Genomic DNA, 50253 nt, shown 5'->3' with positions numbered 1-50253 from the left:
TGGCGCGGGCGCGCCGACCATGCCTACGTACTGCCGGGACCGACTGATGTATCCGTAAGCTTCAAGGATCTCAGCGGTTACGCCGTCAATCTCGGGCTGCGGCGGCACTGGCGACACACCTTTTAGGCGGTCTCGCTTCCAGCGAGCCTTTTCGTTCGCCTCGCCGGCCCAGTCTCTACCCCACAGGTATGCCGCAACTACTTTTCAGCGGTGGCTTGGGCATTCGCTTCAACGCGGCGCGCGATATCTGTCGCAGTGCGAAGCGCCAGGAAGTAAACGCTGTTCATCTGCTTGATGAGCTGGATGCACAGCTCTGGCGTGTAGGCGGCCGGCTCACCCGGTTTCTCTTCAACGTCTACGCCTTTCCAGTCCTTGATCAGGTGCTTGGCGGCTCGATGAACAGGTCGTCATCGGTTTCCAGCTCGACGTCAGGGATGGCGCCCAGGCTGAATTCGGCAGTGCCCACGCCTGCCTGCTGGTTGATCAGCGCCAGGTGGCGGTTGATAAGCGCCTGATGGGATTTGTAGAGCGGACTTGCGATGGAGCCGACCAGAATCTCGGCGCCCGGGGCGAACTCGACCCAGCGCTGACCGTTGACGTCCAGTTCTGGCTTCTTTGCGATGGTGAAGGCCATGGTATTCCTCTTCGGTAAAAGGCCCGACGCACACCGCAGGGCGCGCCGGGCAAAGGGTTAAGCGGTGACGGTGACTGCGCAGGTGTCGGTCTTGGTGCCGTCTGCTGCGCTGGTCGCAGTGATGTTGGCGGTGCCGACGGCCAAGCCGGTTACCAGGCCGGTCGCGCTAACGCTGACGATGGCAGGGGCCGAAGAGGTCCAGGTGACCAGTTGACTCGCACCTACCGGCGTTACCGCTGCCTCGAGGTCGGCAGTCTCGTCGACTTCCAAGCTGAGGGTGTCAGGGGTGACGGCAACGGCGGTGATAGCCACGGGGCCTGGAATGCGGGTGATGGTCGGTGGGATGCGCCGGCCGGTGTAGCTCAGTTCAACCTGGATGATGTCCGTGGCCCCACCGTCCGGCCAGTCGCCGCTAACTTCCATCTCAGGCAGGAAGAAGGTGTACCCGCCATCGGCGTTGTTCAGGGTGAACTCGAAGCTCAGGGCATCGCCGGTCTGCTGCGCCTTCCAGTACTCGTAGGCAGTCTTGGACCAGCTCATGGTGATAGAGCCGGACGGGGTGAAGGTGGTCGGGATGATGTTGCCCGGGAACGGATTGCCGTTGCCGATGCAGCGCTGGGTCTGGACGGCGTTGTCGAACTGCAGGTTGAAGCTGTCGACGCAGGCGTTATCTTCGCCCAGCTGCACACCGTTGATCTTCAGGCCGGTGACGTCCTTGAACCCGTAGCGGCGCTGGTGCGCCTCGGCAATCGGGTTGAGGATGAACGAGGTGTTGTCGGCCTTGTCGGACCAGTCGATGGCCGCGAAGGTGGTGGTTACCGTGATTTCGTTGTCGTTTGGGACTTCGAAGTTCATGGTCGCGACCTGGGCGCCGCGGGCAATGGCCGCGATGCCGACATCGCTGGCGTACGATCCGATGGAGAACGAAATGCGGTCGTTACCCATGGTCAGCACGTTGCCGACCCAGTCCTTGCCGAAGCACGAGGCCATGAACTCGTCCAATGCCCCGTAGCGCAGCTTGGTTTCGATATCGCCACCAACATCCACGGTGGTCTGGGCGGTGCCCTGGGCCATGCGGTCGGCGCCGATCTCGTTGTTCTCTTCCGTGTTGTAGGTCGGCACCAGGCCGAAGCTGACACGGGTCAGCACGTTCCAATCGCCTGGCGGGGTGATGCCCGGCGTTACCTCGCGTTTCCAGGCGGTTGATACCTTGGCACCACTGGACATGGGGTGTTTCTCCTATCGATAGGCGTAAAAAAACCGCCATGTGGCGGTGCAGATTTTGTGCTTGGTCAGGCCGGTATGGTGCGGACCACAATGATCGGCAGCGGGTCGTCGTCGGGCCTGAAGACCACTTCGTCTTGCTCAAGCAACGGCTCGGCGTACTCAACGAGCGATCCGTCTTCCTGAATGGCTCTGGTGGTGTGCGCAACTGCGCGATCTACCACCTCGCCATTGAAGCGAACCTTCATGGTCTGGCTCATCAGTAGGCCCTGTAGGGTATCGAGACGTTTACCTGGAACCATCCGTGCCCGTCGTCGCCGATCGTGCTGGCTGATGCCGCGTAGCAGTCGAAAGGACCGGTCGGGTCGCTGTAGAACTCGAAGTGCTGAACCAGCGTGTCGGCGGCCTTGGCGATGGCCAAGGTGCCCTTGTAGCTGGGCACGAACAGCTGAATCATGATGATGCCGGTGCGGCGCACGCAGGGGCCGATGCCTGTCTCTGGCGCGCTGGCCAAGCCAGGAACATCCGCCAGCCTGGCCCAGATTGGCTTGCCAGCCGGATCGAACGGGCCCTGCGGGTTGTTCGGGTAGTCGACAGCTGACGCGGGAATACCCGCCCATTGCGTCATGCGACCAGTTACGATGGCCCGGATTTGTTCGAAGGTCATGTCCTGTAGGCCTCGGCGACGCCGTTGAACGACACCGCGTAAATGCCAGCCGGCGCCTGCTGGGAATGTCCATCCTCAAGCGCGCCTGCATAAGGCAGATTGTTCTGGATGAAGACTTGCGTGTAGGGCTCCAGGCCGGTTACCGCCCTGACTCCGTTCTGGATAGTTTCTGCTCCAGCCGGATCGACGCTCAGGGTGCTGGCGTACACTGGTGCACCAACGCTGACAATGTTGTTGCCCCGAAATCGGCCAGTATCGACTGGCGACCGCAGCACGATCTCGTTGAGCATGGCTATGGCGATTACGCGCACGCGCTGCGACAGCTGCTCTTCCACGACGCCAGCGAAGAGGCTTGGTGGCGTGCTCCACCCGCGCTTAGCCATGCCGAGTTAGCTCGCGAACTAGGCTTTCGTAGGCGTGTCTTTCGGCATTGGTCCAGACGTGCCCTGCTTCCGCCAAGGCAAGCGCCATAGAATCCAGGCCCTGCAACAGGAAAACGCTCATGACTATCTCCTCAGCTGGATCTCGTAGTGCGCCTTTGCAGGGTCGATGCCTGGGCTGACAATGCGGTAGGTGACCGGCTCGCCAGTGAGTAGGTCATCAGCCGTGATCTGGTGGCCAACCGCCGGGATGTCGGTAGTTTCATTCGCCAGGCAGATCAGCAGCACGTCACCCACCAGGATGTTCAGCCCGTCGATTCGCCGGCTATCGTAGCTGTCGAGCACGCCGCGCCCGGAGTAGGTCACGGGCTGCGCTGTTGTGGTCTCGCTTACCGGGTCCCAGACGCCAGGCCCAAGGTAGCTGCCGATGAACGGCACAACCGCATCGGCAAGGTCGTCATCGAAGGCCGCGGCCAGGTCGGTCTGGATATCGTCACGAAGACCCACGACTACCCCCGATTCACTGCGAAGCTGAAGGTGTTGCAGCGCCAGGGCGATACAAGCGCCAGGGCGAACTGAACACCCTCCGGCTGAGCACCTGCGGCACTGCGATCGATTGATGCAAACGTGCGGCTCGTGGATACCGATCCGGCCTTGACCGTTTTGGCCTCCAGCGAGCCCTCAGTCTGCTGCTGGTACAGCTGGCCGGTAGATGCGACCAGAGCCAGCTGGGCCCCGGCCTGCTTCACCTCATCAGGAACGGCATCCATGTTGACGCCGCACAGGTGAAGTGCCGTGAGGTATGCGTTGGCCTGCATGACCGCCAGCGCCTTGTTTTCGGCCGGCGCCCAGGCTGAGCCGAGGATGGCGTCGACGTCATCGACGGTGATGTAGGTAGCCATCAGGCCTCCGCTGAAATGAGTGGGGCCGAAGCCCCGGTATTACTTGGGCAGATCGTCTACCAGCTTCTGCAGCGACTCGGTCGATGCATTGGCTCGGTAGGTAACGCCAGCGGCGTCGAGCTTGGATTTCAGCTCGTCGACATGCTTCTCGGCCGCCAGCCGGTCTTGCTCTTCCTTCTCGGCGGCGAGGCGGTCCTGCTCGGCCTGCTGGAGGGCCTGCAGTTGCTCCTGCAGGTCTTCCTTCTCGGCCGCCAGCTGGGAGTTGACCTGCTGCAGCTGCTGGACCTGCTCGCCATCGCCAGTACCGCCGCCGTTGTTATGCGCGCCGGAGTTGTCAGGCTCGGTGCGTACCGACTCAACACCGCCGGTCTCGCCCACAGTCTGCGGGCCGACCGTGATCTCTCCAACGCTGCCGCCGAAGCCCCAGCGCGCCTTGCCCTTGGGGTCGATGTGGTTGTCTTTTGCGAGTGCCATGGTTATCTCCTCGAAATGGCTCTGTTACGAGCCCAAGGTGGAAGTGATGAACGCCAGCGGCACCTGCTTGCGCGCCCACTTGCGCTCCCAGTTGGTGGCCAGGGCCAGATCGGACCAGTTCGCCGATACCGGGCGGGTAGTGCCTGGGGTGCCGGTGATGGTCGCGGACAGGAAGGAGTAGCCCAGCGGGTGCACAACGAAGTTGCGGCGTGTCCACAGGGTTTCGGCACCACCGCCGTTGCCGCGGGCCTCTTCACGGTCGTAGGCCATGTCGTTCTCGTCCTGCTCCTCGGCATAACCGATGGCGCCAGGGCCGAAGATGATCGACAGGTACTTCTGATCGGGCGCGGTACCGATTACCGGCAGGCCGTCATCGAGCACCACCAGCATGTTCTGGTAGCGACCGAACTCGGGAACCTGATCGGCAATCGGAGTGAAGTCGATCAGGTTCAGGATCGACATCTCGGCATAGACGGCCGAGTGCATGGCGATCACGCTGAGAGCCTTGGTGCCGTTCGGGGTAACGATCTGCGGCGAGTAGTCGCCCATGGTCGCCCGGGCGCGGATAACTGCGGCAGCGGTGATCGGGCCGCCAGCATCAACCACCATGTCGCCGCCGTTGCCGGCCACGTTGTCGTTGTAGATGCCCACGACGGTAGCGATGGTGCGGCGCTGAGCCACGCGCTGCCAGTAGCTGGTCAAGCGGCTAGCGACGAACTCGAGCGGGTCTTGGTTGGTGATGTTCTTCACCAGGTTCATCGCAGCCCAACCTTCGTTGAGGTAGGCGGCGCGGGCTTGCATCTCGGCGCTGGTGACTGCCAGCGGCACAGCGATGTCGGTGTAAACGTCGTTCGAGTAGTTCGACTCGATGGACGCATCCAGATCGACCCACCACGGGAGGGTGAAGGTGTTGGATGGGCTGGACAGCAGGGTCGACATGTCGTTGTTGTTGACCAGGATGCCCGACTGGAAGAAAGCAGTCTTCTCGACGGTGTTGACGCGCATGTAGTCGCGCAGTTCGTCGCGGAAGACCACGTCGGAGAGAATGGTTGGCATTGCAGTTTTCCTTTACTTGGCCTGTGCAGCGGCCTTCCGGCGCGCGTGCTCGGCGGGGTCGTTTCGGCGGAGCTCAACTCGCTCCATACCGGTCATTTGGTCCCACGTTTTGGTGGCCCCGCCACCGCCGCCGCCAGCAGCCCCGCCGCCGTTGGCTTGAGAGCCGCGCACCAGTGAGGCGTAGCGCGGCTCTTTCTGAAACTCTTTGCCGAGGTCTTCCAGGGTGGATACCGTCAGGTTCCCGCTGGCATCGGTGACACGTACCTGGCCATCGACAATGCGCAGCCGGCGCTCGAGGAACTCGGCGAGGATCTCGGCGTTCGGGCCATCGGCAATCAATGCCGCGACCTTCGAAGCTGCGCCGGAAAGGTCGCGCTTCTCGATACCGGTCTGCAGATCTGCCAGCTTCTGCCGCTCGGCGGCCAGGGCCTGCTCGCTACTGGTGTAGAGCGACTCGTAGTCACCCTTGGCCTTCGCGGCCTCCACGGCCTGCTGCTCGCGTTGCTGCTCGGCATCGCGTGCGCGTTGCTTGGCGGCCTTCGCTTCGTCCAGGAGGGTCTGGTTCTGGCGCTTCAGGCCTTCCACGTCCTCGGCCTGGGGCAAGCCCTCAACCGCCAGCACGTAGTTTTCGCCCTGGGCCTTGTAGAGGGCCTGCAGGGCTGGCTCGAGTGCGTCGAATGCTGCTTTGTCGATCAGGTATTTCATGTCATCCCCCGGATGATTTGCCGTTGGCTCAGCCGCGGGCGTAAAAAAACCGGCTCAGGGCCGGCTTGGTGTTCGAGTTGTGAATTCAGGAGAACGGGTCAGCCGGCTTGGCGATCGAGCGCACAAACCACATGAATCCCTGCTGCAGATTGGTCTTGGCAAGGGCCAAGGTTCGCTGATCCACGCCCTCGATCTGGCCGATCTGCTTGAACAGTTCGCCGGCGTCGGCTTCCAGCGCCTTGATCGAGTTCATACCGTCGATCTCGCTTTGGGTGAGGTCGCGGTAGCCGGTGATCTTCTTGTGCTGGTTGTCCATGATGAGTCCTCTTCGTCAAAGTCCTGCACGCTCGAAGGCGCGCGGTTCAAGCTGCTTCAGCTCGTCCAACGTGATCTGCTTGCCGTTCTGGTCGACGAACTTGTCCAAGGTCAGCTCGCCTTTGCTGAACAGCTTGTAGCGGGCCGGGCCGAGTACATCGATCTGGAACGCGGCAGGCTGGCGGGCGAGCCACTGCTGGTAGGTCGTTTTGCTCGACACCTGCTCAGCACCATCAGGCCCCACTGCCGGCCTGACCGAGCCGGGAATCTCCCGCTCGAACTCAGGCTTGAGCACCGGTATCTCCGACGTCCGGCAGTTCCAGTGGAACGGCGGCGATGGAGCGCTGAATGGCACGACCGTGCTGTCGATCGACCGGCAGAACGGCGATGTGCGGCCATCCAGAGTGGCGATGCGGCGCTTGCCGGCCAAGATGTCTTCGTTGGCCTTGAACGTCTCAGCCCGCGCCGTGCTGGCCACATGGTTGGTCATGGTCCGCACCAGTGCCGATGCCTGGTCCTGCTGCAATTGATGCATGCTGGTCAGGCGCCGGGTGATCTGCTGGCTGGTTTCGCCCAGGGCAGACCCGATCTGTATCTCACCGACGATCTGGGCCGACTTGGCCGTGCCGAACTGGTCCAGCGCGCCAGCAATGCTGATGCGTTGTACGCCGGCGCGGGCCTCAAGCAGCATCGGGTCAGCCAGCGCAGCAGCAGCGACAAGATCAGCCGCCGGCACCTGCGTCTGCACCACGGCGGTTACCACCTGCCCAATCATCCGAGCGCTGAACGCCGCCTCATAACCGGCGAACTCTCCCAGATCCAGCATGGCCTGGCCCTTCATGTCGCTGTAGATGCCCTGCAGGTCTCGCTGCAAGGCGTCGATCTCGCTGGTGTACCTGCGCGTGCCGTAGGCGCTCAGGCCGCCGCGTACAGCAGCCTTGGCGGTGCTGATGGCCTTGGTGATGAACTTGGCCACCCGTTTCAGGTTTCCGGCGGCGTAGCGCTGCACGTAAATCTGATGGCGAGTGGTCGCGTCAGCCAGATAGCCTTCACTGCTCATCTACTTCACCTGGTGGCGGATCATTGCCCGCGGCGTTGCCGGTCACAGGCGGCTGAGCCTCGATGTCGTCGTCGATGTCGTCGTCGGTGCGATCCGACTCGATGGTGCCGGCCTGCCGCAGGTTCGTCCGCAAGTCGCGCTTGGCGATGATGCCCTGCTGCCACAGCTGCACCTGAGCCATGATCATCTGGGCGTCCATGGTCTCGTCGAAGAACTCTTGGTTGAGCCAGAAGACCGTCTTCGCCTCATTCGGCTCGCCCATCATGAAGCGCTGAGCCTCAAGGATGGCCAGCTTCATCGCCTCGGATACGTTGCCGGCGATGGTGCCCAGCACCGAGTTGTCCGAGCTGTAGCGGATGCGCACAGCCTCTGCAGTCTCAGCGCCGCCGCCCTTCTGGACGATCCGGGCGCCGATCATCAACATCTGGTCTTCTTTGTCCTTCATCAGCTCGCGGGCAAGCTGAGTTTCCTGAGCCTGCAGCATCACTGCTGAGCCGGTGGCGCCCAGGTTGTGCCCGCGGCGAGAGCCGATGTGGATGCCATTCGGGTTGCTCTTCACCCAGTCGTCAGTCGAGACGCTGGTGGTGATGAACAGGGTTGGCTGCGAGGCGATAAAGCCGGCCTCCTCCACCGTGGCGCTGTTGCCGTAGTGCAGGACGTTCACGTCGGCGATATCTTCGAGCGGCCCCTTGTCCACGGCGGCGTCGTTGTTCTCGGCGCCGTAGAAGTGGAACGGGATGTGGTCGAATGGCTTGCCGGCCTTGTCGGTCGGGATTGTCTCCTCGCCATCTGGCGAATCGTCGCTGTACACGCGCTGCTTGTAGGTTCCGCCGTCGAGCAGCAGCACCCGATACTGCTCGACCGGGTCAAAGGTGAAGCCGTCTTCGCTGGGCTTGTTGATCAGCTCAAGCAGCACCACCAGAGTGAGCCGTTTGCGCCCCTGAATCACATCCTCGCGCCAGTTGATGATGCTCAGCGCTGGGTAGTGGTGAATCCATGCCTGCATGCCTGCTGACTCAGCAGCGGTGCGCGGACGGCCTGATTCGCCTTCTACGCGAGGGTGATCAGCCAGGAATCCGCCGCGCCCAGTGTCCAGGCACTCGCCCACGGCCTCTTTGGAGACCTGCTCAAGGCTCGTGCCGTCGCCGCTGGTGTTCTCCAGCAGGTACTGCACGGCATCGGGAAGCTCGACCTCGGCGGTCTTGCGGAACACAGCCCCCAGCAAGCCGGTGCGCGTACGCCCCGTGATGTTGAGGAACATGGCCCGCTTCTTGAGCTGCTGATACCGCTCCAGGTTCTCGTCAGACCGATTCGTCGGATCAGGCATGGGCAGGTATTCGTCGTGCTTGCGGATCTCCCGGGCGCCGGCCACGCAACGCTTGACCAGCTTCCAGCTCGGCAGAGCGTCGTTGTACTCCTGCCGGGTTGCGCTGTAATTCGGCATGGTGGCCTCAGAAAGTGAACGTAACGGGGATGTTCGTCATCGGCTTGATGATCGGGTAGTCGTGATGAATGAAGTAGCCACCCGCGTCATTCGCGTGGTCGACGCCGGACTTCTTGTCTGGCTCACCGTTTGGGGCCCAAACCTGCTGCTCCAGGCCGTCTGCATATGTCGGGCAGCGCAGCGGGTTGATCAGGTAGCGGCGTTCGCCATTCGCGTTGCAGAACATGGCGTTCATGGCGTTGATGCGATCCTTCACCGGTGGGTTGGCGTTTGGTGCGACCACGCTGAATCCGGCCTGGCGCAGGATGGCTATGTCCGTCTCGCTAGCGTTCACCGACTTGCGAGAGCCGCCAGAGGCATCGGGATAGATCCTGATCTCGCAAGTCTTTTCGTAGTCCCTGCCGTTGTGCCGCCAGTAGCGCTCTTTGATACGCCTGATCATGTCCGGCGTGTCGAAGCCGTCGGTGAGCTCGTCTACCGCCCTCGGCTTCCCGTCAGGCCGCTTCACATGCGTAATCGCGGCCATCTTGCCGACGTTGAAGTCCATGCCAATGAACAGGGGCTCTCCAGGCTCAACGGTGTCGAAGCATGAATTCAGCTTCCTGTCGTAGGCGTGGTAGATCGATCCGGCGTTGAGGTTGACGAACTGGCCATTCAGGTAGGCCAGGATCAGCTGGGCCGGGTACGACTCCATCAACGAGGGGATATAGTCCGGCGGCAGGTTCAGCTCGTTATCGAAGGTGCTGGCCTGCACCAGACCATACATTCCTTGCAGCGCTGGCTTCTCGCGAAGCTGCTTCACGAACTGCTGGTAGACGAACTTGAACCCCTCGGGGGTCGTCGTCACATCCACGCCGTTCTTCAACCCCGGCACGTTGTAGCGCATCCGGGCAATGATCTTGCGCCAGGCGTGCTCAGCCTTCAGCGCAGGTAGAACATCGAGCTCATCGACCAGGGCGTGCCCGATCTTGAAGCCCACGATGGTCTGCGGCTTCTCCATCGAGCGGCAGATGGTCGTACTGCGGTACTGGCCGCCACTGTAGAACTCGACCTCTTTGTCGCTCTCCTTCGTCTTGACCTTCAGACCCCAGTCGAAAGCGACCTCCTCGATGGTTGGGAAGAAGATGTCACGGATCTGCGGGTAGGTCGGGGCGAAGTAGCCAGAGTTGATCCGGGGCCATTCCCACACATGCTTGCATATGCCCGCGCATCCCACCCAGGTCTTACCGGACCCGAAGCCGGCCACGAAGCCACGGAACTTGTTCTCCATCTGGAGGAATCTGGCCTGCGGCACGTTAAGCGTCGGCATCAGGCTTCCTCGCATCCACCACGTCTACCTGCACCCGAGATGGAGGCGCGTTGTCATGGGGGTTCTCGTTCTTTGTCTGGCGGTTCACATATACGTCGCCGACCTCTTTGGCTGCCTGCTCCAGGATTTGCAGTGCAAGCCCGTAGTTGCGCATGCCCTCAACCTTCTCGACCATCCTGGCCAGAGCCCGGAGGCGGTAGGCGCGGTTGGCGATCGGTATCTCTGCCGTCTCCTCGCGGAAACGCTTGCGAGTGTCTTCGAACAGAGTCCGCCAGCGCTTGGCCAGGTCTCTGCCAGCGCTCTTGGTAGGGTCGTGTGATTCACACTGCTGCCGGGTCACCTCAATGCCGAATTCATCTCGGACGGAGGCAGCTACCTGCGCAGGGGTATCGAAACAGGCCAAGGCCTGAACGATGAAGGCTTTCACCTCGTTGCTCAGGGCCGCCATAGGTTCTATTCCGTCTTAGGTCTGTCAGGGGTCAGGCAGACTTGAGCAGACAGGTTCCGCAGGCCCTCGAAATGTTGATCTTGGCCACCTCAGGCGGCCGGCTTGCAGCGTCGATCAGCTGCTGTACGTCAGGGCTTGGGCCATACCGGCGAACCACCCCGACAAACTCTTCGACGTCATGCCCACGCATCTCAAGTTTGGGCAGGCCGTCTTGGGTGAATGCCGGGGCGCCGTACTTATCGAGCTTGTGCGCTATGTGGTAGAGCTCGTGCTCGACCAGGGCGCAGAACTCAGCCTCAGTGCACTGGGCGCAGTAGTCAGCGGCAAGGGTGATCAGGAACTCAGGCTCTTCGCCGAACCAGTCACGCATCTGCTGCTCTTGTCGGGCCTTCTGCCAACCGCCCGCCCGGATCATCAGCTGCTCGGCCTGGCCCAGCACCGTCCTACCCTTCTTCGCGAACGCAGACGACGCCCACAGCACGCCGACATTCGCGTCGATGAGGTGAGCATGCTCTTCGTTGTGGATGCTGCCAGTGGTGGCGAGGATCTCGGCCTGTATCCACTCCCATACATCAGGGGCAGGTTGCAGGGTGAGCCATAGCGATTCGAGCAGGTCGGCCGGCGGCATTGGTCGGCTCATGCTTCCCCCGCGCCACGAAATGGCACTTCATGATTTTGTGGCGCGGCTACGGCGATACCCGATTGAGGGCCTCATCAGCCTTGTCAGCCGCCTTGGTAGCAGTGGTCGCTGCCTTGGTCGCCTTGTCGGCTGCCGTGCTGGTCTTGCGGGTCAGCTCATCCAGGCGATGGTCACGTTGCAGCGTGGCCTCGTCGTAGGCGGCGCGGATCTCGGCGACCTGCTGGCGGTAGGAGTCAGCCAGCGCCCACTGGCCGAGCTGGAAGCCGAAGAACACACCACCGGTCACCAGCAACATCGCGATGAACCACACCTCTACCCGGCGCCACCAATGGCGGGCCATGAACTGAATTGCGCACTTGTCCATCAGGTAGTACCTCCCAGCTTGATGCGCAGACGGGCGATCTCGTCGCTTTGAAGCGTCACCCGCTCTGTGAGGTTTGCGACCTGACTGGTCAGGGCTTCGATCTTCCCTTCCATGCGGCCAACGGTTGCGGCCAGGTCATTGCGCTCCTTGGCGAACTGATCGGCGCGGGCCTCGGCAAGCTTGCGGGCCTCACGCTCGGAGTCGAGCAGTTCATTCAAGCGCCGGACGGTGCCGATGTCGGCGTTATCCATGGCGCGGTCAGCGGCATCCTTGGAGAGAAACTTGCGCAGCCATAGGAAGCCGCCCAGCAATACGGTGCCCGTTCCGCCCAGCCAGGTAGCTGTGCCTGGGCCAAGGTCGGTTGGGTCCATATTTGCTCCGCCCCGTCCGGGACTCTTGAGGCCCTCTTGCGGGCATAAAAAAACCCGGCTCAGTGGCCGGGCTTTGGTTCGTCATTCTTAACACGCAAGAAGGACAAGATAGAGGTAAATGTATGCCACCCTGCCACTAATCGTCAAGCGGCAATTTTTTCTATGAGGCCCTCCGCATCGAGAATCTCCTGAGCCTCGGTGAGCGCCTGGTCTACACGGCGCCGAAGTTCTTTGCATAGCCCTGCCTTCCAACGGTACTGGGTGCGCTCGGCGACGGGCTCATCCAGCCAGTTATCCATACAGTACCAGGCGGCCGGCAAAACGTTTGTCGATCGCTTCCCATCCTGCCCGGGCAGCTTCGGCATGGCCCAGGTCACCACCGCGGCGTGACGGAATCGCTCCGGCGCAGGTGAGCGGATGGCCTTGGCAATTGCGATGATGGCTTCGTGCTTGCGCTCGGCGTGCGTGGAGTACTGCGCCACCAGTACCAGCCAGTGCTCAGTGGCCAGCTGGGTGCGCAGCCTGGCGTGCACCATGCAGTCGATGAGGAAAGCAGCCTCCTTTCCCACAATGGCGCCCTTCTGCTTGGCGGCCTGCACCTTCGGCTCGAAGTCGCACCCGCCAGCGCTGTTGATCGTCTCTGCCGCCAGGGCGCGGACTACCGCAGATACCACGTTCTGATAGTTCACAGGCCCTGCTCCTTCTTCAAACGACTCGAGATACGCATGCCCCGCACGATGCAGTAGGCGCCAAAGATGGCCATGGCCAGCAGCAGGAGCTGGCCGGTGTCGGTTGGTGTCCAGTTCATGCTGCACCCTTCAATTCTCGAATCAGCGCCCGATAGCGCACCTTGATCGCCTTCAAATCCTCAATCGTGTACCGCTTGGGCTCATGAGGCCCTTCCAACCACTCAACCTTCTCAGCGCCTATGCGGCGCACCAACTCAGCCCGGTAATTCACCAGGTCGCCTGACTTGTGGGTATTGCATGGGGCGCACTGGCGCCAGATATTGAGCGGCTCAAAACGCAACTCAGGGTGACCACCGGCCGATTTGAAATGCCCTGCGTGCCATTGGCCGTCATGGAAGCGACCGCAACTCACGCACGGCAGGTCAGCGTCACGCAGCCGGATGTACTGATTGACCACCACCTGAGCCTCCTTGAGGTGATCGGCGCGGCTCTTGAGCTTCTCCTTGCGGACCTTGATCTCTCGGCGCTCGCGCTGGGCGATGGCCTTGCGGGCCTTTTCGTGATTCGCCGGCGCATGAGCCTGGGCGCACTTGATGCTGCACACCACCTGCGTGCTGTTGAAGCTGGGGTTGAACTTGCTGCCGCAGGCTTTGCAGGTCTTCTGCTTCACTTCCTTGAGGGCTACGCGCACGGAGTTACCTCGATCAGCATGTTGTCGAAAGTCGTCTCGCAACCCTCATACCTGTACCCGAATTTCGCCTCGAATGCCGTGATGTCCAGATCGCAAAGGCATTCGTCATCATCCATCGGCATGCCGCTGCTGGTCGGCAGGTCTTGGATCTCACAGCCAACAACCTTTGCCAGGTGGGTGGATGTCTCGACCTCTGCCGGATTTCCATGCAGCGGGGTAACTTCAAACCAAATGCACATCAGAACTGCCCTCCCCAAAGATCCTTCTGGCTCCACCGCACGCCATGCTCAGCGCCAAACGCCTGAATCCACTCCAGCAGACTCGCGCACTGCTTCACGCTGAGCTGGCTTGTGCGCTCGTACACGACGTCGAAGCCGTTGCCGTCGAGTGCAGGTATCAGCTGAGGCCGTTCGCCCGCCTCACGCAGCCAGGCGGCGGTCAGGAGGCGCTTCCAGATCAGGACGTCCCACTTCTTGCCGGCGTGCTCGACCTGCTTCGCGATATCGCTCAGGCAGGCGTGGAGCTTCTTGTTCTGCTCGCCGCTGCGGTCCTGGTCCTTGATGACGATTTTCTTGGGCCGGGTGAAGTCCTGGGCCTGCAGGATGCCGAAGAGACGATTGACGTCGGCCATGCTGTGCATCACGAAATCAGTCATTCGCGCACCTCGTAGGCACCGGCCTCAACACACTCGCGCGCAACTTGTCGCAGCGCATCCTTGGCGAAATCGAAGCCTTCGCTACCTGGCTTCTGCAGCGCTCGCATCGAATTCCACTGGTTCAGCTGCGAGCAATAGGGCTCACGCACCAAGCACTTCTTGAGCTTTCCGTCGATCTCTAGGGTGAAGATCATGGCGCCACCTTCAGGCCCTGGGCCTTGATTGCAGCAGTGAGGTGCCCGAGGTACTTAGAGAAGATGAACGACTCGCCTTCCACATCCTTGAACTGCTCCCAGTACTGCTCGCTCTTCATGTCGGGAAATTGAATGGACACAGCCTCGCGACTGGCCTGCCATCCTTCCCAAAGCCAGTTGTACCTGCCGATGGTCATCGGCTTGTCCAGCTTCCAGATGTCCACTACCTCATACATCCCAATGGATTCCTTCCAGGCCACGCCGGAAGGAACTGGGAATTTCGCCTCGAACTGCTCGCGGCTGATGTCGCGCATCTTGTTGGTGTCCATCAGTGCTTCTCCTCGCCAGCCACGAGCCCAGCCACGAGTCCGTCCATGATTACTTCAAAGGTGCGGAAACCGATCACGCTGATATCCCAGTACGGTGAGTAGATGACTCGCCCGTATTCATCGGTTTCGCCGCCGTCATAGTCCACGACCAGCAGGTAGTCGCCTTCGCCATTTACGCAATGACGCGCCTCGCCAATTTCCTCATCGGTCTTCAGTTGGCTCTCGATGCTCTGGAGGCGCTCAACGCTCACCTTGCCGCGAACGCCGTAGATGCCGTTTTCTTCCCAGCCCATACCTAAGACGGAGTATTCGACGATGATCCTGGGCTTGTCGCTGGGCCAGGCAGCGGTCTCTTCATGAACGAACTTTTCCCACTGACGCTTGGCGTCTTGGTAACGAGGATCCATCACACCCCCTCCCCAGCCGGCTGCCCGGCGCGCTTGATGTTCAACTTGGCCAGCAGGTGTGCACGGCACGCGGCTGCACCACTGGGAATTTGCTGGACTTCGAGCAACCGGGCCTGGCGTTGGCTGGCGTACTCGTCGGCCAGCTGTGCCTGGCTCTTCTGGCTGTCGTGGCCGATGCCGGTGGCGATCTTGCCGTCGAGCGGTTCGCCTTCTTGGGCGCGGCGCAGGACGATCTGGTATGCCCGGTCGAAGCGAGCCTGCAGGCCCTTGTCGTTCTGCTGGGCCGATCGCAGGTCGAACAGGCCGGTGGCCACGGCGGCGATCTTCACGCCCTCGTGGCTGTACACACCCAGCAGGGCCTCGACCCAGGCAGCGGCCGGCGCCGGCATGCCGAAGTCCTCGGGCGTCGGCTGGCACATGGCGATGAACTCGCCCACGCTCGGCGCGAAAGGCTTCTTGAGCTTGCGGCACTTCTCGATGCCGAACTCGATCTGCTCGAGCGTGCGGATGCCCTCGGAGGCGAACTCCTTGATCCACTCTTCCTTGGCAGCGGCCAGGGCCTCAGTGGATGGCCACGCTTGGCGCCAGGCCGGGAAGATCCCGCGCAGGCGGCGGAACAGGTCGTTGACCACCTCGGCGGTTTCGATCGAGACCACCACCGGCCCGCCGTGCAGTTCTGGCGGACGGTTGGCCATCGCAGCCATCAGTTGGTTGGCTGATTTCATTTGCGCACCATCAGCCCTTCGGCCCAGGTTGAGTCGTTGAAGTCAGGTTCATTGGTCTGCCGGCGCTGGCCCTGCTGGGCACCTGGCAGCACCTTCTCCGGGAACAGGCCGGTCCAGCCGTTACTGATGGACTGGTTGATCACGGCATCAGGCGAGTGGTGGCCGGCCAGGGTCTTGGCTTGGCGCTCGCAGGTGGTCTTGGTCAGTCGCTTGCCGATCTCGCGACGGTGCTGGCACCAGTCGGCCCAGACCTGATCGCTGACGTTGGCAGGCTTGCAGGTCATCGGGTCAAACTTCGCAGCCTTCTTCTTCGCCGAGGGAGCGCCAGCGACCGTCCGCTCTACTGGTTCAGTGACTGGTTCAAAAGAGTGACTGGTTCTGGTGCTTTCTGGGCCTACACCCCCTGTAGGCTGTTGGCCTACACCTGTGCTTTCTGGGCCTACAGGGGTGCTGCTTGGGCCTACAGGTCGGCACAGGGTGATGCGGTACAGGTTCGAGCTGTTTCCCTTCGGGCCGTCACGGTTTTCGATGCGCACCAGACCCTGCATCTCCAGGTGCTTGATGTGCTTGCGAACGGTACTACGGTCGATCTCGCACTGGTCTGCGATGTGTTGATACGACGGCCAGCATTCGCCCTGATCACTGGCGTTGTCGGCCAGCTTGATGAGCACCAGCTTGCGCAGCGGATTGCCAACCTTGGTCTTCATGGCCTTGACCATCAATTCCATGCTCATGGTCGGTGCTCCAAGGAGTTGGCTGTGTCGTACCCAGGCGGTACATCGTGTGCGGTCTGATCCCATTTCCCGAGGCCCTTTCCAAGGAGCCAGCCGCCATCGCTCCAGACCGGCTCATGTTCAAACCAAACCCAATATTCAGGCTTGGCAGGATCGGTCGTGGTGTCGGCAGCGAGCCACTTGGCCCAATGAGGGGCGATAGCCCAATCTGGCTTACTCATGCTGCACCCCGCACGGCCTTGTCGTGGGTGTGCACGAAGTTCAAGCAGGCCTGGGTAGCTGCCTCACTGAGCTCAAGCAAAAGTTGGTCAGGCTCGTTGAATGCCTTCCAGTAGGTGACCGCCACCGAGTGCGCTGGCAATTTCCATAAGGCGAGTGCTGCCATCAGGAAAAATGCGGAATACCCTTTGTTTTCTTTGGCGAATAGTTGGCCGCAATAGCAGTCGTCCAGGTAGACCTGCTCAAGAACTTCGGCGTGCTCGAGGGCGGACGACCAGGTGGCCATGTCTTGGGAACTGAAAACTGAAGTCGGCGTGACTGGGCCTCGGATGAAGCTGAAGACCTTCTGCGCTTGAACCTCTACCGCCTCGCGATGAGCTACGAAGTGCTCGGCAGGGTCGCCTGAGTACTTCCGCTTAATCGTGGCAACCAAAGCGGAATAGTCCGGATTCAGGAACCACTCCCGACCGTGCACTGCTGCTTGCGACCCACCGCACATTTCGATAAGCGCTGATTCAGCAGCCACCGAGTCAACGACCTGCCCTGACACGTAGCTCTCGGTGAGTGTTGCGCCACGCATAGCCGAGGCTGAGACGTGGGAGGTGATGCGAGACTGAGCATCACGGCCGCGGCCGATCTTCACCCACCCATCAGAGAAACGGGCGACGTAGACTTGGCCCGGCTGGAGGCGCGCCACGAAATCGTGGTTCGCATTTTGTGGCGCGGGCCGGTTGAGGGCCTGTACACTTTGGGTCTGCATATGCATAATTGGTCCCAGTTATGTGATGTTGCAGAGAGCCGGGGCGCAATCCCGGCTTTTTTGTGCGCGTCATTTGGCAGAGGCCCTCTTGGTTACCCTGAAGAGTCCCTGCCTGAGGCCCTCATTGGGGTCACCAGCTGAAGGACTTTCGCCTTCTTCCTGCCAACCTCTGAGAGCGCACCACTGGCGATCGAGGTTTCCATCATTGCGTTGATGGCCTGGCTGAAACTCCAGCCGTTCCGGCTCATCAACTCCTCAACCTTCTGCCTCGTCTGAGGCGGCAACTTTTCGAGTTCGACGGTCACTTGGCCCTCCAAAGGGGCTTCAGCCCGCGATATCTTCTTGCTTGTCCTGCATCAGCTCTTCGATAACGCCGTTGGCTACAGCCCACTCGATGATTTCGTACAGGTAGGTTGCGTGCTGCATGCGTGTCTTCGTCGCGGCCTTGCGAAGAATCCGGTCAAGAACTGGTTCAAACCGAACCTTCACCGGAATGGCGCGTTTCTGACTGGGGTCCTGGTACATGCTGTGGTTCCTTGCTGTTGGAAATGGTTAAGCGGCGGATTTCTTGAGCGAGTTGGCAGGGTCGTCTTCGCGCTTGGCGATCAGCGCCCCGCTCGACTCCTTCTCCAGCACGCACTGCATTGGGTAGGAGAACCCACCTGTAGCTCGGCACTGAGAGACGCGGCTTCTGGTAACGCCAAGCGCGTCAGCAATTGCCTTGCCCGAGCCAAACATCTTCAGGGCGTCGTCATAGGTCATGTTTTTTCTCCATTTGCATGCTTCGCAGTTTAGACGCTTAAACATCACAAATGCAAACATCTAAACCGCCGAGTGTTTAAAATCCTAAATATGGAATTCAAAGACAGACTTCAGGCGCGCATGAAGGCCTTAGGGCTAACTGCCGCCGACATAATCAAGCTCACAGGCGTCTCCAAGGGGACGGTGAGCTTCTGGGTGAATGGAAAAAATGGTGCGACAGGCAAGAATCTCCTGTCCCTTGCCAAGGCCCTTCGTTGTGCCCCGGAGTGGCTCACTGACGGAAAGAATCCTCCTGACGCAGACCCTCAGCCCAAGGCCAATGCAACGATGCTTGGCCCGATATCGGTGTGGGACGATGAGACCCCGCTAGACGACGACGAGGTATACGTGCCGTTCCTCAAGGAAGTTGAACTGTCCGCAGGATCGGGCCGGACCGTGATCGAGAAGTCGAGCAGCCGAAAGCTACGATTCGGCAAGCAAACCTTGCGCAACCAGGGCGTACAGTTTGATCAGGCCGTGTGCGTGACGGTGCACGGCAATAGCATGGAGCCGGTCCTGCCCGACGGCAGCACGGTAGGGGTGGATAAGTCATCGACTGCCGTTAAGGATGGGAAGATGTACGCGATCGATCACGGTGGCGAGCTGCGCGTGAAGACGCTATATCGCCTACCTGGTGGTGGGCTTCGCTTCCGGAGCTTCAATCAAGACGAGCATCCTGATGAGGAATATACGGCTCAACAGCTTCTCGAAAGCGGGATCAGCGTGCTGGGCAAAGTCTTCTGGTACTCAGTGCTGCTTTGATTTTGAGGCGTGGCTTTATTGGGTTGTCGCGGTGTTAGGATGGCGCCTCAATTTACATGGAGGTGCCCATGCTTCGTCACACTCAAAAACTCATTCTAGCTGCGGCGATCGTCATCCTTGCCGGGTGCGCAGGCACGTCGTTCACTTTTGGCCAAGCCAGCCAAGTGAAGGTCGGCATGACCGAGGATCAGCTCTACGAGATCATGGGCAACCCCTACATGGTCACGTCCAGGGAGGAAGGTCAAATGTGGATCTATAGCCACGCCACGGCTTTCAGCGGCGCAAAAACCGTTTCCTTCGAAACCAAGGACGGCAAGGTGACCAAGGTCCCGTACATTCCCAAGGAATTTATCGCCAAGCCCAGCCCTGACGAGTAAGCCAGACAGCCAAGTGAAGCCCGCCTAGCGCGGGCTTTTTTGTGGGCGAAAGGAAAGACTTCGCCTGAAAAGTTTAACTGTTTAAACAAAACGCTTGACGTGGACGGTTTAACTTTCTAAATTTACCTCAACACGCAGCGCCTGACCCGGCCCTGCAGAGGCCCTCAAGCCTCACTGCTCTTTAACACTGATGGGAACCTCGCGGATCGATCCCGGCAACGGTACAGCGCGAGCAATAAATTCGATCCCCATGCCAGCTCTGGAACTGGTGAACAGACCGCATTGCCTCTACCGGCGACCGGCGATCAGACAGCCCCGAAAGGCTGCCCACGACAGGGACAACCCTGTACGGCTGACGAAGGTGAAACGCCTAAACCGAGAGAACGACCCGGGCATGCAATGCGCCCCGCCACCCCGGCGGTAATGGGAGAAGCACCAGATTCGATAGGTGGCCACTGCCTGCCCAGTGAGCGAGCAACGGAGGGCATCGACATGTGGAAGTAACTGACCGTCGCCGCGCGACAGCCTACCTGGCCGCTACAGAGCCAGGCGCTTTGACCGACGAGAGAATATCGGTCACGGAGTGCGCTGGTGTGCCGCCAGCCCCGTTAGCCAGAAGGCCTGAATAGCGGTCCTGATTCGATCGGCTGTTGGCTTCAGCGCCGGAAGCGTAACCGGCAATCACATCGCTGACGCAATACCCCGGCCTGTCGCCAGTAGCGAGGCCGGGCACATTCGATTCGAGTCAGCGACCGACGCCAGTAGCGGGTCGCGGCGAACAACGAGATTCACTGATGCCGCTTCGACGAGGCGGCATTGGGAATCGAGCATGCAATACTGCGCACATCGAAAACAGATAGGAGGTAAACGTGGAAGCCAGCGAATTCATGGAGCGCCTGATCGCCACGGCTGGCGAGTTTGGCCAGTGGCAGATTGTGCGGATTGTTGAAGAGCATCGCGGCACTGAGGTCGTACCAGGCTTCTGCTGGAACGAGGTGCGCAACTCAGACGATGATCCAGGCCTCAAGGCCGGCTGGCTCTACTTCGCCATGGGTGACGGCAGGTACGTATTTGTGAGCTACCTGGATATCCCCAGCAGCAGGCGATAAAGCTCAGCGATGAAAACACAGCCCGATAACTTCGGGCTTTTTTGTGCCTGACGATTCACTGAGGCACCTGGGCGACCAGGTACTTTGGGAATGCACTGGAGATCAGTATGAAACGATCAAGTGAAACGCAGTGCGTCATCGAGCACTGCATCAGCATGGCAAAAACCTCGAAGTACTACGCAATCAGGGCCAAGCAACAAGGCGTGCCGCGAGTCGCTGAAACGTATATCGAGGAGCGTAAACACTGGATGCGAGAAGCGCGGAAGTTCTCAGCATGACGATTTCACTGGCTGGCCTTGGCGACAGGGCCAGACGGGAAATCAACCAGGAGCAAAGGTATGAAGCGCGCTGAATATGAAGATCTTGAAGGTTATGCAATGGCGGTCCTCATCGGCTTGCTCAGTCAAGGAGGTACTGACCACAGCGTGGCACCAGCCAAGGCGTTCGATATTGCCGAGGCATTTCAGCAAGAAAAGCTGAAGCGTATCGGCGAAAAGCCACCGTTCGACTGCTGAACAACCAGCGCCACGTCAGCCTGACGGAAACTGCCCGATGCCCTGCTCCCCATCGCAGGGTGTGATCGGACGCCGATCTGAAGCATTGCTTCGAATCCCACAACGGGATTCCTCGAACCTGGATATCAGCACCAGGCAGATCGGCGCCCGATACACCCCGCATCCCCTTCCCTTCACTTCGACCGCATTGGCGGGTATCAGGCTGGCTTTTCACGCCCAGTTTGGTCACTGCGCCTGGCGCCCGACCAATGCGGTCACGAGGACAACCCATGTACCAGCCACCAGAACCATCTGGCGTAGGCCGCTGCCTGCGCTGCGCAAGCTGCATCGAAGAATCCGAGCAGGTCGGCGGCATCTGCTACGAATGCCAGCCTGCGGAGCAGGGAAAAGAGCCTGCCTTCCCAGTCCAAGCCAGCGACTACGGCGGGCACGGCTCCAGCTTTGGCCTGACCATCCGCGACTATTTCGCGGCCAAGGCGCTGGCGGCAATCATCGGCCATCCAAACAAAGAGCCGGAGAACTGCGGCAGAAAGGCCGTGCCACGGCTGGCGGCGTGGGCCTACGAGTACGCCGACGCCATGCTCGCCGCCCGGGTGAAGCCATGAGCGGCTGGATCAAGTGCAGCGACAGGCTGCCCACGGCTGGCGTTGTAGTGCTAGCGAGTGGATTCAAGTTCGAATCTTGCGGTGGTGGTCGGTGGGTTGAGCCGGTCATCTGCCAAGACGGCTGCTTCCACCCTCTTCGTGACAACGGCGAAGGGGAGTACGAGGCGGATTTCGACGGCGAGATGAACGAAGTCACCCACTGGCAGCCCCTGCCTTCCCCACCCACCGAGTAACCCACCATCTGGAGGCGACCATGGGCGCACTTCGAGCAGCACAGTTTGAGTACGACAACCGGATGCCACCGGCGGTGAGCGAAGTAGCCGACGCGGAATCCACTTGGATCGACGACGGCATCGCTGAGCTGATGGCGCGCCGCGATGTGCTGTTCCAGCGACGGATGCGCCCGAAGCAGGGTGTCACCTATGAGCGCTTCGCCCAGGCGGTGGATGAGTTCGTGATGGGCCAGCTTGCCCTGTCGGTGATCAGTGACTCTGCGCTGGGGCGCCTGATCCTTGCCGCGCGCTGCAAGGTCTCCACCGACGCCGCTGCGGCCGCTGACGAACTCTTGGCGGTGCCCAATCCGGACACTGCGTTGCAGGAGATCGCCCGCCAGCTGCTGGCCCCATTCGCGAAAGAAGGAGTTCTGGCCCAGGCCGAGGAGGCGCAGTGAGAAGCCCTCATGTCCTGATCGACCAGCAACTGGATGCTATGACCCACCCCAGCACGCCTACCAGCTACTCGATGATCATCTCTCATCAGCTGACGGTAATGCTGGGTGACGGGCGCATCACCATCGAAGAGTTCAACCACTACTGCGGGCGCCTCAACAAGATCGTTGATTGGCGCAAGGGGGTTGCATGAGCACGGCACCGGTTAAATCCCTGATTGACGAACAGCTCGAGCAGATCGAGCGCAGCCTTGCCATCATCGGCGCCGGCGTACCGCGCGACCTTCCTGTGCAGCAGCTGCGACCAGAGATCGTCGCCGCGCTCAAAGCCGGGCAGATCGCAGTGAGGCCGGCGCGATGACTCAGTACCAGCGCGCCCGCCGCCTGGTCATCTGGCGCGGCTCCTTCTCTGCCCTCTTCGCCTGCACCGCATTCATGCTGGCCAGCGCACTGGCTGGCTCAATCACAAGCTAGGACAACCCCATGCCAATCGATCCTCGGGCAAACGCCCCCGAGCGCATTGCTGCGCCTGCTCCGCTGCCTCACGTCAGCCGCAGAGCACTCAAGCGCGTGAAAAATCCTCTCCCAGCACCATGCGAGTGCCGATACTGCGGCGACCAGGTCGAGCTTGTGTGTAACTCGGAAATCTACAACGGGCGCAGCTACGGCGACTGGCCGTATGCCTACCTCTGCTCCGGGTGTGACGCCTATGTTGGCCTGCATCCGGACACGGACATTCCGCTTGGTACGCTGGCCGATAGCGCGCTGCGCGCCGTCCGCAACCGCTGCAAGGCTGTCTTCCACAAGCACATCACTGACACCAGCATGGGCCGCACACAGGCCTACCGCTGGCTGGCCGAGCAGATGCAGATCGACGTCGGCACCTGCCATTTCGGCTGGTTCGAGCAAGCCGACTGCGAGCGTGCCGAGGCCATCGTGAAGTCTGCCCTGCCTCAAACATCCATGGCGAAGGCATTCGCCAAAGCAGCTTCCTGATCACACATCCGGCGCACGGCGGACCTTCGGGATAACCGTACCCCTTCGGGAGCGTAAGCGGCGAGAGCGCGCAACCATCCACCGCAGCCAGGGCCTGGGTCAACCTCATGCTCGGGTGACCTGGCATTCCCCTATTCCAACTGACGGCGCCGGCCTGGCGCGAGGTTTTCCAATGTCCGCAGAACAGAAACTGATCGCGATCGAAGAGATCAGCGAAGCGAACGCCCCGGCCATCTACGTGGCCGGCGGCCTGCAGCAATTCATCGACCTGGTGAAGGGTGAAGTCCTGGGCGAAGTACCCGACCTGAAAACCCGCAAGGGTCGCGAGCGCATCGCCAGCCTGGCCGCCAAGGTCAGCAAGTCCAAGACCGCTGTCGAAAAGCCGGGCCGCGACTACCTGCGTCGCCTGAAGGAAATGCCGAAGGTGGTCGAGGCCGAGCTGCGCGAGTTCGTGACCAAGATGGACACGCTGCGGGATGAAACGCGCCGGCCACTCACCGAGTGGGAGGCCGCTGAGGATGCCCGGATCGACCGCCACAACGACCGTCTGAACTGGCTGAAGACTTTGGCCGACGATCTGGGAGAGCTGAACTCCCTGCAACTCAAAGGCCTTATTGCCGAAGCCGAAGGCATGCAGCTCGGTGCCCATTGGGAGGAATTCGAGGCTGAGGCCGGAGCCGTGAAGGACAAAGTTCTGTCCGCGCTGCGCGCCGCTTTGACCAAGCGGGAGACATTCGAAGCCGAACAGGCGGAGCTGGTCCGCCTGCGCCGCGCGGAGGAAGAGCGCGCCGAGCAAGATCGCATCCGTGCAGCGCAGGAAGCCGCTGTCGAACTGGAGCGCCAGCGCGTGGCCCAGGAGCAGCAAGCTGAACGCGAAGCCGCAGCCCGCCGCGAGCAAGAGCTGATTGACCAGGCCGCTACTCAGGAGCGCGAAGCCGAGAACCAGCGCCTCCAGCTCAAGTTGCAGGCCGAACAAGCAGAGCGCGCCAGGATTCAAGCCGAAGCCGACCGCGTTGCTGCCGAGCAGCGTGCAGAGCAGCAGCGTCAGGCAGCAGCAATCCAAGCTGAGCGAGACATTGAGCTGGCCCGTGAGGACGAACGCCGCCGCGCTGATGCCGCTGCCGCCGAGATCCTCCGGCAGCAGGAAGCCCGCGAGCGTGACGAGGCACACCGCCGCAGCATAAATCGCGCCGCCCTTGAAGCCTTCATGGCAGAGGGCATGCCTGAGTCATGCGCCAAGCAGGCGGTCAAGCTGATCGCCCAGCGCAAGATTCCGAACATCGCCATTTCCTACTGAGGTCGCCATGAGCCAGGCAGTAGCAACCATCTCGCAGGACATTTACGCGCAGCGAAACCAGTTCGCCAACGTGCTTACCGACCGCTCGCTTAACTTCGAGCGCGAGGCCGAATTCGCCATCCAGGTGATCACGTCGAGCGAGTACGCCACAAAGGTGGCCATGCAGAACCGGCAGTCAGTGGCCAACGCGATCACCAACATCGCGGCCATCGGCATCAGCCTGAACCCGGCCAAGAAGCAGGCGTATCTGGTCCCGCGCGACGGACGCATCTGCCTGGACATCAGCTACATCGGCCTGATGGACCTGGCAATGTCGACCGGCGCCATCCGCTGGGCGCAGGCCGAGCTGGTCTACGCTGCCGATGCTTTCAGCCTGAACGGCTTCGACAAGCCGCCAACCCACTCCTACAACCCGTTCGCGAAGGACCGCGGCGAGGTGATAGGCGTGTACGTGGTGGTGAAGACCTCCGACGGCGACTACCTGACCGAGACCATGAGCATCGAGGATGTGAACGCCATCCGGGATCGCTCAAGCGCTTGGAAGGCCTGGGTCAGCAAGAACAAATCCTGCCCATGGGTCACCGACCCGGGCGAGATGGCCAAGAAGACCGTGGTGAAGCGCGGCTACAAGTATTGGCCCAAGACCGAGCGTCTTGAACAGGCAATCCACCACCTGAACACGGACGGCGGCGAGGGGTTGGCTACCTTGGCAGGATCAGCGCCAACGGATCCGGAAATGGTGAATAGCTGGATCGCCCTGGCACAGACGGCCGGCAGTCTGGAAGCGCTTACCGATGTGTACCAGCAAGCCACGGCCGCCATGAAGCAGGCCAAGGATGCATCTGGCCACGCCCGGTTCAAGGCAGAGGTGACGAAGCGCGCAGACGCACTTAAGGCCCAAGCCGCGCCCATAGAAGGTGAATCTGAGGAGGTGTTAGATGGAGCAGCGTAGCGCTGAATGGTTCGCGGCACGCCTTGGGTGCGTGACCGCCAGCCGAGTTAAAGACGTGATGGCCAGCGGCCGTGGAGGCGCGCCGTCAGCTACTCGGAAGAACTACATGATGGAGCTTCTGTGTGAGCGCCTCACCGGTCAATCGGGCGGCGCGGACCTTTCCCGCAATACTGCCGTGCAGCGCGGCGTAGAGCTTGAGCCGTTTGCGTGCATGGCCTACGAGGCTGACAAAGGCCTGATAGTGGCTGAAACCGGGCTGGTCATGCACCCGGCCATTCCGGGCTTCGGCGCTTCGCCGGACGGCCTGGTCGGCGATGATGGTGTGCTGGAGATCAAGTGCCCGAACACAGCCACCCACATCGCCACAATGCAGTCCGAACGGCACGATCCGCAGTACGAGTGGCAGATGCTCGCCCAGATGGCCTGCACCGGCAGAGCCTGGGCGGACTTCGTCAGCTACGACGACCGCCTCCCTGAGCCGCTTCAGTACGTGTGCCATCGCTTCGAGCGAGATTTCAAGCGCATCCGCGAAATGGAGTCCGAGATCAAGGCGTTTCTGGAAGAGCTCGGCGACCTGGAGAAGGAAATGCGCGAGCGGATGAAGGAGGCAGCATGAACCCATCAATCGACTTGGAGGCAGCGAAAGCTGCCTTTCTTTCATCTGGCGGAAGCATCGTGTCGCTTGAAGGCTTCGAATACGTGCCGCATCGGAAGCACCGCGATGTCGAAAAGGTACAGGCCGCCAAGCCAAAGCCGCAGAGCGCAAAGAAGAAGCGGCGCCACGATCAGCTTGTCTACCTGCGTTCGCTGGCCAAGACCATGACTTGCGCAGAGGCGCGCGAACGAACAGGGCTGTGCCGGACCACCCTGTATCTGGCAGCCGTCGAGGGTGGCTTCTCATTCCAGCCCGAGCCGCGCACCGCGCGACCAACCGGTGAGCGCCAGTACGCCAGCCCCGAGGCCGACAAAGAACTGGCCCGGCAGATCACCGAGCTGCGCGACGCCGGGCTAAACCGGACCCAGGCCAAGGCCAAGCTCGGAATCTCCGATCGCAAGTTCTGCCGCGTCATCCACCTGTTCGGCGTCGACTACCCCAAGGTTGAGGGCAAGCGATGCGACGGACCAATCTGAAAACCCAGGTCCGCCAGCGCCGCCGGCAAGAACAGTTCCACCTGCCGCCCAGCGGCCTATCGGAGCACCCACATGCAAAAAGCACCCTCTGGAGTAGTGACCCTGCCAGCCTGGATGAATCGTCCGGTGAAGAAGCTGTACATCACCCGCAGCGGCGGCCAGTACCGGCCTGATGATGTGGCCGTGGCCTTCGCGCTGAGCCTGAAGGTTCACGACAGTGCCGATGAGCTGCGCAAGCTGGCCCGGCGCCTGGTCGACAAGGTCTGCCTGGAGCACCAGCCGAACCTGAAACGCCTATCCCGCGAGCCTGACGACGCCAAGGTGTTCGACGCCGCGCTCAAGATCATCAACCGGGTATGCGACCTGCTCGACATCGGGCCGAGCACCCGCTTTGTGCGCAATGGAGGCGATGATGGCTCTGACGCCGAAGCAGCGTAATGAAAACGCTGAGAGGAAACGCATCAAGTTCGACGAGAAGGCGCTGAGGCACCGGGTACGCCCGGGCATCCATCAGGCGATGGACCGGATCTGCGAGCGGTCCAAAGGCATGCAGATAAACGAGGTGCTTCAGATGGCGATCCTGAAGATGGACGCAATGAGCGATGATGATCTGGCCAAGTTCCTGATGGTGCGCCACGAAATCTTACTTAGCGAAGATGTGGTGCAGGCATTCTACGACGCCAGCGTGCGCAGCATCGTTTCTGACCCCGATCAGGATTCAGATGACCAGATCGATCGACCTGCGGCTTAACGCATTATCACTTTCACTTCGTAGCCTTTCCCAGTTGGCCAGTCATCGCGAACTACCTCAACCACGCCTTTTCCGACTTGCTCCGAACCGCCTTCGCCCTTCTTGATGAGCTTTGCCACTGAGTCAGGAAGGCCGGCACCTAGAGCCCGCTGTGAAAGCTTTTTCGATGCCGCTAGCAGCGCTGCAGTGCCCGACGCGGAATGGGAAGGCTGGTTGTAGTTGAGAACCAACTTGACCTCATTCGCGGAAGAACCTGCTCCAGCCACGTAGTAAGCAAGATTGTTAGCCATGCCCGTTGAACTGCTTCCGATGTCCTTATAGTCACTGGCGCAACCTGACGACCCATCGCCGTAGTCATCAACCCACTTCCGCCCCTTCAAGCCTGCATCTGCGAGCAGTGCACAAGCCTTTGAAGGCTCCGGGGTCAGGATTTCAGCGGACACAGATGTGGCAATGGTCAATGACGCGGCGATCAGAAAAAGCTTTTTCACGACAGGCTCCCTGCCGGCCCCATGCCGGTCACCCGTAATACCCCATCCCAAACCAAATTGCCACCATGCCGCATCCGGCCACGGAGGGCGGCGTATGCATGGAGAAAGCCATGGACAAGCACACCAAGATCCTCATCGCCGAGATTCCTGGCGAATGGACCGATCGCACCCGCTCCGGGCACACCAACATCTGGAACGGCAAGGACCACGACCGGCCGCACCGGAACGGCCTGCCGGAAGTGAGGCTTGAGCCGCCAGAAAAGGGCCTATACGCCGAGCGTATCGACGGCGCCTGGTACTGGGTATCAGGCTGCAACAAGTGCAACGGTGAGGCGGGCAAGTGGAGCTACATCGTCTGCGACGTGCACAACGTCTGCAACTGCTGCGGAACCCACCGTTCCCAGCTGACAGACACCCCGTGGGGCACTCGAGACGGATTCAACTGCAAGCCTTGCCAAGAGCGCATCGACGCTGCTGCAAAAGCAGAGGCCCTGGCCAAGTTTGCCGAAGCTGAGTACGACGAATCGGATTTCGAGTATCAGGACGAGTGCAAATGCCCGCACTGCGCCTCTGTCATCCATATCGAAACGGAAGATTACGGCGACAAGGCGATGGACTGCGACGTTTGCGGCGGCAACTTCGAGCTAACCCTCAATTACGAGGTCACCTTCAGCACCAAGGTGATCGGCGAGCGAGTTACGGCCTGACCCGCGCTGCCCGCCAGCGCCCTCCCCTATTCAACGATAACGCCTCCCCGGCGAGGGCGGCGCCTGCCTGGAGACCGCATGAAGCCCATCCCCCGCTCCTACTCCCGGCCCCGAGTCGGTATGCCCCAGTTCACGCTTTCAAACGTATGTGACGAGTGCGGCGGTAGTCGCGCCCACGGCAACCACAAGGCCTGCTCGAAGAAGCGACAGGCAAGGTATCAATCGGAGAATCGAGCATGAGCCTGCACCGAAAACTGAACGAGCGGGAGCGTATGGCCTACGCCAGTGTCGCGCGCCTTGAACGAGAGCGCGACGATCTGCGCGCCCAGCTGGCCGAGCGTGATGCGCTGCTGACAGACCTTGGTGTCGAGCCTAAGGAGGTTTCGGATATCTACCAGAAGGTATTGAAAGACGCAGAGCGTTATCAACTTGTTCGTGAACGGCTTTCCGTCGATGACTTCCCCAACCCACACCCTGAATGGTCAACGCCAACTGAAAGCGAAAGTTCGCGGATTGACGAGCTTTGCGACGCCGCCCTATCCGCCAGCGCAGAGCCGACCGCGGCGATTGAGATCGATCATGACGCGCTTGTCGCAGCGGTTTGCGTGCTGCGCAGTCAAGGCCTGGGGAATTTGTCTCAGGCCGTGGAAGTCGCCCGCGCCGCCCTGGAGCGCAAGCGCTACTGATCGCAGGAGTACATCCGTACTCTTCAGCTGTAACCCCTCTCCCCTCTATTCACTGCCGCGATATGGCGGCCAAGGAACGACCGTGTCCGAAGTAGACGAACGCGACCTCGAACTGCTCAAGCTGGCCGCCAAGGCAGCACGCCTTGAGATCGAGCCATGCACCTGCCGCGATCCAAAGTGGCCTTTCCGCCTGAAGGGTCAGTCGGGTGTGCGTGCTCACTGGAACCCGCTGATCAACGATGGCGATGCACTGCGCTTGGCCGTACTGATGGGCCGCGGTGATCGCCTGGGCATCCAGATCCACATCGTCGAGCCGTTCGACGGCGACACGGACGCGTACACCATTGTGGATGCTGAGCGCTTTGGTGAGTTCGACATCTACCACGGCGATGATCCATTCCGGGCCACCCGCCGGGCAATCGTTGAGGCTGCCGCAGCGATCGGGAGCAGATCATGACCCGCCTCGCCCTCTGCCTCCTGCTGCTGGCCACCGGCGCCAGCGCAGCCCCGCGCGACACCCGGCCACTGCCTTACAGCGCACAGGTCTACCACGACGATCATCGTGCAGTGACCTGCTGGCAGTTCTCGAATGGACTGAGCTGCATCCCCGATAGCCAGCTGCAGGCCGGCAACGAGCGCCAGCTCTCCCCGCACGAAAAAGATTCAGGACCTACACCCGCACTGGCGCCTGGGCGCTGGATTGATGAGAGGTATGAGCTGTGAGCCAAACAAACGTAACCAGCACGGAACGCGCCGTCCTTCTCACCGACGACCGCGCCAACCGCGTCTATATCGCCGGCCCCATGACCGGGTTGCCTGAGTTCAACTTCCCGGCGTTCCACGCCATGGCGGCGGCGATGCGCGCCGAGGGATGGCACGTTGAAAACCCGGCCGAGCACGGCCACGTCGAAGGCGCCGAGTGGGCAGACTATCTGCGATTCGATATCGGACGGCTCTCGACCTGCGAAGCCATGATGCTGCTGCCAGGCTGGGCGAGGTCGCGCGGCGCTCGCCTGGAGGTGCACATCGCCAAGGAGATCGGTATGCGCTTGATGTTTGCTGATGGCGCGGAGCCTGTTGATCACCAGGAGGCAGCATGATCGAACAACTCACGCTGAACGAACTTGAAGCTGCTATCAAAGGCCGCGCCATTCCTGGCGACCTGCGATGCGGCGAATCCATCGCCCAGTACCTGTACCGCGAGATACAGCGCCTGGCCAAGGAGCGCGACAACCTGCGCGAAGACCGTGACGGCCTGCTGGAATCAGGAGCGCACCTACTATGATCGCCCTCGCCTACATGGCCTACCTGATCTACAGGGGGCCGCGATGAGCGAAGTCAGCCTGTACCAAGGCGACTGCCTGGAGGTAATGAGGTCGATCCCAGATGCCAGCGTCGACCTGGTGCTGGCTGATCTGCCCTACGGCACTACGCAGTGTGCCTGGGATGTGGTGATCCCATTCGCGCCCCTCTGGAAGCAGTACTTGAGAATCACCAAGCCAGAGGCGGCCATCGTGCTCTGCGCTGCCCAGCCGTTCACCTCCATGCTCGTCGCAAGCAACCCAGGGATCTACAAGTACGAGTGGATCTGGGAGAAAGGCGCGGCAACTGGTTTCCTGAACGCCAAGAAACAGCCTTTGCGGGCGCACGAAAGCGCCCAGGTCTTCTACCGTCGCCAGCCGGTGTACAACCCACAAATGACTTCGGGGCACGAGCGCAAGACCTCAAAGCGTAAGTCGGTTGAATCTGAGTGCTACGGGAAGGCGCTGCAACTAACCGAGTACGACTCGACGGAGCGGTACCCGAGGTCGGTGCAATTCTTCTCGAGCGACAAATAGACAGCAAGCCATCACCCGACACAGAAGCCAGTGGCTTGGATGCAGTTCCTGATCGCCACCTACACCAATCCTGGCCAGGTGGTACTCGACAACACCATGGGTAGCGGCACGACCGGCGTTGCCTGCATCCAGCTGGGCCGACGCTTCATCGGCATCGAGCAGGACGAGGCGCATTTCGGTACCGCGCAACAGCGCATTGCCGAGGCGATCACCATACGCGACACCCCGGCTGCGCAGATCGAACTGTTCGAAGCGCGCGCCTAACCCCTCCCCCTACTACTCAAGCCCGCCGACATGCGCGGGCGAGGATTCATCATGCCCAAAGTACTGCTACGCGACGTCGCCATGGGCTGCATTTCCGACATGGCCCAACACCTGCCCGAAGGCTGCGAGCTGTTCGTCATCGCCTGCCGGCCAGGCAAGGGCGATTTCGACCTGGTGCTGCCTTCGCCTGAGGCAAACCTGAACAACGCCCTAGATGCGCTCCGCCGCCAGGGCCTGAGCATCGACGGCGCCAACATCTACAAGCAGGCCGTGTGCGACCTTGCCGTCGGTGCCATGGCCATGGGCAAGCAGAACAACAACCCGCCGCCCACCGGCCATTGGGGGGCGCAATTCTGGGACATCGGACGGGCCGAGGGCGAACTGCAAGAGCAGCTGGTCCACGCACTGCGCCTGGCGCGCAAAGAGCTGGATGCCTGCCAGCGGGTGATCCATTACGCAGGCGGATTCGATCCGGCCTACGTCAATGATGCCCAGGCGGCGCTCAAGGTCGCCGACGCGGTACTCCAGAAGACGCCAGCCTGACCACCAACCTGCCGCCACGGGCGGCGTGGAGACCATCCAATGGCGAATGCCACAGCAGCAGTTCAGCCAGGCCTCCTGCCGAGAATCATCCGGGTCGGTGAAGCGCCCGGCTACCTCGGCATGTGCAAGGAAGAATTCAAGAACACCGTCAGGCCCTATGTCCGTGAATTCCCCATCGGCAAACAGGGTGTGGGCTTCGACCGCCTTGAGCTTGATGCCTGGATGGATTCCTACATCGAAGCGATGGCCGTTGAAAAGGCGAGCAATCAAGACAACAATCGACCCCGCAGCGTAAGCAAGGCAGCGGAGTCCAAGGAGACTCCATGGCCAAAAAGGCAATCACAGGGCTCCAGAAAATGCCAAACGGCATCTGGAAAATCGACAAGATCTACCGGGGAGAACGAATTCAAGAGAGCACTGGCACTTGTGAAAGGGAAGAGGCAGAGCAGTACCTGATCCACTTGCTGGAGAAGATGCGGCAGCGCAAGGTCTATGGCGTTCGCGAGATCAAGACGTTTTCCCAAGCTGCTGCGAAGTACCTGGTTGAGCACAAAGAGCAGCCATCGATCAGGCTCACAGCGCTTTATCTGGAGCAGGTGGTCGAGTACATCGGCCACCTTCCATTGACGCACATTGACGACGAAGCATTGGCCGCCTACGTGCGCGACCGGAAGACTGATTCGGTGATGCCAGGTGGGAAGGTAAAGAAGGGAGTCAGCAACAGGACAATCAACATCGCGATCGAGCGAGTGATCCGTGTTCTGCAGCTGGCCTGCCGGAAGTGGCGGGATGAAGAGCGCCGGCCGTGGCTCGACAGCGTGCCGCTGCTAACCAAGCTGGAAGAGAAGAAAGCGAGCCGAAAGCCCTACCCGATGTCATGGGAGGAGCAATCGATTCTTTTCGGGGAGTTGCCAGACCATCTGCAGCGAATGGCCCTGTTCAAGGTGAACACGGGATGTCGGGAGCAGGAGGTGTGCAAGCTGAGGTGGGATTGGGAGATCTTCGTGCCTGAACTCGACACCAGTGTGTTTCTCATCCCCGCCGAGTTCGGCGGGAGGCACGAGAACTCAGGAGTGAAGAACCGGGACGAGAGACTGGTTGTGCTGAACGGCGTGGCAAGGTCGATCATCGATAAGCAGCGCGGCATCAGTCGTGAGTGGGTTTTCCCGTACAACGGCACTGCGATGCACCGGATGAACGACTCGGCCTGGAAGAAAGCGCGGGTGCGCGCGGCGAAGCTCTGGCAGGAGCAACACTTGCGGCCGGCACACCCCGGGTTCGCCTCCATACGCGTGCATGATTTGAAGCACACTTTCGGGAGAAGGCTCAAAGCGGCAGGCGTCACGGAAGAGGACCGCAAGTCGTTATTGGGCCACAAGAACGGCAGCGTGACCAGTCACTACTCCGGCGCGGAGCTTGGTCAGCTGATCGAAGCAGCAAACAGGGTTTCGGCCACGGATTCACGCGGGCCGGTGCTGACCATCTTGAAGAGGAGAATTGGATGACGAAAAAGGCGAAGTCACTCGAAAAGTCACTAGCCCTGAAATTTACGAGCGCCCATAAAAAAACCCAGTCGCCGCTAAGTGACTGGATTCTTTAGGGATTTTTGGTCGGGACGGAGTGATTCGAACACTCGACCCCTTGCACCCCATGCAAGTGCGCTACCGGGCTGCGCTACGCCCCGAACTGCTCTCGATACTGCTGAGAACGTTACAAAATCTACCCTAACCTTTTGATTAATGAAAGCTTTTTTTCGAAAAACTTTCCACTCGTCGGATCAGGTTATTTCTTCAACACCACCAGCACATCTTCCAACTCGACAATCATCTGCCGAATCATCTGCTTGTACTGCGTCGTGTCGTCCTTGGCTTCATCACTAGACATGCGCAACCGCGCACCGCCGATGGTGAAGCCTTGGTCGTACAGCAGCGCGCGGATCTGGCGGATCATCAGCACGTCTTGGCGCTGATAATACCGGCGGTTGCCGCGGCGTTTGACGGGGTTGAGCTGGGGGAATTCCTGCTCCCAGTAGCGCAGCACGTGCGGTTTTACCGCACAGAGCTCGCTGACTTCACCAATGGTGAAGTAGCGTTTGCCCGGGATGGGGGGCAGCTCGTCGTTATGACTTGGTTCCAGCATAGGCCTCAACCCGGGCTTTCAATTTCTGCCCTGGACGAAAGGTGACGACGCGGCGTGCGGTGATCGGGATTTCTTCCCCGGTTTTGGGGTTGCGGCCCGGCCGTTGGCGTTTGTCGCGAAGGTCAAAGTTGCCGAATCCGGACAACTTGACCTGCTCGTTATCTTCAAGCGCGTGGCGGATCTCTTCGAAAAACAACTCGACGAGTTCCTTCGCCTCTCGCTTGTTAAGCCCAAGCTCCTCGTACAGCCTCTCGGCCATCTCAGCTTTCGTCAGAGCACCCATGCCGTTATTTCCTTAACGTGGTGTTCAACCTTTGTTCGAGCGAGGTGAGGATCAATTGCAGGGTGGCGTTCACCTCATCGTCATTAAGAGTGCGCGATGGATGCTGCCAGGTCAAGCCGACCGCGAGGCTTTTTCTATCAGGATCAATGCCTTTACCCTGGTAGACGTCAAACAGCCTGAGGTCTGTGAGCCATTCGCCTGCATTGTCACGAATTGCTTCAAGGACGTCGCTGGCGGCCACATCACGGCCGGCAATCAGGGCCAGGTCGCGGCGGGTTTCAGGGAACTTGGACAGTTCGCTGAATTTCGGCAGGCAACCTTCGACCACTTCTTCCAGGATCAGCTCGAAGACGAACACCGGGCGGTCCAGGTCGAGGGTCTTGGCCAGCTCTGGGTGCAGAGCACCGAGGTAGCCGACTTCCTTGCCGTCGCGTTCGATACGGGCGGTCTGGCCTGGGTGAAGGGCTGGGTGCTTGCCCGCGACGAACTTGAACTCACCGAGCGCGCCGGAGTAACCCAGCACCGCTTCAACGTCGGCTTTGACGTCGAAGAAGTCGATGCCATCGCGTGGGTTGGCCCAGCCTTCTGGCAAGCGGGTACCGGTGACGACGCCGGCGAGCATCGGCTGCTGCTTGAGGTCGCCGAGCTGGCCGACAAAGCGTTGGCCGCTCTCGAACAGGCGCACGCGGTCTTGCTGGCGGTTAAGGTTGTGCTGCAGTGCTTTGACCAGGCCAGGCCACAACGAGGCGCGCATAGCGGCCATGTCGTTGGAAATCGGGTTGGCCAGCAGCAGCGGCTCGACGCCAGGACTGAACAGCTCGAACAGTTTCGGGTCGATGAAGCTGTAGGTGATTGCTTCCTGATAACCGCGTGCTACCAGCAGACGGCGCAGGGTTGGCAACTCACCGCGGGCTTCCGGCGCGCCTTTGGGGGCGAGTCGGGCTTGCGGATAGCGCACTGGCAGGTGGTTGTAGCCATACAGACGGGCCAGTTCTTCGATCAGGTCGACTTCAAGACTGATATCGAAGCGGTGGCTTGGCACTTGTACCGTCCACTGCCCTGCCCCATCGGCGCTGGTGGTCAGCTCGAGGGCATTGAGCAATTGCTCGACCTGGGCGGGGTCCATGTCCATGCCGAGCATCTGGCTGATGCGTTCAGCGCGCAGGGTGATCGGCGCAACTTTCGGCAGGTGCTGCTCGCTGACTGCTTCGACGATCGGGCCGGCTTCGCCACCGACGATTTCCAGCAGCAGCGCGGTCGCGCGCTCCATGGCTTCGCGGGCCAGTTGCGAGTCGACGCCGCGCTCGTAGCGGTGCGAGGCATCGGTGTGCAGACCGTAGGAACGGGCCTTGCCAGCGACGGAAATCGGCTCGAAGAAGGCGCTCTCAAGGAACAAATCTCGGGTCTGCTCGGTATTCACGCCGCTGTGCTCGCCACCCATGACGCCGGCAATGGCCAGGGCCCGGGTGTGGTCGGCGATGACCAGGGTGTCGCTACGCAGGGCGACTTCCTGACTGTCGAGCAGGACCAGCTTCTCGCCTTCCTCAGCCATCCGCACGCGGATGCCACCGTTGATTTCGGCGAGGTCGAAGGCGTGCATCGGCTGGCCGAGCTCGAGCATCACGTAGTTGGTGATGTCGACTGCAGCGTCGATGCTGCGCACGTCGCTGCGGCGCAGGCGTTCTACCAGCCACAGCGGGCTTGGCTTGGCCAGGTCGACGTTGCGGATCACGCGGCCGAGGTAGCGCGGGCACGCGGCCGGGGCCGAGACTTCGACCGAGCGCACTTCGTCGTGGCTGGGGGCAACGGCCGGCACGTCGATGCGGGTAACCGGCACGTCGTACAGGGCGCTGACATCGCGCGCCATACCGGCCACCGAGAGGCAGTCGCCACGGTTCGGGGTCAGGCCGATTTCGATGCTGGCGTCGTCGAGGTTGAGGTATTCACGGATGTCCTGACCAACCGGCGCATCGGCGGCCAGTTCAAGCAAGCCGTCGTTTTCTTCACTGATCTGCAACTCGGCAGCCGAGCACAGCATGCCGTTGGATTCAACGCCACGCAGTTTGGCCTTCTTGATCTTGAAGTCGCCTGGCAGCTCGGCTCCGATCATGGCGAAGGGGATCTTCAGGCCCGGGCGCACGTTAGGCGCGCCGCAGACGACCTGGAAGGCCTCCTGGCCGTTGCTGACCTGGCACACGCGCAGCTTGTCGGCATCCGGGTGCTGCTCGGTGCTGAGCACTTCGCCGACGATGATACCGCTGAACTGGCCAGCCGCCGGCGTGACGCTGTCGACTTCGAGGCCGGCCATGGACAGACGAGCAACCAGCTCGTCGCGGGAGACTTGCGGGTTTACCCAACCGCGCAGCCACTGTTCACTGAATTTCATGCTGTTCTCCTGAATATGGTCGAGGTGTGGCCTAGCGGAATTGCGCCAGGAACCGCAGGTCGTTGTCGAAGAACAGACGCAAATCGTTGACGCCATAACGCAGCATGGCCAGACGCTCGGCGCCCATGCCGAAGGCAAAGCCCTGGAACTCTTCCGGGTCGATGCCAGACATGCGCAGCACGTTCGGATGGACCATGCCGCAGCCCATCACTTCCAGCCAGCCGGTCTGCTTGCACACGCGGCAGCCTTTGCCGGAACACATCACGCACTGAATGTCGACTTCAGCGGACGGTTCGGTGAAGGGGAAGAACGACGGACGGAAACGTACATCCAGCTGCTTCTCGAAGAACACCCGCAGGAATTCTTCGATGGTGCCCTTGAGGTCGGCGAAGTTGATGTCGCGATCGATCAACAAGCCTTCCACCTGGTGGAACATCGGCGAATGGGTGATATCCGAATCGCAGCGATAGACGCGGCCAGGGCAGACAATGCGAATCGGCGGCTGGGTCGATTCCATGGTACGTACCTGCACTGGCGAGGTGTGGGTGCGCAGCAGCATGTTGGCATTGAAGTAGAAGGTGTCGTGCATCGCCCGGGCCGGGTGGTGACCGGGGATGTTGAGCGCTTCGAAGTTGTGATAGTCGTCTTCGACCTCAGGGCCTTCAGCGATGCCGTAGCCAATGTGGGTGAAGAACTGTTCGATGCGTTCGAGGGTACGGGTGATCGGGTGCAGGCCGCCGGTGGTCTGGCCACGGCCCGGCAGGGTCACGTCAATGCATTCGGCAGCCAGGCGAGCGCTGAGCTCGGCCTCTTCAAAGCCAGCCTTGCGCGCATTGAGCACTTCGGTGACGCGTTCCTTGGCGTCGTTGATCAGCGCTCCAACCTTGGGGCGCTCTTCGGCTGGCAGGTTGCCCAGGGTCTTCATCACCTGGGTCAGCTCGCCTTTCTTGCCGAGAAATTGAACCCGGATCTGTTCCAGGGCATTGATGTCTTCAGCGCGCTCCACAGCTTCCAGGGCTTGGGAGACCAGCGCGTCCAGGTTTTCCATGTACAGACTCCAGATACAAAAATAGGGGAAGAGCTTTGAAGGCTCTTCCCCTATCGATGACGTTCAACACCCGACGGCGCATGCGCCGCCGGATGATTGTCGTGGGTACTTAAGCCAGAACGGCTTTAGCTTTCTCGACAATCGCAGCAAACGCCGCTTTTTCGTTCACTGCCAGGTCAGCCAGAACTTTACGGTCGATTTCGATCGACGCTTTTTTCAGGCCAGCGATCAGGCGGCTGTAAGACAGACCGTTGACGCGAGCACCAGCGTTGATACGAGCGATCCACAGAGCGCGGAACTGACGCTTTTTCTGGCGACGGTCACGGTAGGCGTATTGACCAGCCTTGATGACAGCCTGCTTGGCAACACGGAATACGCGCGAACGTGCACCGTAGTAACCTTTAGCCAGTTTCAGAATTTTTTTGTGACGCTTACGAGCAATTACGCCGCGCTTTACACGAGCCATGAGTAACTTCCTCTATCTAGACCAGAATTAACGAACGCGCAGCATGCGCGCGACTTTTGCCACGTCAGACGGGTGCAGCATGCTGCTACCACGCAGTTGACGCTTACGCTTGGTCGACATTTTGGTCAGGATGTGGCTCTTGAAAGCGTGCTTGTGCTTGAAGCCGGTCGCCGTTTTCAGGAAACGCTTCGCTGCACCGCTCTTGGTTTTCATTTTTGGCATGTTCGTAACTCCGCATTGGGGTGGATAAACATAACCGCAAGGCCTGCCGTGCCCTGGTGGTTATTTCTTTTTCTTGGGGGCGATGACCATCAAAAGTTGGCGTCCTTCCATCTTCGGATGCTGTTCGACGGTCCCGTATTCGGCGAGATCAGCTTCGATCCGCTTCAGCAGTTCCATACCCAGCTCCTGGTGGGCCATCTCACGACCACGGAATCTCAGAGAGATCTTGGTCTTGTCCCCATCACTTAGGAAACGTACCAGGTTGCGTAGTTTTACCTGGTAATCCCCTTCCTCCGTCCCTGGACGAAACTTGATTTCTTTGATCTGGATGATCTTCTGGTTTTTCTTGGCTGCAGCCTGTTGCTTCTTCTTCTCGAACAGGCTTTTGCCGTAGTCCATGACTTTACAGACAGGAGGTACGGCGTCAGCAGAAATCTCTACCAGATCCAGCTTCGCTTCTTCAGCGATACGAAGCGCTTCTTCGATCGAGACGATGCCCAACTGTTCACCGTCAGCACCAATTAACCGAACCTCGCGTGCAGAGATATTCTCGTTGATCGGGGCCTTCGGTGCAGCTCGTTTATCGTTTCTCATATCACGCTTAATAATCATTACTCCGATTCTTGGCGACCACGCCGGGAAACCGCATGCGCAAGGAACTCGGCGAATTGGGCGACGGGCATGGAGCCCAGGTCTGCGCCTTCGCGAGTACGCACAGCGACGGTTTGCGTTTCGACTTCACGGTCCCCTATAACCAAAAGGTACGGGACCTTGAGCAAAGTATGCTCGCGGATTTTAAAGCCGATCTTCTCATTTCTCAAGTCAGACTTGGCACGAAAACCGCTATCGGTCAGATTTTTTTCAACCTGAAGGGCAAAATCGGCCTGCTTGTCAGTGATGTTCATGATCACTGCCTGGGTTGGCGCCAGCCAAGCCGGGAATACGCCAGCGTAGTGCTCGATCAGCATACCGATGAAGCGTTCGAACGAACCGAGGATGGCGCGGTGCAGCATTACCGGGCGCTTGCGCGCGTTATCTTCGGCAATGTAGCTGGCGTCCAGACGCTCAGGCAGGTTCGGATCGTACTGCAGGGTACCACACTGCCAGTTACGGCCGAGGCAGTCACGCAGGGTGAACTCGATTTTCGGGCCGTAGAAGGCGCCCTCGCCCGGCTGATATTCCCACTCCAGGCCGGATTCATTGAGTGCATCAGCCAGGGCGCCTTCGGCGCGATCCCACAGCTCGTCCGAACCGACACGTTTGGCCGGACGGGTCGACAGCTTCATGGCGACGTCGACGAAACCGAAGTCTCTATAGACATCGAGGGTCAGCTTGATGAAGTCGGCCGCTTCTTTCTTGACCTGATCTTCGGTGCAGAAGATGTGCGCATCATCCTGAACGAAACCACGCACACGCATGATGCCGTGCAACGCACCGGATGGCTCGTTACGGTGGCATGCACCGAACTCGGCCAAACGCAGTGGCAGGTCGCGGTACGACTTCAGACCTTGGTTGAACACCTGCACGTGGCACGGGCAGTTCATCGGCTTGACCGCGTAATCACGGCTTTCCGACGATGTGGTGAACATGTTTTCGGCGTAGTTGGACCAGTGACCGGAACGCTCCCAGAGGATTCGATCGACCACTTGCGGGGTCTTGATCTCAAGGTAACCGTTCTGACGCTGCACAGTACGCATGTACTGCTCGAGCACCTGATAAACAGTCCAGCCGTTCGGATGCCAGAAGACCATGCCCGGCGCTTCTTCCTGCAGGTGGAACAGGTCGAGTTGCTTGCCGATCTTGCGGTGATCGCGTTTCTCGGCTTCTTCGATGCGCTGAATGTAGGCAGCCAGCTGCTTCTTGTCAGCCCAGGCGGTGCCGTACACGCGCTGCAGCTGCTCGTTCTTTGCGTCGCCGCGCCAGTAGGCACCGGACAGCTTGGTCAGCTTGAACGATTTGAGGAAGCGGGTATTGGGCACGTGCGGACCGCGGCACATGTCGACGTATTCTTCGTGATGGTACAGACCCATGGCCTGCTCATCCGGCATGTCCTCAACAAGGCGCAGCTTGTAGTCTTCGCCACGGGCCTGGAACACGTCGATGACTTCGGCGCGCGGGGTGACCTTCTTGATGACGTCGTAGTCTTTCTCGATCAGCTGCTGCATGCGCTTTTCGATGGCAGCGAGGTCATCAGGGGTGAAGGGGCGCTCGTAGGCGATATCGTAATAGAAGCCGTCATCAATGACCGGGCCGATTACCATCTTGGCGGTCGGGTACAGCTGCTTGACTGCGTGGCCGACCAGGTGGGCGCACGAGTGACGGATGATTTCCAGCCCCTCTTCATCTTTAGGGGTGATGATCTGCAGGGTGGCGTCGTGTTCGATCAGGTCGCAGGCATCGACCAGCTTGCCGTCGACTTTACCGGCCAGGGTGGCCTTGGCCAGGCCAGCGCCAATCGAGGCGGCGACTTCGGCTACGGATACAGCGTGATCGAACGAACGTTGACTGCCATCGGGAAGAGTAATGGTGGGCATGGCGCCTCCTCTCCTAGTGGTGACCCCTACCAAAGGTCACGTGGGTTGGGATGAGCCAGTACAAGATCCGACCTGCCTTCCTTAAATAGAGGAAGCCTGCCTCACAGTGGCAGAAGCCTTTCGGCTTGTCAGGGGCGAACCAGAGTGACTGGAAATAGAAAGATAGCTGCTGGCTGCCTCTGGGCAACTGCAAGCCGAGCATGCTAGCACGCAGGTTAGCGGCCAGGCACGAATATTTGGTAAATGCGTAAATCCGGTGAACTGTGAGTAAAAATGCCTATCAGATTTGCTGATGCATCCGATTTTCATCAGACCTATATCAAGGGAGTGTCTGGTTATGCGACTTCAGTCTCTTCTGGCCCTGACCGCCGCGGGGGCACTGCTGCTGCCCATGGCGGCCCAAGCCGACTGGCCAGCCGGCAAGAAAGACGCCTACATGCAGCAATGCGTGCAGGTGGCCACCCAGCAAGGCGTCAGCGCCAAGGATGCCGACACCCACTGCAAGTGTGGTGCCCAGGCAATCGAGAAGAATTTCAGCAAGGCGGAGATCGAAGACCTCGACAGCAAGGACGGTGTTGACGCGAAATTGATGCAAAAGGCTCAAACTGTGGTAAAACAGGCGTGCACGACGAAAGGTTGACCGCCTAACAGCGGGCTTCCGAGCCTTTATTTGCGCTGTATCAGTTTTCTTCGCAGTTAAAAGGCGCGACACGCGCAGAATTAGACTATGATGTACCTGGCGCACGCAGCTTCGGCTACATCTGCACCGATAAAAAATTACGTTTCTGGAGATTCACCCCATGTCCAATCGCCAAACCGGCACCGTCAAGTGGTTCAACGATGAAAAAGGCTTCGGCTTCATCACTCCTCAAGGCGGCGGCGACGACCTGTTCGTACACTTCAAAGCCATCGAATCCGACGGCTTCAAGAGCCTGAAAGAAGGCCAGACTGTTTCCTTCGTTGCCGAAAAAGGCCAGAAGGGTATGCAGGCTGCACAGGTTCGTCCGGAGTAATTCGGATGCTGTAAAAAAACCCGCCCTCGTGGCGGGTTTTTTTATGCCTGAATTCTACAGATTGGTCGCCGCCGCCCATGGCGCCAGCGACCATTAAAGAGCAAATCAGCCGCAGTTGACGCGGACGACGTTACCCTGCTCGTCAACATTGAGGTTGAGCCGCTCGGAGCGGTACTCCAGGGTGACCATATCGTGCGGCTTGAGGATGCGGGCCATTTGCGAGCCGCTGGCTTTACGCGCCTGCTCAAGCAGCTCGGGCGTGCCCGGTTTGCCTACGGTGAAGTCAGCGCCGCTGGCGTTACAGCGGCCATCGGTGCCAGCCGAGGCTGCCGGTGCACTGCTGTCACCGTCCGGCGCGCTGCCAGTGCTGCAACCAGCCAGCGCAACAGCTACCAGCACGGTTGCCAGAGAAGCACGGGTACGGAACATGAATCCTCCTAATCATCATGGGAACTGCTATATGCGACAGTAGTGCGCAATATTCGTTGCAAAACGCCCAAGTGTGCCTGACTCGCGCCCGCGAGGGGAAACAGCAATCGTCACCAGGTTTTGCACCGAATAAATAGTTTGTCGCGCACGGACTGTTATGCCTAAGTCGCAGGGCTCTTGACGCAAAGGCATGATTTACTGCAATAAGTGGAGTGCAGCATGCCTCCCTACGAACGCCAGGGCCCGGTGTTCGATCTATAGTCCGAACCAACGAGAAATTTCCAATGCGCAGCCTCAGCATCGATGCCGACATCCAGGTCCACTTACCCGCGGGCCATCGCTCGTACGCACCAGGCACCGCCGAGGAGCTTATGCTGATTGCCGTGGACCTGCTGGTACACGAACTCGGCAACGAAGGCTCCCGCAGCTTTATAGAGCAAGTGCTGGAGCGCTACGCGCCCCAGGCGGCAGCTATGGCAATCGAGCCAGCCGCTCGCTGAGCAGATCGAACAAGCCCTGGGCATCTCCTTCCTCTACCCACATGACATTGGCGGGCTGCTTGAGCACGCCATACCAGTCGGCAACGGTCTGACCGAAGGTCGGGCCTTCGCGACTGTCGACACTCATGTGGACCTGCCGCCCGCTGAACATCTCTGGTTTGAGCAGATAAGCAATGACGCTCGCATCATGTACCGGCCCGCCGGGCATGCCGTAGAGCTGCATGTCATGCTGAATGTAGGCATTGAGGATGTCCACGACCTGCTTGCTGGCGCGGTTGTTGACCGAGCTCAACTGCTTGAGCCGAGTATCGCTGGTCAGCAGCTTGTGGGTGACATCCAGAGGCAAGTAGGTGAGCTTGACGCCACTGGCCAACACCACCTCAGCGGCATGCGGGTCCGCGTACAGATTGAATTCAGCGACTGGCGTGATGTTTCCGCCATTGAAGTGGGCGCCGCCCATAACCACGACTTCCTTGATGCCTTGGGCGATTCCTGGCTGCTGGATCAGCGCCAAGGCCAGGTTGGTCTGAGGCCCAAGCATGGCGATGGTGATGCTGTGCGGCTTGGCTGCGCTCAGGGTATCGACCAGATACTGCACCGCATTGCCCGCGGCCAAGCCTTGCTTTGGCTCATGCACCTGCACGCCGGTAATGCCCTCCTCGCCGTGAACCTCAGCGGCGTAGATGGGCACGCGCACCAAAGGTCGCCCAGCACCGGCGTAGACCGGTATGTCTTCGCGCCCAGCCCATTCACGGGCCAGACGCGCGTTGCGGGCGGTTTTCTCTAGGCGCACGTTGCCGGCAACCGTGGTGATCGCGCGAATGTTCAGCTCCCCGGGTGAAGCCATAGCCAAAAACAGCGCCACCAGGTCATCGGCACCAGGGTCGGTGTCGATGATCAACTCGTGCGGGGCGGCGTGCAGCATCGAGGTGGTTACAGCGGCCATGAGGGCGGCTCCTTGCAGCAGTTTCTTCAACATAAGGCACTCCTGCGCCAACAGTTTGCAAATTCAGGCCACGCCACGGCGGATCGAAGCCAACAGGTCAAAACGTGACGCCAGCGACCAGTGCGATATTGCTGAATGGCTTGCACTCCCCGGTGCGCACAATGACCTTGGCCTGACGACTCAGCAGCTTGAACTCACTGTGCGGCATCTGCTGGCGAACGCCGAGCAAGCCCAGCGCGCTGAGCTGCTGGATTTCAGCCAACGCCGGTGGCGCGACCTCGAACAGCTCGGCCGCCAAGACATGCCGTTCGACCTGCATTTCGCTCAGCACCACCCGCAGTACACTGGCAAAGTCCGGCAAGCCCGAGGTAATGGCCAGGTCGATCAATTCCACGCCAGCCGGCACCGGCAAGCCGGCATCACCGATCACCACGATGTCGCCATGACCCAGGCCGGCAATCGTGCGCGACAGAGCAATATTGAGCAGTGCGGTCTTTTTCATGGCTGCAGCTCCGTCAGATAGGGAATCGAGGGCTGCGCTCCCGCACGAGTGACCGATATGGCGGCCGCGCGCTGACCGAGAGTGATCGCCTCAGCCTCACTCAGCCCACGCGCCAAGCCAGCGGCAAAGCCACCGATAAAGGTGTCACCGGCCGCGGTCGTGTCGAGCGCTTTGACCGGCGTTGCCGGATAGTGCTGGCAGCCTTGCGCGCTCACCAGCAAAGCGCCCTCGCTACCGAGGGTCACGATCACTTTGCCGACCCCGAACGCGAGCAACTGCTCGGCAGCGCGGCGGGCGCTGTCCTGGTCGCTCACCGTAATGCCGGTCAAAGCCTGGGCCTCGCTTTCGTTGGGCGCGAGGTAGTCGATGTTGGTAAACCAGTCTGCCGGCAGCGGGCCGGTAGCGGGGGCAGGATTGAGAATCACCGTCTTGCCCAACTCACGGGCTCGGACCAAGGTCCAGGCGACTGTTGCCTGGGGCACTTCCAGTTGGCAGATAACGATATCAGCGGCCTGCAACAAGCTGTCAGCGCGCTGCACCGACTCGGCGCTGAGCAGGCCGTTGGCACCGGGGATCACCACAATTGCGTTCTGGCTGGCAGCGTCCACCACGATCAGCGCCACTCCGCTGGAAACACCCGCGCAGCTAGCCACTGCCTGGCAATCAACGCCTTCGACCTGCAGCGCTTGTAGCAGCTGCGGGCCATAGGCGTCATCACCGACATTGCCGATCATGGCCACGCTGGCGCCAAGGCGCGCCACGGCCACCGTCTGGTTGGCGCCCTTGCCGCCGGGCACCGTGAAAAAACCGTCGCCGGTCAGCGTCTCGCCGGCTCGCGGCAAGCGCTCGGCGCGGGCCACCAAGTCCATGTTGAGGCTGCCGACCACTACTACCTTGGCATGCATGGGACGTCCTTAGCGGTAATCATTGAACAGGTCCGGGCGTGGCCCGGTAGATTCGCGCATGATGATGCGCGGGGCGATGATGCGCTGCTCGGCCGGGGCGTCGTGCCGCGGCCTGGCGATGCGCGACAGCAGCAATTCGGCAGCACTCTCGCCCAGCTCGCGAATCGACTGGCCTACGGTGGTCAGCGGCGGGTATACGTAGCGGCTGAGCTCGATGTCATCGAAACCGATCACCGATAGCTCGGCCGGCACGCTGATATTGCGCTCGGCGGCCGCGCGCAGGACGCCAAAGCCGATCATGTCGTTGCCGGCAAAAATCGCCGTGGGCCGCTGGCCGTCGAGCAACTGCGCCGCAGCAGCGTGGCCGCCTGGGCTGGTGAAATCACAGTGCAACACACGTGCTGCGCTGATCTCAGCCTGCGCCTCGGCCATAGCCCGGTGAAAACCGGCCACGCGCAACTGGCTGACCCCGGTCTCGGCTGGCCCGCCAATACAGGCGATGTCGCGGTGGCCGAGCTCGAGCAGGTGACGGGTGGCGAGGTAAGCGCCTTGTTCGTGGTCGATCCGCACCAGGTCGGCATCAACGCCCTCCAGCGCGCGGTCGACGATGACCATCGGCGTGCGCACACAGGCCAGGCTCTGCAGCAAGTCACTGTCTTCACCGACTGACGCTACCACCAGGCCATCAATGCGCTTTTCCAGCAGTACGCGCAGGTAGCTGCGCTGCTTTTGCGGATTGTCGTCGGAGTTGCACAGGATCACGCAGTAGCCATTACGCTCGCAGCCATCCTCAATGCCCCGGGCCAGCTCGGCAAAGTACGGGTTGACACTGCTAGGCACCAACAGGCCGATAGTGGCGGTACTGCGGGCCTTGAGCGAGCGGGCTACGGCACTGGGCACGTAGTCGAGTTCGGCGATGGCCGCCTCGACCTTCAGGCGCACCTGCTCGCTGACCGGACGGGTCTTGTTCAGCACATGGGAAACGGTGGTGTAGGAAATCCCCGCCATTGCCGCGACATCTTTGATGGTTGCCATGGTTTCAGTTCCGCCGGCTCGCGCGCCGGCTGCGATAAGTGTCGAGCACCACGGCGATCACAATGACCGCCCCGGTGATAATGCGTTTGGTTGGTTCGGAAGCGCCGATCTGAGCCAGCCCGGCGGCCAGCACCGAAATGATCAGCACCCCGAAGAATGTACTGATAACTGAGCCACGCCCGCCCATCAGGCTGGTACCGCCGATCACCACGGCGGCAATTACCTGCAGTTCAAGGCCAGCACCGGCGTTCGGGTCGGCGGCCTCCAGACGAGAAATCTGGAACAGCGCGGCGAGGCCGGCGAGTAGGCCCATCAGGGTGAACACCATGATCTTGTACGGCCGCGGGTCGATCCCGGCCAAGCGTACAGCTTCTTCATTGGTACCAATGCCGATCAGGTAGCGGCCGAACACCGTGCGTGTCAGTACAAGGTGGGCAACGACGATGACCAGCAAGGCAATGATGAAGGCTGGCGAGATGCCAAATGCTACTGGATTGGAAAACCAGGCGTAGGCATCGCCGATATAGGCCGTGCGCGAATCAGTGAACTGATAGGCCAGGCCACGGGCCATTTCCAGCACACCGAGCGAGACGATAAAGGATGGAATGCGCCAGGCCACGGTAATGCAGCCAGTGACGCTGCCAGCCAGGGCGGCGACTGCCATGCCCAACAGCGCAGCGGGCAAAACGCTCCAGCCCCACCCCAGGATTGCCACGCTGACTGCCGAGGCTGCCAAGGCCAGCACCGAGCCCACCGACAGGTCGATGCCACCGATGATCAACACCAGCGTCATGCCTACTGCCAGCACCATCAGATCGGGAATCTGGTTAGCCAGGGTACTGAAGGTTGCGTACGACCAGAAATGGCTGCTCATAAACGAGAACAGCACAATCATTGCCAGCAATGCGCCGGCCAGCCCCAGGTAAGTACCAAGGCCCAGATAGGTGCCGCTGCGGCGAGCGGGAGTGTCGACGGGAGAGCTGTTCATGCGTCCATCCTGGGAGCTGCCTCATGCAGCAGAGCATCACGTTGTTGATAACCGGCAAACGCCGCGGCAAGCAGTTGATCCTGGCTCCAGGCATCGCGCTCGAAGGTGTCGATCAGGCGCCCCGCAGAGAGCACACCGATGCGATCGCAGATCAGCATCAGCTCGCGCAGGTCACTTGAAACAACCACCAGCGCCTTGCCCTGGCGCGCCAACTCGGCAAGCAGGCCATAGATGTCGAACTTGGCGCCAACGTCGATACCCCGGGTCGGCTCGTCGAACAGCAGTACCTGGCAGTCGCGCTCGAGCCAGCGGCCAATCACCACCTTTTGCTGATTGCCACCGGACAACTCACTGACAGCCTGCGCCGGGCTTGCGCTGCGAATGCGCATGGCGCTGATCTGGCGCTCGGCCAAGGCTGTTTCGGCAGCGCTGTTGATGACCCCAGTACGGGACACGGCGCCCAGGTTACCGAGGGCAATATTGGCGCTGATCGACTGCGTCAGCAGCAGCCCCTCACCTTTGCGATCCTCGGTAATCAATGCAATGCCAGCACGCACAGCGGCCTTGGGCGAGTCGACACTGATCGGCTGCGGCGGCTGACCAAGGGCAACGCTGCCGCTGTCGGCGCGGTCAGCGCCGTAGATCAGCCGCAGCAGTTCGGTACGGCCGGCGCCGATCAGGCCGGAGATACCAAAGATCTCCCCTGCCCTCACCTCGAATGAAACCTCGCACACCTTGCCGGCACGGCTGAGCTTGTCGACCTTGAGCAGCGGCGGGCCGATCTGGCGCCTGCCCAGGTCGATGTGCTCGCCCACGTCACGACCGACCATCAGGTTGACCAGCTCGGCACTGTTGTAACGTTGGATCGGCTCGGCGCACACCAGCTTGCCATCGCGCAGCACCGCGATGCGCTGGGCCACACGCTGCAGCTCTTCAAGCCGATGGGATATGTACACGATAGCCACGCCGCGCTGACGCAGGCGCTCGATCTGAACAAACAGCAGCTCGACCTCGCGGGCAGTGAGCATCGCCGTAGGCTCGTCGAAGATCAGCACCCGGCAATCTCCAATCAGGTTGCGGGCGATCTCGACCATCTGCTGATGGCCGATACCCAACTCACCAACCAGGGTATCCGGGTCAATCGCGTCCAGGCCCACCTGCGCCATAGCGGCGACCGCCAACTGGCGCAGACGCTTGTGATTGATCCAGCCGAAACGGCTGGGCAAGTTGTCGAGAAACAGGTTCTCGGCAACCGTCAGGGTGGGCAGCAGGTTCAGCTCCTGCATCACCATACGCACCCCAAGCCCCTCTGCCGCACTGCGGCTGGCAGGGCTGTAAGGTTGGCCGAGGTAGCTCATGTGCCCAACGGTGGGAATTTCCAGGCCGCTGATCAACTTCGATAGCGTGCTTTTGCCGGCGCCGTTCTCACCGGTCAGCGCCAGCACTTCGCCGGCGTACAGCTCCAGCTCGACGTCAGCCAGCACAGGCTGGGCGTAGCTCTTGCCCAGCCCGCTGACCGCGAGCACCGTTTGCGTGGCCGATGCAGACATGGCCGGGTCTCCTGCCTGGATCACGGCTTGGTGATCAATTCAACCGGGGTTTGGATGACATTGTCGGCATCGACAGCGGTTTTTTCGCCCTTGATCATCTGCAGCGCAGCCTGGATGCCATATACGGCTTGCTTCTTGGCATCCTGATCGAGCGTGGCGAGCACGCGACCATCTTTGAGCATCGGCGTGATGGCGTTGATGTTGTCATAGCCGACTACCTGAACCTGATCTTTCTTGCCTGCGGCACGCACAGCCGAGACAGCCCCAAGCGCCATGCTGTCGTTGCCGGCCAACAGCGCTTTGATCTCTGGATACTCGTTGAGCATGGCCGCCGCCACCGCGTTGCCCTTGTCGATTTCCCAGTTACCAGACTGCACCGAAACGACCTTGATCTGTGCCGCCTGCATGGCGTCCTGGAAACCAGCCGTGCGCTGTTGGGCGTTGGTAGTGGTGGAGACGCCTTCGATAATACCCACCTGATCACCTGGCTTGAGCTTTTGCTGGGCCAGATAGTCACCGACCAGCCTGGCACCCTTGCGGTTGTCAGGGCCAACGAAGGGCACGCTGAGATTTTTGCTCTTGAGCACTTCGGGGTCGAGACGGTTATCGATGTTGATGACGGTGATGCCGGCATCCGTGGCTTTCTTGATCACTGGCACCAGCGCCTTGGAGTCAGCCGGCGCGATCACCAGCGCGTTGGCGCCAGTGGCGATCATTTGCTCGACGATGCGGATCTGGTTGCTGGTGTCGGACTCGTCCTTGATGCCGTTGGCTACCAGGTCGAAGTCGTTAGGGTGCTCTTTCTGGTAGGCCTTGGCGCCGTCTTCCATGGTGCGGAAGAACTCGTTGGCCAATGACTTCATGACCAGAGCGACTTTGGGTTTTTCTTCAGCCTGACCTGGCAGGGGGAGTGCGAGCGCCAACGAGGAGACGATAGCGAGGGACAGCAGACGACCGGGGAACGGCAGTTTCATGAGATGACTCCGAATCTTGTGTTTTTTATCGGATCGCAATCGTTTGCGTTAAGCCACTATGGAAACAAGCCCTGATTTTGTCAATTGCCTGAGACGCTGTTTTGGCAAACCGGGGCGAGCGGCAGGTTACGCGGATTAGCCACGGAAAACCGAACAATTTACCTGTATCCGTTCGGTAAGCCGAATACATCCCATCGCTGGATTTGTCTCAGCATATGAGCGAACTCCCGCCTGGAGCGGCTCAACCCAGACACGCCGCTGCGTTGGTATGAAACCTGCGTGCTCAGCTGCGCGACATATAAATCTCACCAGGAAGATCGAGAGAACAATAACGATGAAAACCGCACTGAAGACATTTGCCCCGGGCGCCCTCGCCCTGCTGCTTATCCTGCCAACTGCAGTTTCTGCCAAAGAAGCCGAGCAGCAACAAAAGCTCGCCAATGTG

At 60.6% G+C, this 50253-nt stretch carries 81 protein-coding genes, 1 tRNA gene and 1 pseudogene (2 of these 83 only partly in view); 31 read left to right on the top strand and 52 right to left on the bottom strand.

What is annotated here, in order from left to right:
* From FW789_RS04280 to FW789_RS04115, 34 genes are all read right to left on the bottom strand, one after another.
* Positions 1-108, bottom strand: partial view of a hypothetical protein gene (locus FW789_RS04280; protein ID WP_446431010.1) — the 5' end (the start) only. It extends 174 nt beyond the left edge of the window; the window shows 108 of its 282 coding nt (coding positions 1-108); the start codon lies at positions 106-108; its stop codon lies beyond the left edge, outside the window.
* Positions 109-376: 268 nt separating this feature from the next.
* Entirely contained in the window at positions 377-634 is a 258-nt protein-coding gene (locus FW789_RS04275; protein WP_446431009.1) for a hypothetical protein, read from the bottom strand.
* A gap of 57 nt (positions 635-691) precedes the next feature.
* Positions 692-1861: a phage tail tube protein gene (locus FW789_RS04270; protein WP_446431008.1), complete on the bottom strand. Its 1170-nt coding sequence runs from the start codon at positions 1859-1861 to the stop codon at positions 692-694.
* Positions 1862-1926: 65 nt separating this feature from the next.
* On the bottom strand, positions 1927-2118 hold the full coding sequence (locus FW789_RS04265) for a hypothetical protein (protein WP_446431007.1): 192 nt from the start codon (positions 2116-2118) through the stop codon (positions 1927-1929).
* Positions 2118-2525 (bottom strand): phage tail terminator-like protein, encoded by a 408-nt coding sequence (locus tag FW789_RS04260; protein WP_446431006.1) that lies wholly within the window; start codon positions 2523-2525, stop codon positions 2118-2120. The genes FW789_RS04265 and FW789_RS04260 overlap by 1 nt, the downstream gene beginning before the upstream one ends.
* The gene (locus tag FW789_RS04255) at positions 2522-2908 is read right to left on the bottom strand and encodes an HK97 gp10 family phage protein (RefSeq protein WP_446431005.1); all 387 of its coding nucleotides are present in this window, start codon (positions 2906-2908) and stop codon (positions 2522-2524) included. Before FW789_RS04255 ends, FW789_RS04260 begins: the two co-directional genes overlap by 4 nt.
* On the bottom strand, positions 2901-3029 hold the full coding sequence (locus tag FW789_RS04250; RefSeq protein WP_446431004.1) for a hypothetical protein: 129 nt from the start codon (positions 3027-3029) through the stop codon (positions 2901-2903). The genes FW789_RS04255 and FW789_RS04250 overlap by 8 nt, the downstream gene beginning before the upstream one ends.
* Positions 3030-3031: 2 nt before the next feature.
* Positions 3032-3412 carry a glutamate 5-kinase gene (locus tag FW789_RS04245; protein ID WP_446431003.1) on the bottom strand — a complete coding sequence of 127 codons (381 nt, stop codon included), beginning with the start codon at positions 3410-3412 and terminating at the stop codon, positions 3032-3034.
* Positions 3413-3414: 2 nt separating this feature from the next.
* Positions 3415-3807, bottom strand: a complete 393-nt coding sequence (locus FW789_RS04240) for a protein singed (RefSeq protein ID WP_446431002.1) — start codon at positions 3805-3807, stop codon at positions 3415-3417.
* A gap of 39 nt (positions 3808-3846) precedes the next feature.
* Positions 3847-4281: a hypothetical protein gene (locus FW789_RS04235; protein ID WP_446431001.1), complete on the bottom strand. Its 435-nt coding sequence runs from the start codon at positions 4279-4281 to the stop codon at positions 3847-3849.
* Between the two features lie 24 nt (positions 4282-4305).
* Positions 4306-5337 (bottom strand): hypothetical protein, encoded by a 1032-nt coding sequence (locus FW789_RS04230; protein WP_446431000.1) that lies wholly within the window; start codon positions 5335-5337, stop codon positions 4306-4308.
* A gap of 12 nt (positions 5338-5349) precedes the next feature.
* On the bottom strand, positions 5350-6042 hold the full coding sequence (locus FW789_RS04225) for a hypothetical protein (RefSeq protein ID WP_446430999.1): 693 nt from the start codon (positions 6040-6042) through the stop codon (positions 5350-5352).
* Between the two features lie 85 nt (positions 6043-6127).
* The gene (locus FW789_RS04220) at positions 6128-6358 is read right to left on the bottom strand and encodes an Acb2/Tad1 domain-containing protein (protein ID WP_019751353.1); all 231 of its coding nucleotides are present in this window, start codon (positions 6356-6358) and stop codon (positions 6128-6130) included.
* A gap of 15 nt (positions 6359-6373) precedes the next feature.
* A complete protein-coding gene (locus FW789_RS04215; protein ID WP_446430998.1) occupies positions 6374-7417 on the bottom strand; it encodes a phage minor head protein in 1044 nt (347 codons plus the stop codon).
* The gene (locus FW789_RS04210; protein ID WP_446430997.1) at positions 7407-8861 is read right to left on the bottom strand and encodes a DUF4055 domain-containing protein; all 1455 of its coding nucleotides are present in this window, start codon (positions 8859-8861) and stop codon (positions 7407-7409) included. The genes FW789_RS04215 and FW789_RS04210 overlap by 11 nt, the downstream gene beginning before the upstream one ends.
* Positions 8862-8868: 7 nt before the next feature.
* A complete protein-coding gene (locus FW789_RS04205; RefSeq protein WP_446430996.1) occupies positions 8869-10170 on the bottom strand; it encodes a terminase large subunit domain-containing protein in 1302 nt (433 codons plus the stop codon).
* On the bottom strand, positions 10157-10618 hold the full coding sequence (locus FW789_RS04200) for a DUF2280 domain-containing protein (RefSeq protein WP_446430995.1): 462 nt from the start codon (positions 10616-10618) through the stop codon (positions 10157-10159). The genes FW789_RS04205 and FW789_RS04200 overlap by 14 nt, the downstream gene beginning before the upstream one ends.
* Before the next feature lie 31 nt (positions 10619-10649).
* Positions 10650-11258: a putative metallopeptidase gene (locus FW789_RS04195; protein WP_446430994.1), complete on the bottom strand. Its 609-nt coding sequence runs from the start codon at positions 11256-11258 to the stop codon at positions 10650-10652.
* 46 nt (positions 11259-11304) lie between these two features.
* Positions 11305-11622, bottom strand: a complete 318-nt coding sequence (locus tag FW789_RS04190) for a hypothetical protein (protein WP_446430993.1) — start codon at positions 11620-11622, stop codon at positions 11305-11307.
* Entirely contained in the window at positions 11622-11993 is a 372-nt protein-coding gene (locus FW789_RS04185; protein ID WP_054915223.1) for a hypothetical protein, read from the bottom strand. The genes FW789_RS04190 and FW789_RS04185 overlap by 1 nt, the downstream gene beginning before the upstream one ends.
* A gap of 143 nt (positions 11994-12136) precedes the next feature.
* Entirely contained in the window at positions 12137-12682 is a 546-nt protein-coding gene (locus tag FW789_RS04180) for a hypothetical protein (protein ID WP_446430992.1), read from the bottom strand.
* On the bottom strand, positions 12679-12801 hold the full coding sequence (locus FW789_RS04175; RefSeq protein ID WP_259075463.1) for a hypothetical protein: 123 nt from the start codon (positions 12799-12801) through the stop codon (positions 12679-12681). Before FW789_RS04175 ends, FW789_RS04180 begins: the two co-directional genes overlap by 4 nt.
* The gene (locus FW789_RS04170; protein ID WP_446430991.1) at positions 12798-13373 is read right to left on the bottom strand and encodes a recombination protein NinG; all 576 of its coding nucleotides are present in this window, start codon (positions 13371-13373) and stop codon (positions 12798-12800) included. The genes FW789_RS04175 and FW789_RS04170 overlap by 4 nt, the downstream gene beginning before the upstream one ends.
* Positions 13364-13612: a hypothetical protein gene (locus FW789_RS04165; RefSeq protein WP_446430990.1), complete on the bottom strand. Its 249-nt coding sequence runs from the start codon at positions 13610-13612 to the stop codon at positions 13364-13366. Before FW789_RS04165 ends, FW789_RS04170 begins: the two co-directional genes overlap by 10 nt.
* Positions 13612-14028 carry a recombination protein NinB gene (locus FW789_RS04160; RefSeq protein ID WP_446430989.1) on the bottom strand — a complete coding sequence of 139 codons (417 nt, stop codon included), beginning with the start codon at positions 14026-14028 and terminating at the stop codon, positions 13612-13614. Before FW789_RS04160 ends, FW789_RS04165 begins: the two co-directional genes overlap by 1 nt.
* Complete coding sequence (locus tag FW789_RS04155; protein ID WP_446430988.1) at positions 14025-14222, bottom strand: hypothetical protein; 198 nt, start codon at positions 14220-14222, stop codon at positions 14025-14027. Before FW789_RS04155 ends, FW789_RS04160 begins: the two co-directional genes overlap by 4 nt.
* Entirely contained in the window at positions 14219-14551 is a 333-nt protein-coding gene (locus FW789_RS04150; RefSeq protein ID WP_446430987.1) for a hypothetical protein, read from the bottom strand. Before FW789_RS04150 ends, FW789_RS04155 begins: the two co-directional genes overlap by 4 nt.
* Positions 14551-14958: a hypothetical protein gene (locus tag FW789_RS04145; RefSeq protein WP_446430986.1), complete on the bottom strand. Its 408-nt coding sequence runs from the start codon at positions 14956-14958 to the stop codon at positions 14551-14553. The genes FW789_RS04150 and FW789_RS04145 overlap by 1 nt, the downstream gene beginning before the upstream one ends.
* Positions 14958-15683 (bottom strand): replication protein P, encoded by a 726-nt coding sequence (locus FW789_RS04140; protein ID WP_446430985.1) that lies wholly within the window; start codon positions 15681-15683, stop codon positions 14958-14960. The genes FW789_RS04145 and FW789_RS04140 overlap by 1 nt, the downstream gene beginning before the upstream one ends.
* Positions 15680-16417, bottom strand: a complete 738-nt coding sequence (locus tag FW789_RS04135) for a helix-turn-helix domain-containing protein (protein ID WP_446430984.1) — start codon at positions 16415-16417, stop codon at positions 15680-15682. Before FW789_RS04135 ends, FW789_RS04140 begins: the two co-directional genes overlap by 4 nt.
* A gap of 217 nt (positions 16418-16634) precedes the next feature.
* Complete coding sequence (locus FW789_RS04130) at positions 16635-17396, bottom strand: hypothetical protein (protein WP_446431057.1); 762 nt, start codon at positions 17394-17396, stop codon at positions 16635-16637.
* A 92-nt stretch (positions 17397-17488) separates the two neighbouring features.
* Positions 17489-17701 (bottom strand): hypothetical protein, encoded by a 213-nt coding sequence (locus tag FW789_RS04125; protein WP_446430983.1) that lies wholly within the window; start codon positions 17699-17701, stop codon positions 17489-17491.
* Between the two features lie 19 nt (positions 17702-17720).
* Positions 17721-17921, bottom strand: a complete 201-nt coding sequence (locus tag FW789_RS04120; protein WP_123108931.1) for a hypothetical protein — start codon at positions 17919-17921, stop codon at positions 17721-17723.
* Positions 17922-17948: 27 nt separating this feature from the next.
* The gene (locus FW789_RS04115; protein ID WP_312387683.1) at positions 17949-18158 is read right to left on the bottom strand and encodes a hypothetical protein; all 210 of its coding nucleotides are present in this window, start codon (positions 18156-18158) and stop codon (positions 17949-17951) included.
* Positions 18159-18248: 90 nt separating this feature from the next.
* On the opposite strand from FW789_RS04115, the gene FW789_RS04110 reads away from it, so the two are divergent.
* The 17 genes from FW789_RS04110 (at position 18249) to FW789_RS04030 (ending at position 27359) form a co-directional block, all read left to right on the top strand.
* Positions 18249-18959, top strand: a complete 711-nt coding sequence (locus FW789_RS04110; protein WP_446430982.1) for a S24 family peptidase — start codon at positions 18249-18251, stop codon at positions 18957-18959.
* 68 nt (positions 18960-19027) lie between these two features.
* Entirely contained in the window at positions 19028-19336 is a 309-nt protein-coding gene (gene bamE, locus FW789_RS04105) for an outer membrane protein assembly factor BamE domain-containing protein (RefSeq protein ID WP_446430981.1), read from the top strand.
* 869 nt (positions 19337-20205) lie between these two features.
* Positions 20206-20445 carry a hypothetical protein gene (locus FW789_RS04100; RefSeq protein ID WP_446430980.1) on the top strand — a complete coding sequence of 80 codons (240 nt, stop codon included), beginning with the start codon at positions 20206-20208 and terminating at the stop codon, positions 20443-20445.
* 107 nt (positions 20446-20552) lie between these two features.
* A complete protein-coding gene (locus tag FW789_RS04095) occupies positions 20553-20723 on the top strand; it encodes a hypothetical protein (protein WP_446430979.1) in 171 nt (56 codons plus the stop codon).
* A 60-nt stretch (positions 20724-20783) separates the two neighbouring features.
* Positions 20784-20960 (top strand): hypothetical protein, encoded by a 177-nt coding sequence (locus tag FW789_RS04090; protein ID WP_181106599.1) that lies wholly within the window; start codon positions 20784-20786, stop codon positions 20958-20960.
* A 269-nt stretch (positions 20961-21229) separates the two neighbouring features.
* Entirely contained in the window at positions 21230-21565 is a 336-nt protein-coding gene (locus FW789_RS04085) for a hypothetical protein (protein ID WP_446430978.1), read from the top strand.
* A complete protein-coding gene (locus FW789_RS04080; protein ID WP_446430977.1) occupies positions 21562-21798 on the top strand; it encodes a DUF551 domain-containing protein in 237 nt (78 codons plus the stop codon). The genes FW789_RS04085 and FW789_RS04080 overlap by 4 nt, the downstream gene beginning before the upstream one ends.
* Before the next feature lie 20 nt (positions 21799-21818).
* A complete protein-coding gene (locus tag FW789_RS04075) occupies positions 21819-22235 on the top strand; it encodes a hypothetical protein (RefSeq protein ID WP_446430976.1) in 417 nt (138 codons plus the stop codon).
* Positions 22232-22426 (top strand): hypothetical protein, encoded by a 195-nt coding sequence (locus tag FW789_RS04070; protein WP_446430975.1) that lies wholly within the window; start codon positions 22232-22234, stop codon positions 22424-22426. The genes FW789_RS04075 and FW789_RS04070 overlap by 4 nt, the downstream gene beginning before the upstream one ends.
* Positions 22423-22593, top strand: a complete 171-nt coding sequence (locus FW789_RS04065) for a hypothetical protein (RefSeq protein WP_196121509.1) — start codon at positions 22423-22425, stop codon at positions 22591-22593. Before FW789_RS04070 ends, FW789_RS04065 begins: the two co-directional genes overlap by 4 nt.
* 122 nt (positions 22594-22715) lie before the next feature.
* Positions 22716-23228: a zinc-finger-containing protein gene (locus FW789_RS04060; protein WP_446430974.1), complete on the top strand. Its 513-nt coding sequence runs from the start codon at positions 22716-22718 to the stop codon at positions 23226-23228.
* Between the two features lie 172 nt (positions 23229-23400).
* Positions 23401-24525: a hypothetical protein gene (locus FW789_RS04055; RefSeq protein ID WP_446430973.1), complete on the top strand. Its 1125-nt coding sequence runs from the start codon at positions 23401-23403 to the stop codon at positions 24523-24525.
* A gap of 7 nt (positions 24526-24532) precedes the next feature.
* A complete protein-coding gene (locus FW789_RS04050; protein ID WP_446430972.1) occupies positions 24533-25477 on the top strand; it encodes a recombinase RecT in 945 nt (314 codons plus the stop codon).
* Complete coding sequence (locus FW789_RS04045) at positions 25464-26093, top strand: lambda exonuclease family protein (RefSeq protein ID WP_446430971.1); 630 nt, start codon at positions 25464-25466, stop codon at positions 26091-26093. Before FW789_RS04050 ends, FW789_RS04045 begins: the two co-directional genes overlap by 14 nt.
* Positions 26090-26608: a hypothetical protein gene (locus FW789_RS04040; RefSeq protein WP_446430970.1), complete on the top strand. Its 519-nt coding sequence runs from the start codon at positions 26090-26092 to the stop codon at positions 26606-26608. Before FW789_RS04045 ends, FW789_RS04040 begins: the two co-directional genes overlap by 4 nt.
* Before the next feature lie 72 nt (positions 26609-26680).
* Positions 26681-27046, top strand: a complete 366-nt coding sequence (locus FW789_RS04035; protein ID WP_446430969.1) for a DUF7740 domain-containing protein — start codon at positions 26681-26683, stop codon at positions 27044-27046.
* Entirely contained in the window at positions 27021-27359 is a 339-nt protein-coding gene (locus FW789_RS04030) for a hypothetical protein (protein WP_446430968.1), read from the top strand. Before FW789_RS04035 ends, FW789_RS04030 begins: the two co-directional genes overlap by 26 nt.
* Here FW789_RS04030 and FW789_RS04025 read toward each other — a convergent pair.
* Positions 27356-27850, bottom strand: a complete 495-nt coding sequence (locus FW789_RS04025) for a hypothetical protein (protein WP_446430967.1) — start codon at positions 27848-27850, stop codon at positions 27356-27358. The two genes, FW789_RS04030 and FW789_RS04025, sit on opposite strands and share 4 nt — an antisense overlap.
* Positions 27851-27960: 110 nt before the next feature.
* Between FW789_RS04025 and FW789_RS04020 the strand changes: the two genes are divergently transcribed.
* The 10 genes and pseudogenes from FW789_RS04020 to FW789_RS03975 all read left to right on the top strand — a co-directional run bounded on the left by FW789_RS04020 (position 27961) and on the right by FW789_RS03975 (position 33393).
* Complete coding sequence (locus FW789_RS04020) at positions 27961-28557, top strand: hypothetical protein (RefSeq protein WP_446430966.1); 597 nt, start codon at positions 27961-27963, stop codon at positions 28555-28557.
* Positions 28558-28793: 236 nt separating this feature from the next.
* Positions 28794-29243 carry a hypothetical protein gene (locus tag FW789_RS04015; RefSeq protein ID WP_446430965.1) on the top strand — a complete coding sequence of 150 codons (450 nt, stop codon included), beginning with the start codon at positions 28794-28796 and terminating at the stop codon, positions 29241-29243.
* A gap of 82 nt (positions 29244-29325) precedes the next feature.
* Positions 29326-29700: a hypothetical protein gene (locus tag FW789_RS04010; RefSeq protein WP_446430964.1), complete on the top strand. Its 375-nt coding sequence runs from the start codon at positions 29326-29328 to the stop codon at positions 29698-29700.
* Entirely contained in the window at positions 29697-29966 is a 270-nt protein-coding gene (locus FW789_RS04005; protein ID WP_446430963.1) for a hypothetical protein, read from the top strand. Before FW789_RS04010 ends, FW789_RS04005 begins: the two co-directional genes overlap by 4 nt.
* Positions 29963-30343: a DUF4406 domain-containing protein gene (locus FW789_RS04000; protein ID WP_446430962.1), complete on the top strand. Its 381-nt coding sequence runs from the start codon at positions 29963-29965 to the stop codon at positions 30341-30343. Before FW789_RS04005 ends, FW789_RS04000 begins: the two co-directional genes overlap by 4 nt.
* A complete protein-coding gene (locus FW789_RS03995) occupies positions 30340-30528 on the top strand; it encodes a hypothetical protein (RefSeq protein WP_446430961.1) in 189 nt (62 codons plus the stop codon). Before FW789_RS04000 ends, FW789_RS03995 begins: the two co-directional genes overlap by 4 nt.
* Before the next feature lie 43 nt (positions 30529-30571).
* Positions 30572-31081 (top strand): hypothetical protein, encoded by a 510-nt coding sequence (locus FW789_RS03990; RefSeq protein WP_446430960.1) that lies wholly within the window; start codon positions 30572-30574, stop codon positions 31079-31081.
* Between the two features lie 21 nt (positions 31082-31102).
* Positions 31103-31345, top strand: a pseudogene (locus tag FW789_RS03985) (DNA methyltransferase); the annotation flags it as partial.
* 51 nt (positions 31346-31396) lie between these two features.
* The gene (locus tag FW789_RS03980; protein ID WP_446430959.1) at positions 31397-31888 is read left to right on the top strand and encodes a hypothetical protein; all 492 of its coding nucleotides are present in this window, start codon (positions 31397-31399) and stop codon (positions 31886-31888) included.
* 323 nt (positions 31889-32211) lie between these two features.
* On the top strand, positions 32212-33393 hold the full coding sequence (locus FW789_RS03975) for a tyrosine-type recombinase/integrase (protein ID WP_446430958.1): 1182 nt from the start codon (positions 32212-32214) through the stop codon (positions 33391-33393).
* A gap of 102 nt (positions 33394-33495) precedes the next feature.
* On the opposite strand, the gene FW789_RS03970 is transcribed toward FW789_RS03975, so the two are convergent.
* From FW789_RS03970 to thrS, 9 genes are all read right to left on the bottom strand, one after another.
* Positions 33496-33572: transfer RNA gene (locus FW789_RS03970), tRNA-Pro, on the bottom strand.
* A gap of 98 nt (positions 33573-33670) precedes the next feature.
* Positions 33671-34027, bottom strand: coding sequence for a MerR family transcriptional regulator (locus tag FW789_RS03965; protein ID WP_101320614.1), 357 nt, complete (start codon positions 34025-34027; stop codon positions 33671-33673).
* Positions 34008-34310: an integration host factor subunit alpha gene (gene ihfA, locus FW789_RS03960; protein WP_002553164.1), complete on the bottom strand. Its 303-nt coding sequence runs from the start codon at positions 34308-34310 to the stop codon at positions 34008-34010. Before ihfA ends, FW789_RS03965 begins: the two co-directional genes overlap by 20 nt.
* A gap of 4 nt (positions 34311-34314) precedes the next feature.
* On the bottom strand, positions 34315-36696 hold the full coding sequence (gene pheT / locus FW789_RS03955; RefSeq protein WP_446430957.1) for a phenylalanine--tRNA ligase subunit beta: 2382 nt from the start codon (positions 36694-36696) through the stop codon (positions 34315-34317).
* A gap of 31 nt (positions 36697-36727) precedes the next feature.
* Positions 36728-37744, bottom strand: coding sequence for a phenylalanine--tRNA ligase subunit alpha (pheS, locus tag FW789_RS03950; RefSeq protein ID WP_101320618.1), 1017 nt, complete (start codon positions 37742-37744; stop codon positions 36728-36730).
* Between the two features lie 109 nt (positions 37745-37853).
* A complete protein-coding gene (rplT, locus tag FW789_RS03945; RefSeq protein WP_043860801.1) occupies positions 37854-38210 on the bottom strand; it encodes a 50S ribosomal protein L20 in 357 nt (118 codons plus the stop codon).
* A 27-nt stretch (positions 38211-38237) separates the two neighbouring features.
* Positions 38238-38432 (bottom strand): 50S ribosomal protein L35, encoded by a 195-nt coding sequence (gene rpmI / locus FW789_RS03940; RefSeq protein ID WP_028696462.1) that lies wholly within the window; start codon positions 38430-38432, stop codon positions 38238-38240.
* 60 nt (positions 38433-38492) lie between these two features.
* On the bottom strand, positions 38493-39044 hold the full coding sequence (gene infC / locus FW789_RS03935) for a translation initiation factor IF-3 (RefSeq protein WP_178080772.1): 552 nt from the start codon (positions 39042-39044) through the stop codon (positions 38493-38495).
* Positions 39044-40966, bottom strand: coding sequence for a threonine--tRNA ligase (gene thrS / locus FW789_RS03930; protein ID WP_207073115.1), 1923 nt, complete (start codon positions 40964-40966; stop codon positions 39044-39046). Before thrS ends, infC begins: the two co-directional genes overlap by 1 nt.
* A 337-nt stretch (positions 40967-41303) precedes the next feature.
* Here thrS and FW789_RS03925 point away from each other — a divergent pair, with 337 nt between their 5' ends.
* Positions 41304-41606 (top strand): hypothetical protein, encoded by a 303-nt coding sequence (locus FW789_RS03925; protein ID WP_101320622.1) that lies wholly within the window; start codon positions 41304-41306, stop codon positions 41604-41606.
* A gap of 160 nt (positions 41607-41766) precedes the next feature.
* Positions 41767-41979 (top strand): cold-shock protein, encoded by a 213-nt coding sequence (locus FW789_RS03920; RefSeq protein ID WP_003179963.1) that lies wholly within the window; start codon positions 41767-41769, stop codon positions 41977-41979.
* 105 nt (positions 41980-42084) lie between these two features.
* On the opposite strand, the gene FW789_RS03915 is transcribed toward FW789_RS03920, so the two are convergent.
* Complete coding sequence (locus tag FW789_RS03915; RefSeq protein ID WP_411562931.1) at positions 42085-42408, bottom strand: I78 family peptidase inhibitor; 324 nt, start codon at positions 42406-42408, stop codon at positions 42085-42087.
* Positions 42409-42692: 284 nt separating this feature from the next.
* Here FW789_RS03915 and FW789_RS03910 point away from each other — a divergent pair, with 284 nt between their 5' ends.
* Positions 42693-42908, top strand: a complete 216-nt coding sequence (locus FW789_RS03910; protein ID WP_101320626.1) for a hypothetical protein — start codon at positions 42693-42695, stop codon at positions 42906-42908.
* Here the strand turns inward: FW789_RS03910 and FW789_RS03905 are convergent.
* The 7 genes from FW789_RS03905 to FW789_RS03875 all read right to left on the bottom strand — a co-directional run bounded on the left by FW789_RS03905 (position 42880) and on the right by FW789_RS03875 (position 49808).
* Positions 42880-43887 (bottom strand): nucleoside hydrolase, encoded by a 1008-nt coding sequence (locus FW789_RS03905; RefSeq protein WP_446430956.1) that lies wholly within the window; start codon positions 43885-43887, stop codon positions 42880-42882. The genes FW789_RS03910 and FW789_RS03905 overlap by 29 nt on opposite strands.
* A gap of 64 nt (positions 43888-43951) precedes the next feature.
* Entirely contained in the window at positions 43952-44356 is a 405-nt protein-coding gene (rbsD, locus tag FW789_RS03900; protein ID WP_186699040.1) for a D-ribose pyranase, read from the bottom strand.
* Positions 44353-45261, bottom strand: a complete 909-nt coding sequence (gene rbsK, locus FW789_RS03895; RefSeq protein WP_103437800.1) for a ribokinase — start codon at positions 45259-45261, stop codon at positions 44353-44355. The genes rbsD and rbsK overlap by 4 nt, the downstream gene beginning before the upstream one ends.
* 9 nt (positions 45262-45270) lie before the next feature.
* Positions 45271-46296 (bottom strand): LacI family DNA-binding transcriptional regulator, encoded by a 1026-nt coding sequence (locus FW789_RS03890; protein ID WP_103437801.1) that lies wholly within the window; start codon positions 46294-46296, stop codon positions 45271-45273.
* Between the two features lie 4 nt (positions 46297-46300).
* Positions 46301-47284 carry an ABC transporter permease gene (locus FW789_RS03885; RefSeq protein ID WP_101320636.1) on the bottom strand — a complete coding sequence of 328 codons (984 nt, stop codon included), beginning with the start codon at positions 47282-47284 and terminating at the stop codon, positions 46301-46303.
* Complete coding sequence (locus FW789_RS03880) at positions 47281-48834, bottom strand: sugar ABC transporter ATP-binding protein (RefSeq protein WP_446430955.1); 1554 nt, start codon at positions 48832-48834, stop codon at positions 47281-47283. Before FW789_RS03880 ends, FW789_RS03885 begins: the two co-directional genes overlap by 4 nt.
* 20 nt (positions 48835-48854) lie before the next feature.
* Entirely contained in the window at positions 48855-49808 is a 954-nt protein-coding gene (locus FW789_RS03875) for a substrate-binding domain-containing protein (RefSeq protein WP_446430954.1), read from the bottom strand.
* A 334-nt stretch (positions 49809-50142) separates the two neighbouring features.
* Here FW789_RS03875 and FW789_RS03870 point away from each other — a divergent pair, with 334 nt between their 5' ends.
* Positions 50143-50253 carry the beginning of an asparaginase gene (locus FW789_RS03870; RefSeq protein WP_101320642.1) on the top strand. 978 nt of this gene lie beyond the right edge of the window, so 111 of the gene's 1089 nt are visible here — the first part of the coding sequence; the start codon lies at positions 50143-50145; the stop codon falls past the right edge of the window.

It is taken from the genome of Pseudomonas sp. 1121_17, from assembly GCF_052850745.1.
The sequence above is the reverse complement of the archived record's forward strand: the minus strand, read 5'-3'. Positions and strand labels throughout refer to the sequence as shown.

Excerpts from the sequence above, each read along its gene's own strand:
- FW789_RS04055 (WP_446430973.1), top strand. The coding sequence starts at position 23,401 with ATGTCCGCAGAACAGAAACTGATCGCGATCGAAGAGATCAGCGAAGCG.
- FW789_RS03880 (WP_446430955.1), bottom strand. The coding sequence starts at position 48,834 with ATGTCTGCATCGGCCACGCAAACGGTGCTCGCGGTCAGCGGGCTGGGC.
- FW789_RS04130 (WP_446431057.1), bottom strand. The coding sequence starts at position 17,396 with ATGCAGACCCAAAGTGTACAGGCCCTCAACCGGCCCGCGCCACAAAAT.
- FW789_RS04045 (WP_446430971.1), top strand. The coding sequence starts at position 25,464 with ATGGAGCAGCGTAGCGCTGAATGGTTCGCGGCACGCCTTGGGTGCGTG.
- FW789_RS04230 (WP_446431000.1), bottom strand. The coding sequence starts at position 5,337 with ATGCCAACCATTCTCTCCGACGTGGTCTTCCGCGACGAACTGCGCGAC.
- FW789_RS03965 (WP_101320614.1), bottom strand. The coding sequence starts at position 34,027 with ATGCTGGAACCAAGTCATAACGACGAGCTGCCCCCCATCCCGGGCAAA.
- FW789_RS04220 (WP_019751353.1), bottom strand. The coding sequence starts at position 6,358 with ATGGACAACCAGCACAAGAAGATCACCGGCTACCGCGACCTCACCCAA.
- FW789_RS04215 (WP_446430998.1), bottom strand. The coding sequence starts at position 7,417 with ATGAGCAGTGAAGGCTATCTGGCTGACGCGACCACTCGCCATCAGATT.
- FW789_RS03925 (WP_101320622.1), top strand. The coding sequence starts at position 41,304 with ATGCGACTTCAGTCTCTTCTGGCCCTGACCGCCGCGGGGGCACTGCTG.
- FW789_RS04260 (WP_446431006.1), bottom strand. The coding sequence starts at position 2,525 with ATGACCTTCGAACAAATCCGGGCCATCGTAACTGGTCGCATGACGCAA.
- FW789_RS04185 (WP_054915223.1), bottom strand. The coding sequence starts at position 11,993 with ATGGACCCAACCGACCTTGGCCCAGGCACAGCTACCTGGCTGGGCGGA.
- FW789_RS04005 (WP_446430963.1), top strand. The coding sequence starts at position 29,697 with ATGACCCGCCTCGCCCTCTGCCTCCTGCTGCTGGCCACCGGCGCCAGC.
- FW789_RS04075 (WP_446430976.1), top strand. The coding sequence starts at position 21,819 with ATGGGCGCACTTCGAGCAGCACAGTTTGAGTACGACAACCGGATGCCA.
- FW789_RS04085 (WP_446430978.1), top strand. The coding sequence starts at position 21,230 with ATGTACCAGCCACCAGAACCATCTGGCGTAGGCCGCTGCCTGCGCTGC.
- FW789_RS04225 (WP_446430999.1), bottom strand. The coding sequence starts at position 6,042 with ATGAAATACCTGATCGACAAAGCAGCATTCGACGCACTCGAGCCAGCC.
- rpmI (WP_028696462.1), bottom strand. The coding sequence starts at position 38,432 with ATGCCAAAAATGAAAACCAAGAGCGGTGCAGCGAAGCGTTTCCTGAAA.
- FW789_RS03885 (WP_101320636.1), bottom strand. The coding sequence starts at position 47,284 with ATGAACAGCTCTCCCGTCGACACTCCCGCTCGCCGCAGCGGCACCTAT.
- FW789_RS04020 (WP_446430966.1), top strand. The coding sequence starts at position 27,961 with ATGGACAAGCACACCAAGATCCTCATCGCCGAGATTCCTGGCGAATGG.
- thrS (WP_207073115.1), bottom strand. The coding sequence starts at position 40,966 with ATGCCCACCATTACTCTTCCCGATGGCAGTCAACGTTCGTTCGATCAC.
- rbsD (WP_186699040.1), bottom strand. The coding sequence starts at position 44,356 with ATGAAAAAGACCGCACTGCTCAATATTGCTCTGTCGCGCACGATTGCC.
- FW789_RS04040 (WP_446430970.1), top strand. The coding sequence starts at position 26,090 with ATGAACCCATCAATCGACTTGGAGGCAGCGAAAGCTGCCTTTCTTTCA.
- FW789_RS03920 (WP_003179963.1), top strand. The coding sequence starts at position 41,767 with ATGTCCAATCGCCAAACCGGCACCGTCAAGTGGTTCAACGATGAAAAA.
- FW789_RS04150 (WP_446430987.1), bottom strand. The coding sequence starts at position 14,551 with ATGGACACCAACAAGATGCGCGACATCAGCCGCGAGCAGTTCGAGGCG.
- FW789_RS04015 (WP_446430965.1), top strand. The coding sequence starts at position 28,794 with ATGAGCCTGCACCGAAAACTGAACGAGCGGGAGCGTATGGCCTACGCC.
- FW789_RS04145 (WP_446430986.1), bottom strand. The coding sequence starts at position 14,958 with ATGGATCCTCGTTACCAAGACGCCAAGCGTCAGTGGGAAAAGTTCGTT.
- FW789_RS04090 (WP_181106599.1), top strand. The coding sequence starts at position 20,784 with ATGAAGCGCGCTGAATATGAAGATCTTGAAGGTTATGCAATGGCGGTC.
- FW789_RS03890 (WP_103437801.1), bottom strand. The coding sequence starts at position 46,296 with ATGGCAACCATCAAAGATGTCGCGGCAATGGCGGGGATTTCCTACACC.
- FW789_RS04140 (WP_446430985.1), bottom strand. The coding sequence starts at position 15,683 with ATGAAATCAGCCAACCAACTGATGGCTGCGATGGCCAACCGTCCGCCA.
- FW789_RS04095 (WP_446430979.1), top strand. The coding sequence starts at position 20,553 with ATGAAACGATCAAGTGAAACGCAGTGCGTCATCGAGCACTGCATCAGC.
- FW789_RS04235 (WP_446431001.1), bottom strand. The coding sequence starts at position 4,281 with ATGGCACTCGCAAAAGACAACCACATCGACCCCAAGGGCAAGGCGCGC.
- FW789_RS04240 (WP_446431002.1), bottom strand. The coding sequence starts at position 3,807 with ATGGCTACCTACATCACCGTCGATGACGTCGACGCCATCCTCGGCTCA.
- FW789_RS04115 (WP_312387683.1), bottom strand. The coding sequence starts at position 18,158 with ATGACCTATGACGACGCCCTGAAGATGTTTGGCTCGGGCAAGGCAATT.
- FW789_RS04175 (WP_259075463.1), bottom strand. The coding sequence starts at position 12,801 with ATGAACTGGACACCAACCGACACCGGCCAGCTCCTGCTGCTGGCCATG.
- ihfA (WP_002553164.1), bottom strand. The coding sequence starts at position 34,310 with ATGGGTGCTCTGACGAAAGCTGAGATGGCCGAGAGGCTGTACGAGGAG.
- FW789_RS04210 (WP_446430997.1), bottom strand. The coding sequence starts at position 8,861 with ATGCCGAATTACAGCGCAACCCGGCAGGAGTACAACGACGCTCTGCCG.
- FW789_RS03915 (WP_411562931.1), bottom strand. The coding sequence starts at position 42,408 with ATGTTCCGTACCCGTGCTTCTCTGGCAACCGTGCTGGTAGCTGTTGCG.
- pheS (WP_101320618.1), bottom strand. The coding sequence starts at position 37,744 with ATGGAAAACCTGGACGCGCTGGTCTCCCAAGCCCTGGAAGCTGTGGAG.
- FW789_RS04250 (WP_446431004.1), bottom strand. The coding sequence starts at position 3,029 with ATGAGCGTTTTCCTGTTGCAGGGCCTGGATTCTATGGCGCTTGCCTTG.
- bamE (WP_446430981.1), top strand. The coding sequence starts at position 19,028 with ATGCTTCGTCACACTCAAAAACTCATTCTAGCTGCGGCGATCGTCATC.
- FW789_RS04065 (WP_196121509.1), top strand. The coding sequence starts at position 22,423 with ATGAGCACGGCACCGGTTAAATCCCTGATTGACGAACAGCTCGAGCAG.
- FW789_RS04030 (WP_446430968.1), top strand. The coding sequence starts at position 27,021 with ATGGCTCTGACGCCGAAGCAGCGTAATGAAAACGCTGAGAGGAAACGC.
- FW789_RS03905 (WP_446430956.1), bottom strand. The coding sequence starts at position 43,887 with ATGTTGAAGAAACTGCTGCAAGGAGCCGCCCTCATGGCCGCTGTAACC.
- FW789_RS03990 (WP_446430960.1), top strand. The coding sequence starts at position 30,572 with ATGAGCGAAGTCAGCCTGTACCAAGGCGACTGCCTGGAGGTAATGAGG.
- FW789_RS04110 (WP_446430982.1), top strand. The coding sequence starts at position 18,249 with ATGGAATTCAAAGACAGACTTCAGGCGCGCATGAAGGCCTTAGGGCTA.
- FW789_RS04275 (WP_446431009.1), bottom strand. The coding sequence starts at position 634 with ATGGCCTTCACCATCGCAAAGAAGCCAGAACTGGACGTCAACGGTCAG.
- FW789_RS04050 (WP_446430972.1), top strand. The coding sequence starts at position 24,533 with ATGAGCCAGGCAGTAGCAACCATCTCGCAGGACATTTACGCGCAGCGA.
- FW789_RS04160 (WP_446430989.1), bottom strand. The coding sequence starts at position 14,028 with ATGACTGATTTCGTGATGCACAGCATGGCCGACGTCAATCGTCTCTTC.
- FW789_RS04195 (WP_446430994.1), bottom strand. The coding sequence starts at position 11,258 with ATGAGCCGACCAATGCCGCCGGCCGACCTGCTCGAATCGCTATGGCTC.
- FW789_RS04205 (WP_446430996.1), bottom strand. The coding sequence starts at position 10,170 with ATGCCGACGCTTAACGTGCCGCAGGCCAGATTCCTCCAGATGGAGAAC.
- FW789_RS03910 (WP_101320626.1), top strand. The coding sequence starts at position 42,693 with ATGCGCAGCCTCAGCATCGATGCCGACATCCAGGTCCACTTACCCGCG.
- pheT (WP_446430957.1), bottom strand. The coding sequence starts at position 36,696 with ATGAAATTCAGTGAACAGTGGCTGCGCGGTTGGGTAAACCCGCAAGTC.
- FW789_RS04190 (WP_446430993.1), bottom strand. The coding sequence starts at position 11,622 with ATGGACAAGTGCGCAATTCAGTTCATGGCCCGCCATTGGTGGCGCCGG.
- infC (WP_178080772.1), bottom strand. The coding sequence starts at position 39,044 with ATGATTATTAAGCGTGATATGAGAAACGATAAACGAGCTGCACCGAAG.
- FW789_RS04080 (WP_446430977.1), top strand. The coding sequence starts at position 21,562 with ATGAGCGGCTGGATCAAGTGCAGCGACAGGCTGCCCACGGCTGGCGTT.
- FW789_RS03875 (WP_446430954.1), bottom strand. The coding sequence starts at position 49,808 with ATGAAACTGCCGTTCCCCGGTCGTCTGCTGTCCCTCGCTATCGTCTCC.
- FW789_RS03975 (WP_446430958.1), top strand. The coding sequence starts at position 32,212 with ATGGCCAAAAAGGCAATCACAGGGCTCCAGAAAATGCCAAACGGCATC.
- FW789_RS03995 (WP_446430961.1), top strand. The coding sequence starts at position 30,340 with ATGATCGAACAACTCACGCTGAACGAACTTGAAGCTGCTATCAAAGGC.
- FW789_RS04120 (WP_123108931.1), bottom strand. The coding sequence starts at position 17,921 with ATGTACCAGGACCCCAGTCAGAAACGCGCCATTCCGGTGAAGGTTCGG.
- FW789_RS04265 (WP_446431007.1), bottom strand. The coding sequence starts at position 2,118 with ATGAGCCAGACCATGAAGGTTCGCTTCAATGGCGAGGTGGTAGATCGC.
- FW789_RS03980 (WP_446430959.1), top strand. The coding sequence starts at position 31,397 with ATGCCCAAAGTACTGCTACGCGACGTCGCCATGGGCTGCATTTCCGAC.
- FW789_RS04270 (WP_446431008.1), bottom strand. The coding sequence starts at position 1,861 with ATGTCCAGTGGTGCCAAGGTATCAACCGCCTGGAAACGCGAGGTAACG.
- FW789_RS04200 (WP_446430995.1), bottom strand. The coding sequence starts at position 10,618 with ATGGCGGCCCTGAGCAACGAGGTGAAAGCCTTCATCGTTCAGGCCTTG.
- rbsK (WP_103437800.1), bottom strand. The coding sequence starts at position 45,261 with ATGCATGCCAAGGTAGTAGTGGTCGGCAGCCTCAACATGGACTTGGTG.
- rplT (WP_043860801.1), bottom strand. The coding sequence starts at position 38,210 with ATGGCTCGTGTAAAGCGCGGCGTAATTGCTCGTAAGCGTCACAAAAAA.
- FW789_RS04035 (WP_446430969.1), top strand. The coding sequence starts at position 26,681 with ATGCAAAAAGCACCCTCTGGAGTAGTGACCCTGCCAGCCTGGATGAAT.
- FW789_RS04255 (WP_446431005.1), bottom strand. The coding sequence starts at position 2,908 with ATGGCTAAGCGCGGGTGGAGCACGCCACCAAGCCTCTTCGCTGGCGTC.
- FW789_RS04155 (WP_446430988.1), bottom strand. The coding sequence starts at position 14,222 with ATGATCTTCACCCTAGAGATCGACGGAAAGCTCAAGAAGTGCTTGGTG.
- FW789_RS04165 (WP_446430990.1), bottom strand. The coding sequence starts at position 13,612 with ATGTGCATTTGGTTTGAAGTTACCCCGCTGCATGGAAATCCGGCAGAG.
- FW789_RS04060 (WP_446430974.1), top strand. The coding sequence starts at position 22,716 with ATGCCAATCGATCCTCGGGCAAACGCCCCCGAGCGCATTGCTGCGCCT.
- FW789_RS04135 (WP_446430984.1), bottom strand. The coding sequence starts at position 16,417 with ATGAGCATGGAATTGATGGTCAAGGCCATGAAGACCAAGGTTGGCAAT.